The following is a 45,073-nucleotide window of genomic DNA, read 5'->3' as shown; positions in this document are numbered from 1 at the left end:
GCGGGCGCCCCCCGGGGCCCCCGCCGGGGGGGCCGGGGGGGGCCGGCCGGCTTTCCCGCCCCCCCCCGCCCCGTCCGTACCCCTCCCCGGGGTCAGATGCGTACCCTCTCGTCCTCCCTGGCCGGCAGCGGCGCGGGCTCCGGCGACTCGTCGTGGGTGAGGTCCGGCAGCCGGTTCAGCCACGTCGGCAGGTACCAGTTGCGCTCGCCGAGCAGGGCCATCACCGCCGGGAGGAGCACACCCCGGATGATCGTCGCGTCGATGAGGACGGCGGCCGCCAGGCCCACGCCCATCTGCTTCATCGACTGCATGGACAGCGTCCCGAAGATCGCGAACACGGCGACCATGATGACGGCGGCACTGGTCACGACCCCCGCCGTGGTGACGACGCCGTGCCGGATCGCCTCCTTCGTCGTACGGCCCCGCAGCCGGGCCTCACGGATCCGCGAGACCACGAACACGTGGTAGTCCATCGACAGCCCGAACAGGATCACGAAGAGGAACAGCGGCAGCCAGGTGATGATGGCGCCGACGCCCTCCGCGCCCACCAGCGAGGCACCCCAGCCGTGCTGGAAGACCGCGACGAGGATGCCGTACGCGGCGCCCACCGACAGCAGGTTCAGCACGATCGACGTCACCGCGATCGTCAGCGAGCGGAACGACAGCAGCATCAGCAGGAAGGCGAAGACCACGACGAAGGCGAAGACCGGGACGACGGCTCCGGTCAGCTGGTCGTTGAAGTCCTTGTTGCCCGCGACCTGCCCGGTGATCGGCGCCTGGACGCCGTCGACCTCGCCGAGCGTCGCGGGCCGTACCTCGTCGCGCAGCCTGTCCAGGCTCGCACCCGCCCTGTCCTGGTCGGAGCCGCCCACCAGCGGCACGTACACGAAGGCCACGTTCTGCGCGTCGTGCACCTTGATCTCCACCGGCCCCCGCGAGGCACCCGAGGCGACGGCCTCCTTCTTGAAGTCGGCCAGCGCCGCCGTTACGTCGGGGGCGTTGATGTCCTTCGCCTTCACGACCACCTCGGCCGGTTCGGAACCGCCCGGGAAGGCCTCGTTGACCCGGTTGTAGGTCTGCACGATCGGCAGCGAGTCGCCGAACTCCTGGTCCAGCGTGAGGTTCTGCGTCTTCATCCCGACCGCGGGAGCGGCCACGGCGAGCAGCGCACCGGCCGCGACGACCAGCGACAGCGCGGGCTTGGCGAGGACGACCCGCAGGACGGCGTTCCAGAAGCGGCTCTCCGCACCGGCCCCCGAGCGGCCGTTCTTCCGCCGCTTGTCCGGGTGCAGGAACGGGATGCGGCCCTTCTCGACCCGCCCGCCCAGCAGCGACAGCAGCGCCGGCAGCACCGTCACCGAACCGACCATCGCGACGGCGACGACCATCAGCGAGGCCAGGCCCATCGCCTCGAACTCGGCGAGCCCGGTGAACAGCATGCCCGCCATCGCCACGCACACCGTGACACCGGAGACGATGATGGCGCGGCCACTGGTCGCGGCGGCCACCCGCAGCGCGGTCTGCGCGTCCCGGCCCGCCGCACGCTCCTCGCGCTCACGGCGCAGATAGAACAGGCAGTAGTCGACGCCGACGGCCAGACCCACCAGCAGCATCACGGAGTTGGCGGTGTCGCTCATCGGGATCACATGGCTGACGATGGCCATCAGGCCCATCGTCGCGATGATCGCGGTGACGGCCAGCGCCACCGGCAGCAGCGCCGCGACGACCGCGCCGAACGCGATCAGCAGGATGCCGAGCGCCACCGGCACGGCCGAGTACTCGGCCTTCTGGAAGTCGTCCCCGAAGGCGTCGTCGAACGTCTTCATCATCGAGGCGCCACCGATCTCCTCGATCCGCAGCGTCCCGTGCTCCTCCTGGACACCCTCGACGGCCTTCAGCACCGGCTCGATCCGCTCACCCGCGGTGTCCGACGCGCCGCGCACGTCGAACTGCACCAGCGCGCTGCGGCCGTCCTTCGAGATCGTCCCCGCGGCGTACGGCGAGGTCACGTCCATGACCTTCCCGGTGTCGCCGACGGCCTTCATCACGTCGTCCACGGCGGCCCGGAACGCGGGGTCCGTGGCCCTGGTGCCGTCGTCCTTCGCCTGGATCAGGACGCTCTCACCGGCGGGCTCCTCGATCCCCGCCTCCTCGACGATGTGGGCCGCCGTGCTGGTCTCCCCCTTGAGCTGGTCGCTGTCCTTGACCTCGACCGAGCCCATCGCCGAGCCGATCCCCATCGTCAGCACGACGAACAGCACCCAGACACCGACGGCCGCCCACCGGTGCCGGGCGCTCCAGCCGCCGGCGCGGGCGGCGATCCCCCGCACCCGTACCTCTCCGTTCCCCATGACGGGCCAGCCCCCTCGATGTCGATGGCGACCCCCTGCCGCCACCTTTCGTTTCGAAGGTATGGGCTGGATAAACGCATCTCATCGTGCTGTCCGGTGACCCCTCGCGCCTACGAGTCCTCCCCTCGGACCGCACCCCCTCCCCACCAGGGAGGACAGCGACCCCCTACACCTATCCCGCCCTCTCGGGGCCGCCGCTCAGGGTGCACCGGCCCCGACCTGCCTATCGTGACCCCATGACGACGTACGCGGCGCTCCTGCGCGGGATCAATGTGGGCGGCAACAAGAAGGTCCCCATGGCCGACCTCCGCACCCTCCTGACCGGCCTCGGCCACACCGGCGTGGCCACCTACCTCCAGAGCGGCAACGCGGTCTTCACCAGTGACCACGGCGACGAGGACTCCCTCGCGGCCGACCTGACGGCCGCCCTCGCAGGACACTTCGGCTTCACCGTCGACGTCCTCGTACGCGACCACGCGTATCTGCAGGCCGTGCGCGCCGACTGCCCGTTCCCGGCGGCGGAACTGGAGGGCAGGCAGCTCCACGTCACGTACTTCTCGCAAGCCGTGGAGCCGGCCCGCTTCGATTCGATCGACCAAAAGGCCTTCCGTCCCGAGGAGTTCAGGATCGGCGACCGCGCGCTCTACCTCTACGCCCCCGAGGGCCTCGGGCGCTCCAAACTGGCGGAGACCCTGTCCAAGCCCCGCCTTACGAAGGGCCTGATCGCCACGACCCGCAACTGGAACACGGTGGCGAAACTGGCGGAGCTGACCGGGACGGGCTGACCGGGGCCGGCGGCCGGCTGTCGCGTTTGTTCAAGAGGACCGGGCGTGGCGTCCCTAGCGTGGGACGCATGGAGAGCCACGACAGCACCACGCACCCGCACCACCCGTACATGCGCGCATGCGCCGCCGAGGCGGCCCGGGTCGCCCGGGGCGTCACGGCGGACCACCTCGACCGGCCCACCCACTGCGGCGAATGGGACGTCCGTGCCCTGGTCAACCACTGGGTCCTGTACACCTCGCACGGCCTCGAACACCGCGCCCTGCGCACCCCCCTGCCCGAGGAACTGACGAAGCGCGACTTCACCGCCGCCCCCGACTGGGCCGACGCCTACGCCGCCCAGCTGGACCGCGCGGTCGCGGCCTGGGCCGACCCGGCGCTGTGGGAGGGCGACATCGACCTCGGCATGGGCCCGCTGCCCGCCGCCGACCTCGCCGGCATGGTCATCAAGGAGATGGCCGTCCACGGCTGGGACGTCGCGACCGCGACCGGTCAGTCGTTCCGTGTCCCGGACGCCGCGGCCCACTTCGTCCTCGGCGTCGTGGAGACCCACGGCGCCCTCTACCGCCAGTACGACGGCTTCGCCGACCCTGTCCCGGTACCGGCCGACGCGCCGGTGTTCGACCGGGCGCTGGCGTCGAGCGGCAGGGACCCGTGGCAGCGGGCGCTCCCCAACGTACGTTCCTGAGACGGGAACTGATTGCTGGTCAGCGCACGGTGATGGCCTTGGCCACAGCGGGGTGCTGGAGATAGTCGAGCACGCTGTGCGGCCACAAGGGCGCGATGCTGATCTCGGGAAGTTCCTCGACCTCGGCGAAGGCACGGCCCAGCTCCCCCTTGGGGACGGCCACGAAATCACCGATGTCGGCGATGTTGGTCCAGCGCCGAACGCCGGCCGGTTTCGTGCCCCGGCCCCGCACAGGGCCGGGGTCCAGCCGGTGGAAGATCGCGTGGGGGAGTGCCAGCGGAGAGCCGAGCGTCAGGAACAGTTGCACGTCGAGCTGTCCGGCCAGGTCATGGAGGACCTCGTAGGCGACGACGCTGCCGAGCGAGTGCGCGACGACGACATCCGGACGATGCCGGAGCAGGTCGGCCCTGACCCGCTCGCGCACCCGTGCACGGCCGGTGGCGAAGTACCGGTTCACCTCGGGGAAGAACAGCCGGACGCTCTTCTCGACCACGGCCGGCCGCTGCCGCGTTCGCTCGGCGACCTGCCCGCAGATCCACCGGAGCCAGCCGGTCGCCCGGCCCTGGACCCCATCCGGGTCGATCCCCCACGCCAGGGCCCATTGCTCGACGAGGGCGAGTTCGTCCTCGTCGAGGTCGGTGCTCTGCTTCTGGCTGCGCAGCAGGTCGGCGTAGTACGTGGTCTGCACGTCGAGGCCGGTGGCCGTTTCACCCAGAGCCTCGCGCCATTCGGCGCGCAGACGGGCGTTGCCGAGGCGGGGAGTGGTGTCGGCCGCCTTGTAGTTGCGGACGCCGTGGACGCCGAGAATCCGGGTCATGAAGGGAGATCCTCCGACTTGGTTCCGTCACAGTTGTACACGGCGATGGCACTGTTCACATGGACGAATATCTTGTCCGGCCCGGCGAAGCCGAAGGGGCCCGGCCATCCCGGCAAGGGAATACGGGCCGTGAGTCGCAGACTGCGGGAGTCCCAGATCTTGATCGTATTGGTCCTGGAGTTGGGATCCTGCATTGCCAGGGCGATCAGCCTGCTGTCAGGGGAGAAGACCACGTTGGAATGATGACTCACGGTTGTTCCGTTGGCGTAAGCGCCGATGCGAATGGTCTCGATCGGTGGAGTCGGGAGCGAGTCGATGCGCAAGATGTACAGGCGATCGTCGTAGTTGTGGCCTACCAGGATCCGGCTGTCCGGCGTGAAGTGGAAAGTGGGGATGCCGGTGCGCAGTTTCATCGGAACCGATCCGACTTCGCGTCCCGTGGCGGGATCACGGAGAGCCAGGCAACCCTTGTTCTTGTCGTAGGCGGCGACGAACCGACCGTCGGGCGAACCGGTTACCGCAGAGGCGTCGAACCGCGTCAGCCGAAGAGGTTCCGCCTTCTGCGTGAACGATGTCCACAGCCGCAGGCCCGATGAACCGCCGCTCACCAGCAGCGACTGATTCGACGGATGGAACACCAGAGGTCTGGAGTAACTTGCCGCGAGGCGACTGACCGTGCGTCGGGTCGCGACATCGATCAGTTCCAGTGTGTTCGACGTACCCAGGGCAAGCAGTGAGCCGTCCGCCGAACAGGCAATCGCCGCCACGCTGTTGCTAGCGTCGGCCGGTCGTATTGGTTGCGTCGGTTCGAAGTTCTCGCCGGACCAGAGCGCGACCTTCCTGTCCTGAACAGCGACGAGGTAACCACCGCGCTCGGAGAAGGCGATACCTCGTGTCGCCTCGTGGCTCAGCGGGACATCGACCTTCCAGTCTGCCGTTCGCCACAGGGTGAGTCCGCGATTGCCAGAGACGGCCAGATGCCTTCCATCGGGGCTGAACTCCACGTCGGCGGCGTCCTCGCTGCCTTCCAACCGTGCTACTTCCGTGGGGGGACAGTTGGTGATATCCCACACGGAAGCGTCGAGGTCGGCACTGCCCACGGCGAGCCATCGGCTGTCGCGTGAGAAGGCCAGGGCTTGGACGGAGCCGGTGTGGCAGCGCCACGGCTTCCCGACGAGAACGCGGTCACGTACGTTCCAGAGTTGGATGTTCCGCTGCCAGGATGCTGTTCCGAAGGCCAATAGACGACCGTCGGGGGAGAACGCGACATCGCTGACGAAGTCCTCGAGTGACTGGCCTATGGGCGGCGAGACCGGACGCCAGGTCTCCGTCTCCATGACCTGTACATCGTTGAAACCACCAGTGGCGAAGAGAGCTCCGTCCGGTGAGAAGGCCGCGCGGGACAGCGGTCCGTTTGCGCTCGCGACTACGCGCGCGTTCGATTCCGCTTCACCGCCCTCCGCCCAGAGGAAAGATACAGCCGCCTGCTCCGGCTGAAAGGTCAGCTCCTCGGCGATGCGGGCGAATTCCCGCCGGTAGTCCGGAAGGCTCAGGCGATCGGCGTCGAAGGCGAACACCCAGGCCCGGTCGATGCTGCTGGTGAGCCATGCGTGGGTCGACCACGAGGCGTTCAACAGGCGGATGTACGTGGCGGCCTGCTCGGAGCGGACGAGATCGAGCGCGCGGTGATCCTCGCGGGGGTCGAAGCGGACGAGGAAGTAGGGATCGGTGAGCAGGGCCTCGGCGTATTCCTCGGAACCGGCCGCCGTGACATGGCCGAGGGCGTGCCGGAAGACGTATGGCTCCGCGGGGCCATGGACGGATTCCCAGCGATCCGAGTGCCGGACCGGATCCGCGAGATAGGGGTTGACGAGTTCCGCGAGCAGAGCCCGCTCCAGCCCCCTGTGCCGTGCTTCGTCCCACGGGTCCGCATCCTCCGGGTGGTCGTGGAGGTAGTCCGCGAGCCCTTGCTGGAAGATCCGGTAGAGGGCCTCCTTGCTCACGGGGTCGACGCCGGTGCGCAGGAAGGGCGAGGCGTCCCGCAGAGTGCCCAGGAACTCCTCGTCGGTGATCCCGCCGCGGTCCAGTGCCTTGAGACAGCGACGCAGGGCCGTCCGGGGCATGCCGTCGCCGCGTGAGCGGGCCAGGATCGCGAGGACCGCGCGCAGTGCCGGAAACTCCTCGGCACGGGCGCGCAGCACCGCTTCCAGGAGGTCCGGCAGGTTGGGCGTGGCCAGCTTCGCGTGCGCGGTGGCGCCCACCTCGTCCTGCGGCGGGTGCTTCAGCGTCATCAGGTAGTGCACATACAGGCCGGCGAGCAGGAACGGCCCCCAGGGACTGTCCTGCCGCAGCCCGCGGACGATGCCCTGCGCCCCGAGCTTCGCCAGGAGGCCGACGAACTCGGCGGCGGCGCCGGTGGTGTAGGACTCGCAGGTCGCCAGCAGTTGAGCTATGTAGCGGCGAATGTCCTCCTCGACCGCGAGCCGGTCGGCGGTGTCCAGGTCGACGCGGTCGACCTGGATCTCCGGCATCTCCTCGATGGCGGACAGCGCGTCGATCACTTCGTGCCGACCGCCCAGCAGGATCCGGCAGGGCGGTCGGCCGGACGTGCCGTCCTGTTCCCTCTGGGCGACGAGGTCGGCGACGATACGCAGCACCGATTGCGGGTCCGTGCTCTCGTCGATCGCGTCGAGCACGATCAAGCGGTTCCTCCCCTCCAGTTCCAGGGCCTTACGCAGCAGGGCCGAGGTCCAGGGCGCGGAATCGGCGGTGTGCGCTCCGGAGTCAGTTGCTTCTGTCCGCCGGTCGGGGTCGGACTCGTCCTCGTGCTCCTCCCTCGGCCGCTGGAGCTGGGCATGTCCCGCGATCGTGTCGATCACCTGCTGCGCCGAGCGCTGCCGGGCGTGCAGGGCGACCACGTGGGGGACCTCCGGAAGCGGTTGCTCCGTGGAGGTCCACAGCTCGCGGAAGCGGCCCCGCAGATCCGGGTGTGCCGCGCAGACGATGACGCCCAGCAGCCCCGACTTGCCCGCACCGGCGGCACCGGTGACGGTCAGCAGTGGGCTGTCCGCGGCCTGCCACGCCATGTACTGCTTCAGTTCCGAGGCCCGGCCCGAGAAGAAGCCGACGCCGATGTCGACGGGCACCAGGCCACGCCCGGAGGCCCGGTCGATGAAGTAGAGAGCGTCGCCGATCTCCTCGCCCGCCGCGATACGGCTGCCCAGATCCCTGCGCAGGTCCTCTTCCCCCGGTACGTAGCCGAGCGAACGACGCTGCCGCTGGAACTCCTCGGGGCTGAGGTTGGCCCGTTGCGGAGTGGGGAGGAAAGGCCAGTCGCCGTCACCCTGGGTCAGACTGAAGCCCAGAGACAGACGCTGTCCGGCGGCGTCCGCCCTGACCACCTGGGCCAGGCTCTCGACGAACAGGGCGAAGCTGATCGCCTCCGCGTTCAGGGAGAAGTCCCGGTCCCGCAGCCGATGGAGCGCGGTCGCGATCCAGCCGCTGAACCGCCCACCTTCCGTCGGTGAACCGCTCACGGACGCTCCGAGCAGCCACACCCCGCGTTCGCCGTCCAGTTCGGACAACGGCTGCCGACCCGTCGCGACGCCCGCCGAACACGTGTCCACGAGGAACACCACGCGCCGCCGGTTCCCGCCCCGCTCTACCTCTCGCTGCGCCCGCTCGATCCAGTGATCCAGCTCGACATCCCGGTCGTCACGGGCGACCAGACCCAGACGTCCACCGCGGTCCGTACGGCCGTGCCCGATCACGTGGACGACTGTGACGTCGGCCGGCTCCCGCTCGTTGACGAGCCGCCGGCGCAACAGCCTCTCGATGGTCTCCTCGTCCTCGTCCAGCGAGCGTTCGACCTCGGCTCCCAACCGTTCGAAGGCATGCCGGACTTCGTCCATCCGCGAGGAGACGAAACCCAACTCCTCCATGTCGGTGCCGTCATCGAAGCTCCCCACCCCGATCGACAGCACGGAGACACCCAGAGCACCACAACGGCCGTCCGAACCCCGCAACGCGACTCCCGCACACATCAGTTGGCGCAGCACCGGACTGCCGAACCGGCGCGATCCTCCTGACGCTACCCGAACATGAAGTCCGTACGACAGATCCGCTCCCCACGCCATGCACCGCGAAGCCTCCGTCCAGGAGCGGGACGGACCGGGCCTGTCAGCCGTACAAAAGCCGCCGTGATGGCGACACGTGAGGACGGTTCAGGCCGCGATGAGCTGCCCCTGCCGCAGCGCGGCGGTGTAGCGGCGCAGCAGCAGCGAGGCCAGTTCGGGGGAGGGGCCGAGAACCTCGGCCAGCACGTCCGCGCCCGCCTCCGCCGCGCCTCGCGCGATCCGGTCCGGCAGCCGGCCGGGTGCGATGACGTACGGCGCCACGGCCACCCGCTCGCAGCCGAGGGCCCGCAGTTCACGTACGGCGTCAGCGGTGCGGGGCAGGGACGCGGAGGCGAACGCGGGTCGCACGGCGCACCAACCGGTGTGCCACCACTCCCGCGCGATGTCGGCGATCACCGCGATCGCCTCCGGGTCGGAGGACCCCGCCGAGGCCAGGACGACCCCGGTCGAGGACTTGTCGGCGGGGCTCAGCCCCGCCTCGTACAGCCGGCGTTCGAGGGCCGACAGCAGCAGGGGCGAGGGGCCGAGGACCTCCGCCCGGCGGATGCGCAGGGACGGCGGCGCCTCCCGCAGGACCGCCGGGATGTCCGCCTTGGCGTGGAAGGCGCGGGTCAGGAGCAGGGGCAGGGCCACCACGTCCCGTACGCCCTGTGCCGCCAGCGACTCCAGCACCCCCTGGACGGAGGGGACGTCGAAGTCGAGGAAGCCGGTCTCCACGCGCAGCCCGGGGCGCATCGCCCGCACCCGGCGGACGAGGGCGTGCACGGTCGCGGCGTGCCGCGGGTCGCGGCTGCCGTGGGCGACGACGAGGAGAACCGGCTTCTCGTACATGTGGATCAGCTCTTCACCAGCAGGCCGCGGCTGCGCAGCACCCACCGCTCCAGCGGGCTGAAGATCAGCAGGTCGATGGCGATCCCGACGATCAGGATGAGGAAGATCGCGAGGAACACCTGCGGCATGCTGCTGTTGGTGCGGCCCGCCTCCAGCATCTGCCCGAGACCCGAGCCGATGTCGGGGGCCTTGGCGATGATCTCGGCGGCCATCAGCGAGCGCCACGAGAACGCCCAGCCCTGCTTCAGACCGGCCACGTACCCGGGCAGGGCCGCCGGCATGACGATGTGCCAGGTGCCCTTCAGCCCGGTCGCGCCCAGCGTGCGCCCGGCCCGCAGGAACAGCGGCGGCACCTGGTCGATGCCGGACACCAGGCCGTTGGCGATCGAGGGGACCGCGCCGAGCAGGATCACCGTGTACATCACCGACGGCTCCAGGCCCAGCCACACCACCGCGGCCGGCACCCACGCCACCGACGGCAGCGACTGCAGACCGGAGAGGATCGGGCCGATCGCCGCCCGGACGACCCGGACCCGGGCCACCAGCAGACCCAGCGGGGTACCGATCGCCAGAGCGGCCAGGAAGCCGAGCAGGCCGCGCGAGACGCTGGTCCAGATGGACTCCAGGAGCGTGCCCTGCAGCCAGGCCTGCCGGACCTCCCCCCACACCGCCGAGGGCGCGGGCAGCTTGTAGGCGGGGGCCACCTCCGCCAGGACGAGGAGCTGCCAGACCGCCAGCACCAGCGCGATCGCCGTGATCGGGGGCAGCACCTTCTGGACGAGTACCTGACGCAGCGGCGGCCGCCCGGTCTGCACCGAGTCCAGCGCGTCGAGGCCCGCCTCCAGCCCGGCGAGATCGTCGGCGTCCTTGACGTCCTTGACGTCCCTGACGTCCTTGCCGGGGACGGTGCCGCTCTCGGTCTCAGTGCTGGCCATGGCGGCGGATCTCCCTACGCAGTTCTTCGGTGATCTCGACGGACAGCTCCGCCACGGCGGTGTCCTCGATGCGGCGCGGCTGCGGGATGCCCACGGTCCACTCGCGGGCCACGCGGCCGGGCCGCGAGGACAGCAGGACGACCCGCTCGGCGAGTCGTACCGCCTCACGCACGTTGTGCGTCACGAACAGCACCGAGACCTGTGTCTCGCGCCAGATCCGGGTCAGCTCGTCGTGGAGCACGTCGCGGGTGATGGCGTCGAGCGCGGCGAACGGCTCGTCCATCAGCAGCAGCTTGCTCTCCTGTGCCAGGGCGCGGGCCAGGGCGACGCGCTGGCGCATACCGCCCGACAGCTCGTGCACCCGCTTGCCGTACGCGCCCTTCAGCCGGACCAGACCGAGCAGGTTCTCGGTCCGCTCACGGCGCTCGTGCTTGGCGACTCCCCGCAGTTTCAGGGCGAGTTCGATGTTCTTGCCCGCGGTGAGCCACGGGAACAGGGCGTGCTCCTGGAACATCAGGGCCGGACGCCCGTCGGTCGTGATGCTGCCCGCGGTCGGGGCGTCGAGACCCGCGACCAGGTTGAGCAGCGTCGACTTGCCGCAGCCCGAGGCCCCCAGGAGGGTGACGAACTCGCCGGGAGCGACATCGAGCGTGATGTCGTCCAGCACGAGCTGCTGCCCGGCCGGTCCGGAGAAGGACTTCGATACGTGCTCGATACGGGCGGCATGCTGCGCCGCCTGGACGCCGTCGGCGGCCTTGGCGAGTGCGGTGGCCATGGTCGTCACCTCCTGGGAACTCATCGGACTTCGCGGTTACTTGACGCCGAGACCGGCGTCGCTGACCTCGTCGTCGCCCTCGGCCTTGAGGACCTTGTTGAGCAGCGTCAGGTCGTAGATCCCGTCGAGCTTCGGGTTCTCCAGCAGCCCGGCCTTGACCGCGTGATCGGCCTCGGTCTGCAGGGTGGACGCCAGCGGGTCGTTGATGAACTGGATGGACTTCCAGGCCGGGTCGAGCACGTCCGCCGGCAGTTCCTTGCCGGAGTCGGCCTTGAGCTGGGCGTTCGCCGCGGCCTTCGCCGCGTCGGCGTCGGAGACGATGAACGCGTTGGTCTTGACCGAGCCGCGCAGGACGGCCTCCACCACGTCCGGGTGCTGCTTCAGGAACTCCTGGCGCACGATGATGTTCGTGATCACGAACTTCTTGTCCGGCCACAGGTCGGCCTCGTCCAGCAGCACCTTCCCACCCTCGGCGACCAGCTTGGACGCGGTCGGCTCCGGCACCCAGGCGCCGTCGATGGCACCGGACTTGTAGGCGTCCGGGGTGACGGAGTTCTCCGTGCGGACCACGGACACATCGCCCTTGCCGGTGTTCGCGTCGACCTTCCAGCCCTGCTCCGCGATCCAGTTGAGGAACGCCACGTCCTGCGTGTTGCCGAGCTGCGGGGTGGCGATCTTCTTGCCCTTGACGTCCTTCAGGGACTTGATCTTGTCCGGGTTGACGACCAGCTTCACACCGCCGGACGCCGAACCGCCGATGATGCGCAGGTTGGCGCCGTCGGCCTTGGTGTAGCCGTTGATCGCCGGGGACGGGCCGATCCAGCCGATGTCGATGGAGCCGCCGTTGAGGGCCTCGATCTCCGAGGGGCCGGCGTTGAAGGTCGTGTACTTCGCCTTCGTACCGCCGAGCTCCTTCTGGAAGAAGCCCTTCTGGATACCGACGAGAGCGGTCGCGTGGGTGAGGTTGCCGAAGTAGCCGATGTTGACGGTGTCGAGACCGTCGATCTTCTCGGCGCCGGCGGCGACCTTGTCGGTCTTGGACTCCGTGGACTCGGAGCCGTAGCCGCAGGCGGCCAGCGCCAGCAGCGGGAGGGCGGTGATGGCCGCGAAGGTACGCCGGAAAGCAGCGGAGCGGTGTGCAGGCACGGGAGGTGTTCCTCTCGGAGGCCCGGCGGTCACGGTCTCTCAGGTCGTGGCCGGGAAATCGGGTTTTCGTCTACGGCGGTGGGGGGTGAGGGCGCGCAGGCAGTGCGCGTACGTCAGCGCACACATCGCGCCACTCCGCCCTGCCCGCTTCCGAGGGCGCCGCTGCCCACCCGGCCGCCCTCCTTCGCGAACGTCGCGTAGAAGTCCTGGGAGTTCATGTCAGAAGTCCCACCCGTCGTCCTCGGCCTCGTCCTTGACGGGCTCCGGGGAGGCGAACGACTCGCCGACCATGCCGGCGGTGAGTGTGGTGCCGTCGTTCGGGTCGATCAGGATGAACGAACCGGTGCGCCGCGAGTCCGAGTAGGAGTCGACGGGCAGCGGCTCGGCGGTACGGATCTTCACTCGGCCGATGTCGTTGGCGACGAGCTGTCCCGGGTGCGGGTGCAGGGACAGGTCATCGAGGGTGAGCCGGGACGGGATGTCCTTGACGATCGCCTTGACGGTACGGGTGCCGTGCTTGAGCAGCACGCGGTGGCCGACGGTCAGCGGGGCGTCGGCGACGTGGCAGACGGTCGCCTCGATGTCCTGGGTGGTCGGCGGGGCGTCCTTGCTGGGTACCAGCAGGTCGCCGCGCGAGATGTCGATGTCGTCCTCCAGGAGGATCGTCACCGACTGGGTCGTCCAGGCGACGTCGACCGCCTCGCCGAGCAGGTCGATGCCGGCGATCTTCGTGGAACGCCCCGAGGGCAGCACCGTGATCTGCTCGCCGACCCGGAAGGAACCGGCGGCGATCTGACCGGCGTAGCCCCGGTAGTCGGGGTGCTCGGCGGTCTGCGGCCGGATCACGTACTGCACGGGCAGGCGCGCGTGGCAGTGGCTCAGGTCGTGGGCGACCGGGACCGTCTCCAGGTGCTCCAGCACGGTCGGGCCGCCGTACCAGTCCATGTTCGCGGACGGCTCCACCACGTTGTCACCGGCGAGCGCCGAGATCGGGATCGCGGTGACCTCCGGGACGCCCAGCTCGGTGGCGTACGCCGTGAACTCCTCGGCGATCGCGGCGAAGACGGGCTCGGCGTAGTCGACCAGGTCCATCTTGTTGACCGCGAGTACCACGTGCGGCACCCGCAGCAGCGCCGCGAGGGCCGCGTGCCGACGGGTCTGTTCGACGACACCGTTGCGGGCGTCGATGAGGATCACCGTCAGCTCGGCCGTGGAGGCGCCCGTCACCATGTTGCGGGTGTACTGCACATGGCCGGGGGTGTCGGCGAGGATGAAGCGGCGGCGCGGGGTGGCGAAGTAGCGGTAGGCCACGTCGATGGTGATGCCCTGTTCCCGCTCGGCCCGCAGGCCGTCGGTGAGCAGCGCGAGGTCCGGGGCATCCTGGCCGCGGCTGGCGGAGACACGCTCCACGGCCTCCAGCTGGTCGGTGAGGACCGACTTGGAGTCGTGCAGCAGCCGTCCGACGAGGGTGGACTTGCCGTCGTCGACGGAACCGGCGGTGGCGAACCGCAGCAGCGTGGTGGCCGAGAGCTCCTCGGCGGTGATCGTGCTCATGCTTAGAAGTACCCCTCGCGCTTACGGTCTTCCATCGCGGCCTCGGACATCTTGTCGTCGGCGCGGGTCGCGCCGCGCTCGGTGAGCCGGGAGGCGGCGATCTCGGTGATCACGGCGTCCAGCGTCGTCGCGTCGGAGTCGACGGCGCCGGTGCAGGACATGTCACCCACGGTCCGGTAGCGCACCAGGCGCTTCTCGACGGTCTCGCCGTCCTTGGGGCCGCCCCACTCTCCGGCGGTCAGCCACATGCCGGCCCGCTGGAACACCTCGCGCTCGTGGGCGAAGTAGATCTCCGGCAGTTCGATGCCCTCGCGGGCGATGTACTGCCAGACGTCCAGCTCGGTCCAGTTGGACAGCGGGAAGACGCGGACGTGTTCGCCGGGGGCGTGGCGGCCGTTGTAGAGGTTCCACAGCTCGGGGCGCTGGCGGCGCGGGTCCCACTGGGAGAACTCGTCCCGCAGGGAGAACACGCGCTCCTTGGCGCGGGCCTTCTCCTCGTCGCGGCGCCCGCCGCCGAAGACCGCGTCGAACTTCTCGGCCTGGATCTTCTCGGTCAGCGGCACCGTCTGGAGCGGGTTGCGCGTCCCGTCCGGGCGCTCCTTGAGCACTCCGCGGTCGATGTAGTCCTGGACGGAGGCGACGTGCAGGCGCAGCCCGTGGTCGGCGACGGTGCGGTCGCGGTACTCCAGGACCTCGGGGAAGTTGTGCCCGGTGTCCACGTGCAGCAGGGAGAAGGGGATCGCCGCGGGGGCGAACGCCTTCAGCGCCAGGTGCAGCATGACGATGGAGTCCTTGCCGCCGGAGAACAGGATCACCGGCCGCTCGAACTCACCCGCCACCTCGCGGAAGATGTGGACCGCCTCGGACTCCAGGGCGTCCAGGTGGGACAGGGTGTACGGGGTGCCGGTCTCCCCGGAGACGGCGGCGACGGTCGTCGTCATGCCAGACCCTTCTCGGTGAGCAGCTGGTGGACCAGCGCCGCGGACTCCTGGACCGTCTGGTTCTGCGACTCGATGCGCAGGTCCGGGGTCTCGGGAGCCTCGTACGGGTCGTCGACACCGGTCAGCCCGGAGATCTCGCCGGCCGCCTGCTTGGCGTACAGACCCTTCACATCGCGCTCCGAGCACACCTCGACCGGCGTGGCCACGTGCACCTCGACGTACGCGGCACCGCTGGCGGCGTGGCGCCCCCGGACCGCCTCGCGGCTGTCGGCGTAGGGCGCGATGACCGGAACGAGGGCCTTGACGCCGTTACGGGCGAGGAGTTCGGCGAGGAAGCCGATGCGCTGCACGTTGGTGTGGCGGTCGGCGCGGCTGAAGCCCAGGTCCGCGGTGAGGAACTCGCGGATCTCGTCGCCGTCGAGGACCTCCACGAGGTGGCCGTCCTCGCGCAGGCGGCCCGCCAGCTCGTGGGCGATGGTGGTCTTGCCGGCACTCGGCAGACCCGTGAGCCAGACGGTGGCTCCCGTGGCTCCGGTGACTCCGGTCGTCACTTGGTTCTCCTGGTTCGTCGCGGGGGCACGGCCCGTCCCGGGGACGGTGCTCCCGACGGTGTCGGCTGTCTCGGCGGTGCCGGTGGCCACTGCGGCGCTCACAGGTGCAGCCCGCACTCGGTCTTGTTGTTGCCCGCCCAGCGGCCGGCCCGCGCGTCCTCGCCGGGGGCGACCCGGCGGGTGCAGGGGGCGCAGCCCACGGAGGTGTAGCCGTCCATGAGCAGGGGGTTGGTGAGCACGCCGTGCTCGGCGACGTAGGCGTCCACGTCGTCCTGCGTCCAGCGCGCTATCGGGGAGACCTTGACCTTGCCGCGCTTGTCGTCCCAGCCGACGACCGGGGTGTTCGCCCGGCTCTCGGACTCGTCGCGGCGCAGGCCCGTCGCCCACGCGTCGAACCGGGTCAGCCCCTCTTCCAGCGGCTTGACCTTGCGCAGGAAGCAGCAGAGGTCGGGGTCGCGGTCGTGCAGCTTCGGCCCGTACTCGGCGTCCTGCTCGGCGACCGTCTGCCGCGGGGTGATCGTGATGACGTTGACGTCCATCACGGCCTCGACGGCGTCCCGGGTGCCGATGGTCTCCGGGAAGTGGTAGCCGGTGTCCAGGAACACGACGTCCACGCCGGGCCTGGCCCGGGAGGCGAGGTGCGCGACCACCGCGTCCTCCATGGAGGAGGTCACGCAGAAGCTCTTGCCGAAGGTGTCCACGGCCCACTGGAGGATCTCCAGCGCCGAGGCGTTCTCCAGATCACGGCCGGCCTGCTCGGCGAGCGCCTTGAGCTCGGCGCGCTTCGCCGCTTCCGGGCCGGCCGTGTCCGGCGAGGAAGCCGCTGTGTCGGAATCCGCCTGAACGGTAGTCATATGTGATCCCCTCCGCTGTCGGCTCGCTGAAATCCCCGGGACAGCAGCCCGAGGAACTTCAACTGGAAGGCTCGATTGCAGGCCCCGCATTCCCACGCGCCGTGTCCGGCCTCGTGGGGGCGCAGGTCCTCGTCACCGCAGTAGGGGCAGTGGAAGGGGGCGGCTCGCTCGCTCACGACAGGGCCTCCTCGTCGGCGCGGGTGACCCACGCGGCGAACCGCTCGCCGTCCGCGCGCTCGTCCTGGAAGCGCTTGAGCACACGCTCGACGTAGTCGGGCAGTTCGTCGGCCGTGACCTTCAGGCCGCGCACCTTGCGGCCGAAGCCGGCCTCCAGACCGAGTGCGCCGCCGAGGTGCACCTGGTAGCCCTCGACCTGCTCGCCCGCGTCGTTCAGGACGAGCTGGCCCTTGAGACCGATGTCCGCCACCTGGATACGCGCGCAGGCGTTCGGGCAGCCGTTGATGTTGATGGTGATCGGCTCGTCGAACTCCGGGATGCGGCGCTCCAGTTCGTCGATCAGCAGCGAGCCGCGCGCCTTGGTCTCGACGATGGCGAGCTTGCAGTACTCGATGCCGGTGCAGGCCATGGTGCCGCGTCGGAAGGGCGAGGGGTTGACCGTGAGGTCCAGCGCCTCCAGGCCCGAGACGAGCGAGTCGATCTGTTCCTCGGTGACGTCGAGCACGATCATCTTCTGCTCGACGGTGGTCGCGACCCGGCCGGAGCCGTGCGCCTCGGCGAGGTCGGCGATCTTCGTCAGCGTGGTGCCGTCCACGCGGCCGACACGCGGGGCGAACCCGACGTAGAAGCGGCCGTCGTTCTGCGGGTGCACGCCCACGTGGTCGCGCCAGCGCGCCACCGGCTGGTCCGGCGCCGGGCCGTCGACCAGCTTGCGCTTCAGGTACTCGTCCTCCAGGACCTGACGGAACTTCTCCGTGCCCCAGTCGGCGAGCAGGAACTTCAGGCGGGCGCGGGTGCGCAGCCGCCGGTAGCCGTAGTCGCGGAAGATCGAGATGACGCCCTCGTAGACGTCCGCGACCTCGTCCAGCGGCACCCACGCGCCGAGCCGCTGCCCGATCTTGGGGTTGGTGGAGAGGCCGCCGCCGACCCACAGGTCGAAGCCGGGGCCGTGCTCGGGGTGGCGGACACCGACGAACGCGATGTCGTTGATCTCGTGCGCCACGTCGAGCAGCGGCGAGCCGGAGATCGCGGACTTGAACTTGCGGGGCAGGTTCGAGAAGTCCTTGTTGCCGATGATCCGCCGCTGGATCTCCTCCATCGCGGGCGTGCCGTCGATGATCTCGTCCGCGGCGATCCCGGCGACGGGTGAGCCGATGATCACACGGGGGGTGTCACCGCAGGCCTCGGTGGTGGACAGGCCGACGGCCTCCAGCCGCTCCCAGATCTCGGGCACGTCCTCGACGCGGATCCAGTGGTACTGCACGTTCTGCCGGTCGGTGATGTCGGCGGTGCCCCGCGCGAACTCCTGCGAGATCTCGCCGATCACCCGGAGCTGGCGGGTGGTCAGCCGCCCGCCGTCGATCCGCACGCGCAGCATGAAGTACTTGTCGTCCAGCTCCTCCGGCTCCAGGATCGCGGTCTTGCCGCCGTCGATCCCGGGCTTGCGCTGGGTGTACAGCCCCCACCAGCGCATCCGGCCGCGCAGGTCGTTGGGGTCGATCGAGTCGAAGCCGCGCTTCGAGTAGATCGTCTCAATGCGTGTCCGCACATTGAGACCGTCGTCGTCCTTCTTGAACTGCTCGTTGCCGTTGAGCGGGGTGAAGTGTCCCGCGGCCCACTGGCCCTCACCACGGTGACGGCTCGCCTTACGGCGGGGCGTGGCGGGGTTCTGCGGGGTGGCGGCCATGGGTGTATGTCCTTCGGGAAAGGCGGGGAGGCGGCTCTGACCTGCGCTTGCGCGCGCATGCGGGCACACACCGGCAGCGTGTGCGGCGCCTGCGCGTCCTTGCGCGGGCTGAAACAGAGGAGGTGCGGCGCTGGGGCCCGGGGTCGTCCGACCCCTCGCGGTCGGGCGTCAGCTCACCGGACAGATGGCGCTGGACATGCGGCCGAGGTCGACGTGCCGCCGACTCACCAAGGCAATTCCAGTTCCAGACATGACGGAAGCGTGTCACGGCTCTTTAGACCGAGTCCACCGTCATCCATATGTCGGACAAGGATGTCTCGCATGGCGAGACGATGTGATGTGGGTCATGGTGTGGGAACGGCCGCTCCGGGCCAGGGCCCCGGCGCCGGGACGTCCGCCTCCTCGGTCACCTTCGTGTCGAACAGCCGGAAACCCCGCCGCAGGTAGTTCCCCATGGCGTGCTCCCCGTCCAGGGAGCAGGTGTGCAGCCAGACCCGCTTGGTCGGCGGCAGCTCCGGCCACCGCTCGGCGAGGTCCCAGGCGCGGGCCGTCCCGTACGACAGCAGATGCCCGCCGATGCGCCGTCCCCGGAACGCCGGGACCAGCCCGAAGTACGCGATCTCCACGACCCCGTCGTCCTGCGGCTCCATCTCCACGTACCCGGCGGGCGTCCCCCGGTCGTGGGCGACCCAGGTCTCCACACCCGGCCGGCCCAGGTGCTCCTGCCACCGCTCGTACGACCACGACAGCCGGTCGGTCCAGCGGATGTCACCGCCGACGGAGGCGTACAGGAAGCGGCTGAACTCGGGGGAGGGGACCCCGGCGCGCACGATACGGACGTCGTCGCCCTCGGGTGCGGTGGCGGGAAGCAGGTCGCTGGGCGAGGTCTGCTCCAGGGACCAGGTGGTGACGGGACTGCTGCTCATGGGCCCAGGGAACCACGAGGCCCGGCCCGCCTCCAAGGCCGGGCCGGGTCACCTGGCCGGGCTTGGGGGCGGGCCGGCCGACCGGTCGCCCTAGCCCAGCGCGCTGTCGACGTCCCGCAGCCGCACCGCGTAGAGCACGCGCTCCGGGACGGGATCGGTGAGCGTCCACACCTCGCCGGTCTCCGGCGAGTAGGAGAGGGAGGCGGTGTGCCGCCCCCAGCAGGCGTACGACTCCAGGTCCGCGCCCGAGGTCCCGCTCGAATCGCCGGCCGGACACTTGGCGGCGTCGGCCCCCTCCTCGTCCTGCCGCCAGAGGGTGCCCTGCGTGCCGCGCTTCTCCGCGGCCTGCTCGACGTACCAGTCCCCCTGGTGGGCGAGGACCCCCTGGACGCCGGTGGCCTCGGTCTCGTACGCCTCGGTCGCCACGGCGTCGCTCCGGCGCCCGCTGGTGCTGAGCAGGCCGGTGCGGTCGCCGGTGACGTCGAGGGCGTAGCGCCAGACGCGGGCGGGTTCCTCGCGGCCGGGGCGGAACCACTCGTTCGCCACGACCGTGGGCGGTGTCGACGTCCGGTCGAGGGAGAGCGAGCCGAAGCAGGGCACCCCGTCGTTGTCGCGCGCGTCGCAACCGTCGCCCGACGGGGGGCTGTAGGAGGCGACCGCGGGCAGCGCGTACCGGTAGTGGTGGGCCGACCAGCCCTTGCCGGCTTTACCGCCCTTGCCCGGCTTGTCGACCGTGCCGATCGCGTCGCTGTCGGTCACGTCGGCGCGCAGGAAGCGGGCCAGGTCGAACACGTACAGCGAGTCGTCCTGCCCTTCGCGGCCGCCCGGACCTCGCGCGGTGACGATCAGCTTGTCGTCGTACCAGGCCATGCCGCCGAGCCGGGAACGCAGGCCCTCGAAGCCCTGGCCGCCGGTCGTCGGCACGACCAGCAGGACCCATCGGTAGGCGAGGTTCGCCGGGTCGCTCGCGTCGACGAAGGCGACCCGGGCGAGCCCCTTCTCGTCGACGGGGACGAGGCCGGTGCCGTCCCGGCCCGCGCCGTCCGTGCCGCCGCGGTCCGCGTTCGCCGCGCCGCCGCCGGGCGGGACGCTCCGCACACCGGTGTGCGACCAGCCGGCCACGATGACCCGGTTGTCCCGGGACGTGGTGACCGAGCGGGGGGCCCACTTGTCGCTGACCGCGTCGCCCGCCTCCCAGCAGTACGCCCGCACGGCCACCGGCTCGACGGGCAGATTGTCCTTCTCGCTGTCGAAGCAGTCGCCCTCGCCGCGCATCGCGTGGTTCGCGCTGCGCAGCACCTCGTCGACACCGACCGGGCCGCCCGTCGCCCGGGCCAGGCCGTGCAGGTCGGTGGGGTCGGTCAGGGTCTCCCGGAGCTGCAGCCTGTGCAGCTCACCGGCCGAGGTGAGGGAGGAGAGGGAGCCCGGCGTGCTGCCGCCCGCGGCCTGCGAGGTGCTGATCAGCGTGGCCGCCGCCGTGAGCGCCAGCGCGGTGCCCGCCAGGGACGCACGCAGCGCACGTCCCCTTCTGCGTCGTCGGTGCCTGCCGCGGTGCTGCATAAAACCTCCCGGGGACGGCCAACTGCCCGCCGTGAAGAAGATCTTGACGGGGAGGCAGGTGGGGCGGCCTGGCAGCGATGCTACGGCAGTGGGACACGTGTCACGCCGAGGTCCCGGGAAATACAGGGAGATCCCTCATTCCGAGGCCATGATCCGTTCACCGGGAGTTGTTGCGGATGTTCGACCCGAGTTCAGCTGACCGGCTCGGCTCTCTCGTGTCCCGGGGGTCTTTCCTCGCGGAACGGACCACGCGCGCAGGCGCCCCGCGCCCGCACCACCCCCGGTGCCACCGAGTGCGGCAACAGGTCCGACGGGGCCTCGGGCAGCCGGACTTCGACGTCGGCCCGCTCGGTGAAGCGGTACGGGCGGTGGTCGAGGAAGGCGCCGAGGTAGCGGCGTACGCGGGACATCTCGGCGCGGACGGTGACGGTGCGGGCGGGGTCGCCGAACATGTCGTCGGCGAGGGCGGAGGCGCTGCGGCCGCCGCGGTGCAGGGCCAGGAGGTACAGGAGTTCGGCGTGGCGGGGGGTCAGTTCATGGGTCCAGGAGCCCGCCGAGCCGGCGACGGTGACACTCCAGCGGCGCGGGTGGCAGACGTCGAGGGTGATGTGTGTGGCGGTCGGCGCGGGCGCCGGGTCCGCGGTGGGGCGTATCAGCCAGCCGTCGGGCAGCGGATCGACGGTGCACAGACCGAGCGCCGGGAGCCAGCAGCGGCCGGGGGAGAGCGACTTGGGGAGGGCGACGCGGCTGGTGTACGGCATGCCGGTCACCGCGGCCGTCCAGCCGTCCCGGTCGACGGCGACCGCGCGGCCGCCGATACGGGCCAGTACCGGGGCCGCCACCGCGCGCAGTTGTTCGAGCGAGGTCAGGTGCAGGTCCCGCAGCCGGGCCTCGGCGAGTCTGGCGACCGCGTCGACCAGGGCGAGGGTGGAGGGGTGCAGGGTCTCCAGGGGACCGCTGATGTCCACCACCCCGAGCAGCCTGCCGTCGCGCGGGTCCGTGACCGGGGCGCCGGTGCAGGTCCAGGGGTGCAGGGCGCGCACGAAGTGCTCGGCGGAGAAGACCTGGACGGCGCGGCGGGAGACGAGGGGGGTGCCGATGCCGTTCGTGCCGACGGTCTCCTCGCGCCAGTCCGCGCCGATACCGAGCCCCTGCCCGTCGGCCTTGCGCAGTACGGCCGGACTGCCCTCCCGCCATAGCACCCGGGCGTCGGCGTCGGCGACCATCATGATGTGCTGCGCGGTGTCCGCCAGGGAGAGCAGCCCCTCGCGGAGCACCGGCAGGACGTGGCGCAGCCGTGTGGTCCGGCGGCGGCGCTCGATCTCGTCGCGGCCGAGGAGGTCGGAGCGGAAGTCGTGGTCGGGGTCGACACCGCTGCTCACCGTACGGCCCCAGGACTCGCGGATGGCGGGGCGCGGGGCAGGTTTCGAGGGCCGGCCGTCGAGGGTGTGGGCGCGTACCTCGCCGAGGACGCGGGCCGCTCGGGCGGCGTCCGTGGCGGTGAGCCGCGCGACTTCCAGCGGCGAGTGCGGCACTCGTTCCTCCCCGGCAGGCCCCTGGCTCCTCGGCCCCGGTGGTCGTGGAAATCCGGCTCTGCGCGACGGTGTTGACTGCGGCTTCACAGTCTGCCGCTCTTCGGCCACGGAGGGGCACACTCCGGCCACAGAGCGCGGACGAGTTGCAACCCCCTGCAACCCTGGCGGACCGCCCCGCCCTCCCTTGAAACTTGTTCGACGTCGCCCCGGTGCGACGTACACGCTCCTCAAGGGGGCTCTGGAAGCGGGGGTGGTGCCGTGTCGGCGCAGCACCACTCCCGCGTCGTACCGCCCGGCATCGGGCCACCCGGGACTCGGGCCACCCGGCTTCGGACCACCCGAAAGAGGGGCGCCCGCCGCGGGCGGGGTTCCTCGCGGCGGCTCAGCCGAGCGGACGTGCCCGTTCCACGATCGACGCCAGATCCAGCGTGTGCGGCAGGGTGCCGAAGGCCGTGCCCCGGTCGCCGCCGAGCCGGGAGGCGCAGAACGCGTCGGCGACCGCCGGGGGCGCATATCGCACGAGGAGCGCCCCTTGCAGGACGAGGGCGAGCCGTTCCACGAGCCTGCGTGCGCGGGCCTCGATGCCGTCCAGGTCGGCGAGTTCGGTCAGCAGGCCCTTGATCGCGCCGTCGAGCCGGTGGTCGGCGCCGCGCGCGCGGCCCACCTCCCGCAAGTAGGCGTCCAGGGCTCCCGGTTCGCGCTGGAGCGCGCGCAGCACATCCAGGGCCTGCACGTTTCCGGCGCCCTCCCAGACGGAGTTGAGCGGGGACTCGCGCAGCAGCCGGGGCATGCCGGACTCCTCGACATAGCCGTTGCCGCCGAGGCACTCGGACGCCTCGACCACGAGCGGGGCACAGCGCTTGGTCACCCAGTACTTGGCCACGGGCACCGCGAGCCGCAGGAACGCACGTTCGTATCCGTCGCCCGACTCCGCAGCGTCGTACGCCGCCGCCACCCGCATCGCCAGCACCGTCGCCGCCTCCGACTCCAACGCCAGATCCGCGAGGACGTTGCGCATCAGCGGCTTGTCGATCAGAGGCCCGCCGAACGCCTCCCGGTGCGCGCAGTGGTGCACCGCCTGCGCCACCGCCTGCCGCATCAGCGAGGCCGCGCCCAGCGCGCAGTCCAGCCGGGTGGCGGCCACCATCCCGATGATCGTGCGCACCCCCCGCCCCTCGTCCCCGACCCGGCGCGCCCACGTCCCGTCGAACTCGACCTCGGCGGAGGCGTTGGAGCGGTTGCCCAGCTTCTCCTTCAGCCGCTGGATGCGGAACACGTTCCGTGACCCGTCGGCCAGCACCCGGGGCACCAGGAAGCACGTGAGCCCTCCCGGAGCCTGCGCCAGCACGAGGAACCCGTCCGACATCGGCGCCGAGCAGAACCACTTGTGCCCGGTCAGCTCGTACGTCCCGTCCTCGGCCAGCGGCCGTGCGACGGTGGCGTTGGCGCGTACGTCGCTGCCGCCCTGCTTCTCGGTCATGGCCATCCCGAAGAGGGCGCCGGCCTTCTGCCCGGCGGGCCGCATGTCCCAGTCGTAGAGCATGGACGTCAGCCGCGGCTCCCACTCGGCGGCGAGCGCCGGGTCCGTGCGCAGGGCGGGCACCGCCGCGTGCGTCATCGACAGCGGGCAGCCGTTGCCGGTCTCGACCTGGGTCCAGACGACGAACGCGGCCGCCCGCCGCACATGCCCCCCGGGCCGCGTCCAGGCCGCGGTCAGTCCCGCCGACACCCCCTTGCCGAGCAGCCGGTGCCACGACGGATGGAACTCCACCTCGTCCACCCGGTTCCCGTACCGGTCGTACGCCCGCAGCTTCGGCGGGTTCTCGTTCGCCAGCCGCCCCCACTCCTGCACCTGGGCGGAGCCCGCCGTACGGCCGAACCCCGACAGCTCCTCGCGCGCCTCGTCCAGCAGCTCCGGAGCCAGATGCCGCTCGACCGCCTCGCCGAGCACCTGGTCGGCGGCGAAGACGTCGTAGTCCACCAGGGGCGGAGCCTGATTGGTCACTTCGTGGGTGCTGGATGCCATATCCGGAACCTACCCGTCGGCGTCACGTCGTCACGGCGACGCAACCGGTGTCCGGCGGCGGGTGCCCGGCGCCGGACCAGGACGGTCCGGCGCCGGACCGCGCGGGCCGGTCAGACGGGCGCCGCCAGCTCGCCCGTCCCCACGTCACCCGTGCCGAACTCCTCCTCCGGGGCCGCCACACCCTCCCCGTACTGCTCCTGCGGCCAGCCCGGCCGGTAGATCGTGTCGAGGTAGCGCTCCCCGAGGTCCGGGGAGACCGCCACCGCCGTGGTGTCGGGCGAGCCGTTGCGGGCCAGCCACGCGCCGGCGCCGCTGACGACCGTGCCGGTGGAGCCCCCGAAGAGGAAGCCGCGCCGGGCCATGCGGTGACACGCCCGTACGGTGTCGGCCTCCTCCACCCGGACGACGTCGTCCACATAGGACGCGTCGAGCAGCGCCGGGCTCACGCTCGTGCCGAGCCCCGGGATCATCCGGCGGCCCGGCGCCCCGCCGAACGCGACCGAGCCGACACTGTCCACCGCGACGATCCGCACCCGGCGCCGCCGCTCCCAGAACCACCGGGCGCAGCCCATCAGCGTCCCCGAGGTGCCGACCCCCACGAACAGCACGTCCAGGCGTGGGAACTGCCGGGCGACGGCGGGCGCGGTGGTGCGGTAGTGCGCCTGCCAGTTCGCCTCGTTGGTGTACTGGTCCAGCCACACGTACCGCGGGTCGGTCGCGCACAGCGCGCGCACGTACGCGATCCGGGCACCGAGGAAACCGCCGTGCGGGTCCGGCTCGGAGATGACGTGGACCCGGCTGCCCAGCGCCTCGATCACGCGCCGGGTCTGCGGATTGCACCGGGAATCGGTCACGCACAGGAACCGGTGGCCCCGGCTCGCCGCGATCATGCTCAGCGCGACGCCCAGATTGCCGGACGACGACTCGACCAGCGTCGAGCCCGGCCTCAGCCGCCCCTCCCGTTCGGCGGCCCGCACCATCTCGGACGCGGCCTTGAGCTTGATCGAGCCGGCGAAGTTGAACCCCTCGCACTTCAGGAAGAGCTGATGTCCGACGACCTGGCGCAGATCGACGTACAGCTCCTCCTCGTTGAAGTCCGTGGGAACGGATATGACTGGCACCGCTGCCCCCCTGGTTGTGCACTGTCGTACGCGCTGCGCCCGGCCGTTCAGCCGTGGCGGCGCAGCTCGTGGAAGAAGTCGTCCACGACCCGCAGTCCGCCGGAGCGGGCCACGTGCTCGTGGACATGACCGCCGACCGCGAGGTCGAGGACCCCGAGGCCGAAGGGCGAGAAGACCACCGGACGGTCCGCCGGCACGGACGCCCGGCCGGTGAGGACGTCGTGGAGCGTTCCGTCGAGGAAGTCCCGGGCGCCGGTGAGCTGTTCGGTCAGGTGCGGTGACGTGTTCGCCTTCAGACAGTGCTCGACGTCGTCGACGAAGTTCGCCGACGCGAGCAGCACCTCGGGCGCGAGATCGCGCAGCGACACGTGCAGCACCAGCGGGTTGTGGGCGAACCACTTCGGTTCATGGACGTGCGGCTCGCCCGCGATCGTCGCGAAGACCACCAGGTCGCTCGCCCGGATCACGTCCTCGGCGCCGTCGTACACGGTCACCCGCCCGTCGGCGCCGGACCGCTCCAGGTACCCCCGGAACCCGGCCACGCTGTCCGCGGACAGGTCGTACACCCCCACCTCCTCGAACGCGAAGTCCGTCGCCGCGAGGAACGTGTGGATGTACCGGGCGATCAGGCCGGTGCCGAGGAAGCCGACCCGGGCCGGGCGCGGCGCCCCCCGGCGCCCGCTCAGCCGGTCGGCCGCCAGCGCCGCCGACGCCGCCGTCCGGGTGGCACTGATGACCGAGGCCTCCAGGCACGCGAACGGATAGCCGGTGGCATGGTCGTTGAGGATCAGCACGGCGGACGCGCGCGGCAGCCCGGACGCCGTGTTCTCCGGGAAACTGGAGATCCACTTCAGCCCGTCCACCTGGAACCTCCCGCCGAGCGAGGCGGGCAGCGCGATGATCCGCGAGGACGGCCGGTCGGGGAAGCGCAGGAAGTACGACGGCGGGTTGACCGTGTCGCCGGTGTCCCCGTTCCCGTGCAGGAGGTAGGCGGACTCGACCAGTTCGACGATCTCCCGCTCCCGTCCCCGCAGGGCCTGCTGCACCTGGGCGCCGGAGATCACGGCGAAACCCGGAACCTCGGTCATACGGGACTCTCCTTCGTGGGGAAGCCGGCCGGCCGGAAGTCCGCCGGCCGTACCGGGTCCGCGAGGCCCACCAGCACCTCGCGGGGTCCCTGATACGGCTCACGGCTGTGGGCGCAGCGGAGGTTGTCGACGAGGAGCAGGTCGCCCGGCCGCCACGGCCGGCGGACGGTGTGCGCCTCGTAGACCTCGTTGAGCGTCTCGACCACGTCGGCGCCGATCGGTTCGCCGTCGCCGTAGCGGGTGTTGAAGGGCAGCCCGTCGGCCCCGTACAGGTCCACCAGGTACTCGCGCACCTCGGCGTCCATGGTCCATTCGCTGAGGAACGCGATCTGGTTGAACCAGCAGCGGTGGCCGCTCACCGGGTGCCGGAGAACGGCGGGGCGCCGCTGCCGGGTGCGCAGGGTCCCGTCGGGCCCCCAGTCGAAGGCGATGGAGTGCGCCCGGCAGTAGGCCTCGACGACGGTCCGGTCGTCGGTGCCGAACGCCTCGGCGACCGACGCGCCGATCTCGTCGTTGTACGAGCGGGTGAGCAGCCAGCCGTCCCGCTCGAACCGTTCGGTCAACTCCGCCGGGAGCGCGGCCAGGACGGCCGCCGAGTCGGCGATCCCGGTCGCCCCGCCCCGCTCGGCGGCCTCCAGACAGGCGAGGAGCAGCAGACCGGGGACCCGCACGCCGTAGCTCGACTCGTGGTGCATGCACATCGGTTGGTTCGGCGGCCAGGCCGTCGACGAGTACACGCCCCGCGCGTACGTCCGCCGGGGCGCGAACGCCTCCCTCTCGGTCATCAGCGTGTCGGTCAGCCCCCGGAAGACGGCGCCCACTTCGGCGGCGTCCCGCAGTCCGAGTCCGCGCACCAGCACCGAGCCGTGCTCGGCGACGGCGGCCCGCAGGGCGTCCCGCCGCCCGGCCGCCCACCGGGCTGCGGGTTCGGCGGGGGAGACCGTGAGCAGCGGCGGGCTGTCGGTCGACAGCTCGATGTCCGGCAGCGGCAGGGCGGTCGCGGACGACGGGGCCGCCGCCGCGTCCTTCCGGCGGCGCCCGGCGGCGCGGCGGCCCAGGAAACTCATGACGTCCTCCCGAGGGTGGCGGGGCCGGCGGTGGCCCTGGTGTCTATCAGTCCGGCCAGCCCGGACAGCACCGGATGGGTGGTCACGTCCTTGGGGGAGACCGCCCGCCGCAGGGCGATCGCGAGCTTCACCGCCGACAGCGAGGTGCCGCCCCGGTCGAAGAAGTGGTCGTGCCGGCCGATCCCGGCGCGTGGCACACCGAGCACCTCGGCCCACGCGTCGGCCAGCCGCTCCTCGGTCGCCGTCGCCGGCGGCTCGCCCGGCCGGCCGTCCACCGCGTCGAGTTCCTCGGCCAGCGCCGTCAGCGTCCGCCGGTCGGTCTTGCCGTTGGCGGTCAGCGGCAGGCTCTCGCGCCGATGGAACACCGACGGCACCATGTACGCCGGCAGCGAGGCCGCCAGCCGGTCCCGCAACTCCTCGGCCGCGAGGGGCCGGCCGGAGTGGAAGGCGACCAGCCGCTCGCCCCCGGCGACCACCACCGCGCCGTCCCGCACCCCCGCCACCTTGAGCAGCGCGTTCTCCACCTCGCCGATCTCGATGCGGAAGCCGCGCACCTTGACCTGGGTGTCCCGGCGGCCGAGGAACTCCAGCTTTCCGTCGGGCCGCCAGCGCCCGTGGTCCCCGCTGCGGTAGAGGCGCTCGCCGGGCCGGTAGGGGTCGGTGGTGAAGGCCTGCGCGGTGCGCTCGGGATCGTTGACGTACCCTCGCCCGACACACACCCCGGAGAAGACGATCTCCCCCGGCGCGCCCAGCGGCACGAGCGAGAGACGCTCGTCGACGACGTACACGCGCACGTTCCGCACGGGACGGCCCAGGGGCACCCGGCCCCCCTCCGGAGCCCGGTCCATCACCTCGTGGTTGGTGTCGTCCGAGGTCTCGGTCAGCCCGTAGGCGTTGACCAGGGGTATCCCCGGCTCGCCCGCGAACCAGCGCTCCGCCAGCTCCCTCTTCAGCGCCTCCCCGGTGACCGACACCCGGCGCAGGTCGGGCAGTTCGCGCGGGTACCGCTCCAGATGGGCGAGGACCGCTTCCAGGTACGACGGCACGACCTGCAGCACGTTCACCCGGCCGCCGACGACGCGGTCCACGAACCGCTCGACGTCCAGGATCACCTCCTGCTCCACCAGGAGGGTCCGGCCACCGGCCAGGGGTCCGGCCAGCAGCTGCCACAGGGAGATGTCGAAACACTGGGGCGCGGTCTGCGCGACAGTGTCCCCCTCGCCGATGCCGAGGTCGTCGAGCTTGGCGTGGAGATGGTTGAGCATCCCGGCGTGCTCGCACATCGCGCCCTTGGGCTCGCCCGTGGAACCGGACGTGAAGTAGATGTACGCGAGCCGGTCCGGGGCGATCTCCAGACCGAGGTCGAAGTCCTGGTGGGCCTCGTCGTACGCGTCCTCGACGAGCAGCCGCCGCACCCCGGGCAGGGTGGTCAGCGCCCGGTCCAGCGTGGTCGTGCTGCCCCGTTCGGTGAGCACCAGCTCGCATCCGGCGCGAGCCAGTGTGGTGGCGATGCGCTCGGCGGGGAAGTGCGGCTCGACGGGCAGATAGACGCCGCCCGCCTTGAACACCGCGAGGACGGCCGCCATCCAGTCGAGGTCGCGTTCGGTCACCACCGCGACGACATCCTCGTGGCCGAGGCCCCGGGCCAGCAGGGCCCGGCCGAGCCGGTTGGCACGGGAGTTGAGTTCGCGGTACGTCCACTGCCGCTCGCCGTGGACGGCCGCGACGGCGTCCGGGTGCGCCACGACCCGCTGCTCGAACAGCTCGTGCACCCGGCGGTCCGGCAGATCGCGCAGGGGCCCGGCCAATCCGTCGAGCTGGAACCGGAGTTCGTCGTCCGACACCAGACTCCGCCCGCTGTGCCCGGCGTCCGGTCCGGTGGCCAGCAGGGTGAGGGCGGTGACGTGGTATCCGGCGATCCGGGCCCCGCCGTCCTCGTCGAGCACGTCGGTGCGGTAGCGCAGCCGCAGCGCCGGGCCGTCGTCGCGGTGCACCAGCCCCACCCGCAGGGCCACGTCGGTGTCGAGGTCGCCGTCGCCCCCGCCGGTGTCGAGCACCGTCTCGAACGGCGGCTCCGAGAGCCCCAGTTCGTGCCGCAGGGCGTCCACCGGATATCCGGCGTGTGTCAGCAGCTCCGCCGTGATCCGGTGGGCGTGCTCCAGCAACGCGCGCCAGGTGCCGTCGGGCGTGACGCGGAGCCGGCACGGCAGCAGACGGCCGTCCTCCAGCAGGCCGATGGTGACCTCGCTCTCGCCCGACAACGCGGCGAGCACCTTCGCGTGGGCGGCGAGCAGCGCGGCCGCGCCGTCGACGGCCGTCAACAGTCCTTCGGGCAGGGCGACTTCGTGGACGCCCACCCCCTTCTCCGGGTCGGCGCTCCACCGCGGTATCGCGGTCCGCCCCCCGGCGGTGAGCACCTCGTGCCAGTACGTGCGGGCAGCCTTGCCCGACTCCGAACGGTCCATCGTTTCCCCCCGATTCACCGTGTTCCGGTGTTCTCCGTCGCCGGGTTCCCGCCCCAGCGCGCGTGCGGCGGCACCTCCTCGCCCTTCATCAGGAAGGAGTCGGGCGCGAGCACGGCTCCTTCGCCGAGGACGACGCCGTAGTGGACGAACGCCCCGACCTCCAGCGTGCTGCCGGCGCCGATCGTGACGTGGTCGGACTTGAAGGTGCCGTCCTCCTGAGAATGCGCCTGGATCTTGCTCCCGGCGGCGAGTGTGCAGTCGTCCCCGACGGCCGTCAGGGTGCGCTCGGTGATGTACACCCCGTCGTCGAAGACCCGGCGCCCGATCCGCACCCCCAGCAGCCGCCAGACGAGGCTCTTGTAGGGGGTGCCGTTGAGCACCTCCAGGTGGGCGTCCGGCAGCTTCCACAGCCGTTCCTGCCGCCAGAAGACCGGGTCGTAGATGGAGCACAACCTCGGCCGCAGCGGCCGGAAGCGGGTCAGGGACCGTTCCACCAGCGCGTGGTACAGGACGGTGAACACCAGCGCCGCCAGGGGCAGCGCGGCGAGCGCGAGCAGTCCCGCCGGGCCGTCCCCGTGGCCGTACAGGTCGAAGGCCGCGAAGCCGAGCACGGTGAGCGCGAAGGTGTGCAGCCAGCGCAGGAACAGGAACAGTCCCATCGAGCGCAGGTTGAAGCGGTTCTTCGCGGCGAGGCGCCGGCGCAGCTCCTCGCCCTCGCGCAGATGGTCGAAGCGACTGTCGCGCTCCACCGAACGCGGGATCTCGAAGGGCGGCGAGCCGAGCAGCCCGACCCCTTCGCGGATCTCGCCGTCGAGCGGCACCAGCACCTTCGTGGCCAGCAGACAGTTCTCGCCGGTCCGCCCGCCCACCGGGTAGGCGATGGCGTTGCCCAGGAAGTTGTGTCCGCCGATCGCCGTCCGGGACACCCGGAACGAGGTGCCGGAGTAGTCCGCGTTCATGACCGACAGGCCGTCCGCGACCATCGTGCCCGCGCCGACCTTCACCAGGTACGGCGTCTCGTGCTGCACAGCGGTCCCGAAGTTGGAGCCGGTCTGCTCGACGCGTGAGAGGTCGTATCCGAGGGCCCTGAGACAGGGGACGATGTAGGAGCTGTCGCCGCACAGCCAGGTGAAGAGTTTGAGGTTGGTCAGCCGGGCGACCGTGCGGTGCACCGAGTAGTGGAAGCCGTACAGCGGATAGGTGCGGTCCGGCTTCACCAGCGGGCGCAGCAGCCGCGGTACGACGAAGACGGCGACGGCGGCCGCGACGACGGAGCCGGCGAACAGCGCGAGCGACAGGGCCGCCGCCTCGGCGTAGAAGCGGGCGGTGGTGAGGTGCAGTGACGCCGGGTCGAGCAGGGTCTCCAGCTCGGGCGCGGCGGTGAGCAGCAGATAGGCCCCGCCGATGGTCAGGGGCACGTACAGCAGCAGCGCCTGGAGCAGGGCGGCGGACCCGTATCCGGCCCGCCGGAGCGTGCCGCAGGGGAGCGGGGCGACCCGGATGTGGTCCACGTCCGTGCGCCGGGCCGGTGAGCCGTGCCAGCTCTCACCGGCCGGGACCGACTCGCCGTCCCGCAGCGCGGAGGAGTGGCCGAGCTGGGAGCCGTCACCCAGGGCGGTGCCGATGTCGAGGACGGTGTGCTCGCCGACGAAGACGTCCCGGCCGAGGGTGACGGGGCCGGTGCGGATGCGCCCGGCCCGCGCCCGGTAGCAGAGGAAGGCGGAGTCCTTGCGGATCACCGTGCCCGCGCCGATCGTCAGCAGGTCGGTGCAGACCGGGAGGGTGCGGCTGAGGACGGTGACGCCCGGTCCGATGCGGGCGCCGAGGGCGCGCAGGTACAGCACGTACAGCGGGTTGCCGACGAACAGGAGCATCGGGCTGGTGCGCAGCAGCGCCTTGACGATCCAGAACCGCAGGTACGCGGGGCCCCAGACGGGGAACTCCACGGGCTTCCACCGCCCGATCAGCAGCCATTTGGCGGCGACCGGCAGGACGCACAGGGCGGACAGGGCGAGCGCGCCGAAGACCGCCGAGCGCAGGTAGACCGCGACGAACCCCGAGGCGTCCGCCACCCACTCGTACCCCTGTACGTATCCGGTGGTGGCCAGGAGGCAGTACCCCGCGAAGAGGAGCAACTGCAGTACCCCGCACAGGGTGTAGCGGACGGTGCTGCCCGGGGGCACGGGTTCGGCGGGCGGCGGTGGGGCGGCCGGCGTCGCCGGGGCCTTCGCCAGCGCGGCGGCGAGGCTGCGGAGGGTGGGGTGGCCGTAGACGTCCCGGATGGACACCGACGGCAGTTCGGGGTGCTTCCTGACCCGGGCGCAGAAGTGCGCCATCGTGAGCGAGTTGGCACCGAGATCGTCGAAGAAATGACTTTCTGCGGATATATGTTCGACGCAAGCGACGTCGGCCAGGAGTTCGGCCATGAGTCGTTCGGTGGCGGTGTACGATTCCGCCGCGTCCGGCTCGGCCTCCTGGACCTCGCCCGGTGTTTCCACCACGGGTCGTGGCGCTGGCAATGTCATTGAATTTCTCCGCGACAGGTATGGCGATGGAAGGCGCCCGGGGGTGAACGGGACGGCGCGCGGAATGACAGAAGGAGGGGAATTTGCGAGGGGGGTTGCGGAAACGGAAAGAGGTGACGTGTGGGACGGAATCGATCAGGCCTGCTCGGGACCTGTGCGAGTTCCCCGGTGTGCGCTGTGCCGGCGGCTGGTCCGGATGGGTGCAGCGGAATGCAATCCGGATTCTTTCGGTACATTCGGGAACGGGTCAAGCGGGGCCGGGTGATTGACGCTTTCCCGCCCCTTTCCCGATCTCTTCGGACGTGCCGGACCCGAACCCGCCCCGCGCTCCATCGGGAAACTTACCGTGGAATGATACGGATATGCCCGAACGTTCACCTTCCGGCCCCGCAGTGATTCGGCCAGCACGTGCATGACAGAAAAGGCGATTCGGAATCACCTTTGGTTTCTCCTGGGTTTCCCTTTGTTTGCTGCCCCGTCACGCGTCCGGAGGGAACCGTGCGCCGCACGCGGACCCCGCCGCGGCCGACGGCACGGGGGAGGTGAGGGTGACACGCGCAGGCGGATACCTTTAGGGCGTGCAGCCAGCAAGTCAGTCACCCCCACCGCCCGAGAGCCCGCATGGGCGTCTCCACCGCGCGCGTGCCCTCTACCGGGACGTCTCCAAGCGCAGGACCGCATGGCTGCTCCTGAAGGACACCGTCAACTCCTGCATCGAGTACCGCATCCTGGGCCTCGCGGCCGAGGCGGCGTTCTTCTCGCTGCTCTCCGTGCCGCCGCTGCTGCTCAGCATGATCGGCCTGCTCGGCTACGTCGACGACTGGACCGGCGCCGACACCATCGCCAGCCTGGAGCTCAACCTCCTGGAGGCCTCGCGCACCGTCCTGTCCGAGAAGGGGGTCGCGCAGATCGCGCAGCCCATCCTGGACGACGTGATGAAGGGCGGTCGCCCCGACGTCATCTCCATAGGCTTCCTGTTCGCCCTGTGGTCCGGCTCCCGTGCGGTGAACGTCTTCATCGACACCATCACCGTCATGTACGGCCTCGACGGCGTCCGCGGCATCGTCAAGACCCGCCTGATGGCGTTCCTGCTGTTCATCGTGGCCCTGCTGATCGGCTCGATCGCCCTGCCGCTGATGGTCGCCGGGCCCGACGCCGTCGTCCGGATCGTCCCGTGGTCGGCGACCGTGGTCCAGGTCCTCTACTGGCCCGTCGTGATCGTCCTGTCGATCGTCTTCCTGACGACGCTCTACCACGTGTCGGTGCCGGTCCGCTCGCCCTGGGTCGAGGACGTCCCCGGCGCCCTCGTCGCGCTCGGCATGTGGGTGCTCGGCAGCTTCCTGCTCCGCATCTACCTCTCCAACACCGTCGAGGGCGCGACGATCTACGGCTCCCTGGCCGCCGCCGTCGCGGTCCTGCTCTGGATCGGGGTGGGCGCCTTCGCCGTCCTCGTCGGCGCCGCCGTCAACGCCGCGATCGACCGCGTCTGGCCCGCCGCCGCCACGGCCGCCGCCCGCGCCGCCAACGAACGCCTCCGCGAGGAGCAGGCCGCCGAGTACGTGGCCCGTGCCGCCGCCGCCCGCACCCACGACCCCGAGGACCCCGACATGCCTTCCGAGTTCCCGGAGCGCTGGTCCCGCTTCCTCCCCCCGGAGGACGTGACGTCGCGACTGCGTCCGCCGGTGAAGAAGGGGGAGGAGTAGGGCACGGGGAACCGCGCGATCAGCCACGGACGACCCGCGGCCGCCACATCCCCCCGCACCCCCACGTTCCCACGCCGCTCGCCGCTCGCCGCTCCCGGCCCCGGACGGCCGGTGGCCACAGGCGTAGCCTTCCTCGTGTGTACGCGGAGAGGGCTTCTCGGCTGGGTGACGGGGCCGTCGTGTGGACGAACGCACCCGACGGCCCGCGCGGGGCCGGCCCCGCGCGGGTGCTGCCGGACGGGTGCATGGATCTGCTGTGGAACGACGGGCGGCTGCTGGTCGCCGGACCGGACACCAGGGCGTACGTCCCCGCGGGGCACCCCAGCGGTTGGGCGGGCCTGCGGTTCTCTCCGGGTACCGCGCCCGCCTTCCTCGGTGTACCCGCGCACGAACTGCGGGACCGGCGGGTGGAGCTGGCGGACCTGTGGTCCCCGGCGGTCGTGCGACGGCTCACCGTCCGGGTGAACGCGGCGCGTGATCCGGCGAGCGGGCTGGAGGAGGTGGTCCTGGGGCGGGCGGCCGAGGTGGGCCGGCCCGATCCGGTCCTGCGGCAGATCGTCGCCGACCTCGACGCGGGGCGGACCGTCGCGGCGACCGCCGACCGACTCGGCCTGGGAGCCCGGCAGTTGCACCGCCGGTCGCTCGTCGCCTTCGGGTACGGCCCCAAGACGCTGGCGCGGGTGCTCCGGCTGCGACGGGCGCTCGCGCTCGCCCGGGACGGACTGCCCTTCGCCGAGACGGCCGCCCGGACCGGCTACGCCGACCAGGCGCATCTGGCCCGGGACGTCAGGGAGTTGGCGGGACTGCCGCTGGGCGAACTGCTCGCCGGCCGGTAGCGCGACGGGCGTCCCGCTCGGCGGCCGGCCGTCGCGGTCGCCGGTGACCGCGGGGAGCGGGCCGAACGGTCACCCGGCGGCGGGTTCCGGCAGGGGTGCGAAGAGGTCGACGCCATTGCCGTCGGGGTCGAGGATCACGGCGTACCGCTGGCCCCACACCGCGTCCCACGGCTTGAGTTCGCCCCGGTACCCCGCGTCCACCAACTCCTCGTACACCGCGTCGACTTCGGCCGGACTGTCGCACAGCAGGGCGAGCCCGGCGCCGCCACCCGTTCCCGGGCGGTACCCCGGGTGGAAGGAGCGGACGGTCTCCTCGGTGTCGAGCAGCAGCCGCAGCCCGCCGGGCAGGTGGGCCTCGGCGTGCGGCAGGTTCTCGGCGCCCTTCGGGAAGGCGAAACCGAGGCGGCGGTAGAAGGCGACGGAGGCGGCCATGTCCGAGGCCACCATCCCGATCGCGTCGAGTCGTGGAGTCATAGGGCCACCGTAGGCGGCCCGGTGACGGCCGGTCTTGAAGGAATCGGACACGGACCCCGACAGGAACCGTGTGAGTAAGCGCTCTCACGAGTACGGACTCTTCGGCCCACCTGTGGAACAGCTGTGCGGCAAGATGTGGGCATGCACATGCCCCGTACCGCGCGTGTCCTGCTGCCCCTGGCCCTGCTGCCGTCGCTGCTGCTCACCGCCTGCGGGACGGAGAAGGTCGTGGACACGGGCCGTGCGCCCTTGGCGCCGGTCCCCGACCGGGCGGAGCTGACCGCTCGGGCCGAGGCGTTGGGCCTCGCGCCGGGGCTCGTCTACGTCACCGAGGCCCCGGGATTCACGCTGGCCCGTCAGTCGGTCGGCGTGTACGGCGCCGACGGTTTCTCCGCCGCCTACTGGTCCCGGAGGAACAGCGCCCAGCTCCTGCTTCTCGTCGACCGCGGCACGATGACCGCCGAGAACTGTCCCGAGCGTCCGCTCGGCCGGGGCACCGAGGGGACGGTCGGCTGTGAGCGCGACGGTGACGCCTGGTACCGCACCTCGGTGGGTCAGCACGAGTACGCGGTGCCGCAGGACGGGCACCTCGTCCTGATCAGCGCCGCCACGGACGCCGTCGACCGCGCCACCCTGCGGGCCGCCGCCCGGGCCGCCCACCGCCCCACCGACGCCGAACTGGCCTGCATCCTTCCGCGCCGCCACCAGGACGAGCCCCAGCCCGCGCCCTCGCCCTCGCACGACGGGCAGCCGGCCGAACGCGGCGACCTCCCCCCAGTGGGCGACGGGGCACCCGACAACGAGGTGGGCACGTCGGGGTGAGCCCGGACACCGCCGCACCGGGGCGGGCGAGCCGGCCGGACTCCTACGGCGCGGCCTGGCCCTGCGGGCCGAACGCCGTCATGAAGCGGTCGCGGAACTTGTCCATCCGCCACACCGGGGTGTCGTCGGCCGGCTGGAGACCGTCGGTCCAGCCCCAGTCGGCGACCTTCTTCAGCACCTCGGGGTCCTTGGCGACGATCGAGACCGGCACGTCATGGCTGGGGTTGTCGCCGGTGACCGTCTTGTTGGGCTGGTGGTCACCGAGGAAGACCAGCACGGTGTCCCGGGAGCCGTGCTTCGCGACGAAGTCGACGAGGCTGCTCACCGAGTACTGGATCGACTTGCGGTACTCGTCCCGTACGGCCAGCGGGTCCTTCCAGACCTCCGTGGGGTTCTTGCCCTCGGCCTTCTGCAGCGAGTGGTAGACGGACCCGTCGCCGACCTGGTCGTCGGGGATCGTGCGCGGGATCGGTGCCCACGGGTTGTGGCTGGAGGTCAGGATGATCTCCGCCATCATCGGCTCGCGGTCCTTCTTGCCGTGCTCCAACTCCTCGAAGGCCTTCAGCGTGTACTGGTCGGGCATGGTCGACCAGCTGAACTTCGGACCCTTGTAGCCGAGTTGGTCGGAGTCGTAGATGTGGTCGAGGCCGAAGTACTTGCCCTCGGGCCAGGCCATCTGGGTGCCGGGCACGACACCGACCGTGCGCCAGGCGCCGGTTCGACGGAACGCCTCGGTCAGGGTGAGCCGGTCGCTCGCGACGAGGTTGGCGTAACGCGACTGGTTCTTGATCCACAGACCGGACAGGAACGTGGAGTGGCCCAGCCAGCTGCCGGCGCCGGTGATGGGGGAGCGCAGCCAGCCGCTCTGCGACGCGTAACCGGCGTCCTTCAGCTCCCGCGTCTTCTGCGCGAGCGTCTGGCTGAGCGGCTCACCCATCCGCGGGTCGTCGATCGCGGAGCGGCCATAGCTCTCGATGAACGTGATCAGTACGTCCTTGCCGCGAAGCCCCGTCAGGAGCTGATCGGGCGGCACGTCCGCGAAGGCGTCCACCGCGGACTGCTTACGGAACGCCTCCCCGTCCTTCAGCCCGTCGTTCACCGCCTCGATCCGGTTCTCCACGAGCGTCGCCGCGCTGTGCGAGGCCACCGGGACGTCGGACACCTCCAGCGTCAGCGTCGAACACGTGATCCATGCGGTGCCCAGGACGAGCAGCGTACGGCCGGCCGTGTGCCGGTGGCGCACCATCAGCCTGCTGATCCGCACGACCGCCAGCGTCATCAGCACCGGCAGCGCCAGCGCGAGGAGGATCACGCCGACCGTCGCGGCCTGCGCGGCGGCGCCGCCGAGCGAGTCCTTCATGAACGACTGCGCGTCGTCCAGCAGGATCCAGTCGAGCACCAGGTCGAACGGGCGGTCCAGGGTCCAGTACGACCCCATGTCCAGCACCTTGACGATCGTCAGCAGCCCGAGCAGGACCCCGACCACCACCACCGCCACGCGCCGCGCCTTCGTCGGCAGGACGAGCAGCAGCCCGGCGACCAGGATGCCCTCCGCCGGGATGCGCAGGAAGCGTCCGAACTCGATGCGGGTGATGTCGTTCGGCACGAGCAGCGCGAACATGACGAGCGCGACGGCCAGTCCGGTCACGGCCCAGGTGACGGCCCGCGCGGCCCGGGGGTGCGCGGCCCGCCAGCCGGAGGGGGCTGCGGCGGGGGGCGGCGAGGGTGACGCGGATGGGGATGGGGATGGGGATGGGGAGAGGGGCGGGGCAGGAGTCGATGTCGGGGCGGGCTCTGGTTGCGGGTCGGGGGTCGACTCCTGCTTCGACTCCTGCTCCGGTTCCGATTCCGGATCCGGGGTCGAACCTAGGCCCGACGTCTGCTCCGATGCCGAATCCGGTTCCGTCATCGGCTCCGGTTCCGGCTCGGGTTCCGTCATCGGTTCCGACTCCGTCGCCGGCTCCGACTCGGTCTGCGTCTCTGCTTCGGGCGCGGATTCCGCACTGGCCTCGGACTTGGCCTCGGACTTGGCCTCGGACTTGGCCTCGGACTTGGCTTTGGGTTCCGGCTCGGCCGCGGGCTCGGACGTGGCCTCGGGCTCCGGCTCGGCCTCGACGGTGGAGGCCGTCTCTGTCTGCGTACCCGCTTCCGCCGCCGCCTGTTCGCCCGCCGTCGCCACCGCGTCCGTGGAACCCGCTTCCGACGTCGGCTCCGGACGGGCGGCTTCGTCGGGGGTTCTGTCGTCGTCCGGTGCCGGTGTCGGTCCCGGAAGCTGCGGAGAGCGTATGTGCGACAACCCGAAGGTCCTTCCCTGTGGAGCATGTCGAGCTCGGTGCTGGTGGCGCGGAGTGGGCCGGGGCCGGATCGGCCGCCGGAACACCCGAGGGGCGAATCCCTATCCGTACGGTCCCACGACGCCAACCGTTCACCGGAACTCAGGGTCGCCGCAACCACTTGACCGAACCAAAACGCACCAGGCTCCCACCCCGCGCCGACCTGCTCAGGCCGAGCGCGGCACCCCCGTGCTGGACCGCTCCACCAGTCGCGTCGACAACTCCGTGCGTGTGCCCTCCGGTTGGTCGCCCTCCATCATCCGCACCAGCAGCCGGAGAGCGCTCTGGGCCATCTCCGAGAGCGGCTGGCGGACGGTGGTCAGCCCGGGAGTCGCCCAGCGGGCCTCGGGAAGGTCGTCGAATCCGACCACGCTGATGTCGTCCGGCACCCGCAGCCCCCGCTCGGCCAGCGCCTCGTACACCCCGAGGGCCATCTTGTCCGAGCAGACGAACACGGCGGTGGGCGGCTCGGGAAGATCGAGCAGCTCGAGCATACGGTGGTGGGCGGTGGTCTCCATGAAGTTGCCGTAGCGGACGTACTCCGGCCGGTACGGGATCCGCGCGGCCGTCAGCGCCGAGCGGTAGCCCGCCACCCGGGCGCTGCTGCACATCTTGCGCCGGTATCCGGCGATCACGGCGATCCGCTCGTGCCCCAGGGACAGCAGATGGTCGGTGGCGGTCATCCCGCCCTGCCAGTTGGCCGCGCCGACAGACACCACGCCCGGCGGCGGTTCCAGGACCGGGTCGATGAGCACGAACGGGATGCGGTGCTGGGTGAGCCAGGAGTACTGGGCGGGGGACAGCTCGGCGAGGTTGAACAGCACGCCCGCGGAGCCCCGTGCGGTCAGCTTGTCGAACCAGCCGCGTTCGGGGCGGGCGCCCCGGGTGCGGGTCAGGCCGGCCGAGACCACGACCTCCAGGCCGGCCTCGTGGGCGGCCTGTTCGACACCGTGCAGGACCGCGCCCGACCAGGAACTCTCCAGGGAGTGGACCACCAGGTCGACCATGCGCGGTGGTTGCGACGCCTCGAACCGGGGTCTGCGGACGTAACCGAGCCGGTCCAACGCCTCGGTGACCCGGCGCCTGGTCTCCGGGGCCACGTCCTCGCGGCCGTTGACCACCTTCGAGGCGGTCGGCACGGACACCCCGGCCTCGCGCGCCACCACCGCCAGCGTCGGCCCGGCCGTCGCGCTCCCGCCACGCACCATCGCGACTCCACCTCTCAGGGCCCCGTCCCGAGGGCCGGTGAAATTTTCGAACAGCGTCTCTCGCACGGCGCAGGTGTGCACCGCGTAGCAAGCGCTTCCTACGGTAAGCCCAACTCAACACGGCGGGAAGAAGCGGGGATTCACAGGACCGCCCAGGCCAAAACTTTCGAAACTTCGAACAAGGGAGCTGGGGGGCGAACGCCGTCGAGCACCCAGGAAAGCGGGCCCTCGCATTCCCCGGCTCGGGGACGCGAGGGCCCGCCGCCGCCTCAGGCGAGGGCGGCGACCAGCAGGGTGAAGGCGGCGACGATGACGGCGACGCGGGCGTAGTGGTAGCGCTCCCAGCGCTTCATCTGCTGCTTCCAGTCGTCGGGCCGGTTGTCGGACGTCCAGGTCTTGCCCTGGTTGTTGATCGGCACGAGCAGCAGGATCGACATGATCACGCTGGCGATCAGCAGCGCGCCCGCGGTGATGACGAGACCGGTGCCGTGGTGGTGCCACCCGGCGACGGCCCAGATGCCGACGAGGACGAGTGAGCCGATGTACCAGACCGGCATCACGGCGCCGAGCATCCGGCCCCCGTGGGAGCGGGCCTGCTGATTGCTGTCGTCCGGGAGGGCGTCGAAGATCCGGTTCATGACGAAGGCGACGGAGAACTCCACCCCCACCATCACGCCGACGAGCACGGTGGTGACGACCTCAAGTGCGTTGAGCATGGCGACCCTCGCAATATCTAGTGCTGCTAGCTGATGAGTCAACGCTAGTACTGCTAACGCTCCTTTGTCTAGCAATGCTAGAATCGAGGTATGTCGGTACAGGAACGCAAGCAGCGCGAGCGGGCTGAACGCGAGCGCCTCATCGTGGCGACGGCCCGTGAACTCGCCGAGCAGCAGGGCTGGGACGCGGTCACCACGCGTCGGCTCGCCGAGCGCATCGAATACAGCCAGCCCGTCCTCTACAGCCATTTCCGTGGCAAGCGCGAGATCATCGGCGCCGTCGCCCTGGAAGGCGCGGCCGAGCTGGCCGCGGTGCTGCGGGCCGCGGTCTCCGCGGCGGACGGCGGTCCTCGCGCCCGGGTCACCGCCCTCGCCCGCGCCTACCTGGACTTCGCCGAACGCAACCCGGCGGTCTATGACGCGATGTTCCAGCTCGACGGCGGCCTGGCGTTCGCGCAGGAGGACACACCGGAACCTCTCAAGGACGCCTTCGCCGCGCTGCTGGAGTGCCTCGGCGAGGTCGCCGGGGACGGCGTGGAGCCGGGGCTGTTCACCGAGTTGTTCTGGGCGTCCCTGCACGGGGTGGCGACCCTGACCCGGTCGGGACGGGTGCCGCGGGAGTACACCGGGCCGAGGGTGGAGCTGCTGGTCTCCCGGCTCGCCGCGGTCTGACCCTCCGTCCGGCGGGCAGGCGGCCGGAGCCGGTTCCGCCCGGTGTGGGACCTCGTCCACCACCACTACGCACGGCGACGGGGCCTGTCCGTCGTACATCACCGAACGCGTCCGCCCGAGGGCGGCGGCGGTGACTACGGCTCGACCGGCGGCGGCTACGACCACCTGGGGTTCGGCGCCCTCACGTAGGCCGGACGGCGCCGGACGGGCCCGCCGTCCCCCGAACGGCCGTCCGAAGACCCGGCACGACCGGAATACCGCGTAGGGATGTGGTGCTCTGAGGTGGACGACGGTCCACGAGCGGGCGGGCGTGAGGAGCTGGTGCGATGACGGCAGACCGGCAGGGCCCCGTGGTCAGGACGCCGTACGGGCTCGTACGCGGCACGTACGAGCACGGGGACGGCCACGAGAACGGGATCGCGGTCTTCCGGGGCATCCCCTACGCGGCCCCGCCCTTCGGCCCCCACCGGTTCCGCCCGCCCGTCCCGCCCGAGCCCTGGGAGGGGGTACGGGACGCCGTCGATTTCGGGCCCACGCCTCCGAAGCCGCCGTACTCGGAGGCGTTCGCCCGCTATCTGTCGGACCCCGTCGTCCCGGGCGACGACTGCCTCAACCTGAACGTGTGGACGCCGGCCCCGGACCCCGCCGCCCGGCTGCCGGTCATGCTCTGGATCCACGGCGGTGCGCTCACCCGGGGCTCGTCGGCGGTCCCGGTCTACGACGGTGCCGCCTTCGCCCGTGACGGTGTGGTGCTGGTGTCCCTCAACTACCGCCTGGGAGTGGAGGGTTACGGCCTCTTCCCGGACGCACCGCCCAACCGCGGACTGCGTGACCAACTGGCCGCGCTGGAGTGGGTGCGCGAGGCGATCGCCGGGTTCGGCGGCGACCCGGACCGGGTGACCCTGTCCGGCCAGTCGGCGGGCGCCATCAGCGTCGGCGCGCTGCTGGCCGCCCCCCGCGCGCGGGGCCTGTTCCGGCGGGCCGTCCTGCAGAGCGGGCCGCCCGAGGCCCTGGACCGGGACAAGGTGCGCCGCATGGTCCGCCGGATGGCGACCCGGCTGAAGGTCCCGGCGACCGCCGAGGCCTTCGCCGCCGTGGACCGGACCGCTCTCGTCGAGGCGCAGGCGGAGGCGGGCCGCCTCAGCAGTCCGGTGCTGGGCGGCCCCGCCTTCGGCCTCGTCGTCGACGGCGACCTGCTGCCCACCGATCCGCTGGTAGCGCTGACCGAGCACGGCGCGGCCCCCGGGACCGACCTCCTCATGGGCTGGACCCGCGACGAACACCGCCTCTGGCTCGTCCCCGGCGGCCTCCAGGAGCGTGTCGACCGGCTCGGCACGGTCGCCCTGGCCGGCGCGCGCGCCCGCTGCCGCTGCGGCCCCGAGCTGCCCCGCTGCTACCGCGAACTCCACCCCGACAAGGGCACCGCCGACCTGGTCGGCCGGCTCGTCACCGACCACCTGCTGCGCGTCCCCCTGCACCGCGTGGCGGACGCCCGCCTCGACCACGCCCGGTCCTACGTCTACGAGTTCGCCTGGCCCTCCGGCACCCCCGCCCTCGGCTCCTGCCACGCCCTCGAACTCGGTTTCGTCTTCGACACCGGCGACACCTCGGCGTCCGCCAAGCTCGCCGGAGAGGACCCGCCGCACGACCTCGCCGCCGCCATGCACACCGCCTGGGTCCGCTTCGTCACGGAGGGCACCCCGGGCTGGCCCGCCTGGGACGCCACCCACCCGGTGCGGGTCTTCGACAGCCCGGTGGACGCGGACACCCCGGACGGCATCCGGATGGTCCTCGGTCCCTACGACCCCGAACTCGCGCTCTGGGACGCGGACGCCAGACGCCCCCGCAGAGTCCAGGGCGCGGGCACCTTCGTCACCTCCGGCGGAGGCCCGCTCCCGGCCCTGCGCCGCTTCCGCCGCAGTCCGTGACGGCGTCTAACCGTGCGCCGAGCCGCGCTCGGCGGTCTCGTCGTCCGCGGGCGTCCGGGGCTTGGTGTGGAGGATCTCGCGGGCCTGTTCCGCGGCGCGGACGGTGCTCTCGCCGACGAAGTCGAGGAAGCGGGCGACGTTCTCCAGGCGGGCGGCGGCGGGAGTGCCGGTGCCGAGGACACCGACGCCCTGACGGGCGGTCTCGACGACCTGGGCGATGCCACGGGCGCTGGCGAGCATCGACTGGTACCAGACGTCGTCGTCGACGACGTAGCGCTCGCGGCGGCGCTCGCCCTGTTCCCGGCGGACCATGCCCTGGCCGTTGAGGAACGTGATCGCCTTGGAGATGGACGCGGGGCTGACCTGGAGGCGCTGGGCCAGCTCGGACGCGGTGAGGCTGCCGCTGTCGGTGAGCGTGAGGCAGGCCATCACCCGGGCCATCATCGTGGGCATCCCCGAGGCCGTCATGACGGTCGTGAACGTCTCCTCGTACTCGCGCACGGCCTCGGCGTCGCGCCCGTACGGCTGCTCGGGCGCCCGCGCGGCGAGGGGCGTGGTCGGGCGACGGCGGTGGGCGCGGCGCTCGGTGGCGCGGTGCGCCGGCTCGGCGCGGTAGCCGGTGGGGCCGCCGTTGCGCATCACCTCACGGGTGACCGTCGACGTGGGACGGTCGAGGCGTCTGGCGATCTCCGCGTAGGCGAGGCCGTCGGCCAGCCCCAGCGCGATCTGCCGGCGTTCCTGCTGAGTGAGCCTGCCTCCCGGCATCGCTGTCTCCTTCGTGCTCCGTGGTGTGGCCACCATAGCGTTCACTTCGATTCATTGCAACGCAAGTGGCGCATCTCGTTGCGTTAGATTCGAACTCAGTGCAACGAAATGAAGCCGTTGACCTGCATAAACAGTGGATCTGTGCAACGAATGCGTTGCTGGATCTGTGAATGCAACGTAGCTTTTCCCTTGTCGGAAACAAGGACGTGAAGGAGAGCACGATGCAGAAGTTCGACACCCCCGCCCCGATCTCCGCGGTGCTGAACATCTCGGCCGGACACGTGCGGTTCATCGCCGCCGACCGGGTCGACACCACCGTCGAGGTCCGGCCCGCCAACGCCTCCAAGGACCGTGACGTCAAGGCCGCCGAGCGGACCACGGTCGACTATCGGGACGGGGTGCTGCGGATCGAGGCCCCCAAGGCGAAGAACGAACTCCTCGGCCCCTCCGGAAGCCTGGAGGTCACGGTCCAGCTGCCCGCCGGCTCCCGTGTCGAGGCCACGGCGGCCGCCGCCGAGTTCCGCGGCGTCGGACGGCTGGGCGAGGTCTCCATCGACGGCGCGCACGGTTCGGTCAAGCTCGACGAGGTCGCCGGCGCCCGTCTGGCCCTCCTGGCCGGCGACGCCCTGGTCGGCCGTCTGGACGGCCCCGCCGAGATCACCAGCGGCGCGGGCGACCTGCGCGTCAGCGAGGCCACGGGTGGCACCGTCACCCTGCGCACCGGACACGGCGAGATCTCCGTCGGGGCCGCCGCCGGCGTCTCGGCCTCGCTGGACGCCTCCACGTCCTACGGCCGGATCCGCAACTCGCTCAGGAACGGCGAGGGTGCCGCCGCCCGGCTCGACATCAGCGCCACCACCGGCTACGGCGACATCACCGCCCGCAGCCTCTGACCCCCTGACTGCCACCCGTGACCTTCGAAGGAGCGACTCTCATGACCGACCCGGCCATCGCGGCGAACGGGCTGCGCAAGTCCTACGGCGACAAGACCGTCCTCGACGGCATCGATCTGCGTATCCCGGCCGGGTCCGTGTTCGCCCTGCTGGGGCAGAACGGTGCCGGCAAGACCACCGCCGT

General features: G+C 71.3%; 37 protein-coding genes. 9 read left to right on the top strand and 28 right to left on the bottom strand.

What is annotated here, in order from left to right:
• Positions 1-92: 92 nt before the first annotated feature.
• A complete protein-coding gene (locus ACWCRJ_RS41265; RefSeq protein ID WP_450944117.1) occupies positions 93-2,351 on the bottom strand; it encodes an MMPL family transporter in 2,259 nt (752 codons plus the stop codon).
• A 236-nt stretch (positions 2,352-2,587) separates the two neighbouring features.
• Here ACWCRJ_RS41265 and ACWCRJ_RS41260 point away from each other — a divergent pair, with 236 nt between their 5' ends.
• Complete coding sequence (locus ACWCRJ_RS41260) at positions 2,588-3,136, top strand: DUF1697 domain-containing protein (protein ID WP_450944116.1); 549 nt, start codon at positions 2,588-2,590, stop codon at positions 3,134-3,136.
• Between the two features lie 68 nt (positions 3,137-3,204).
• Positions 3,205-3,822 (top strand): TIGR03086 family metal-binding protein, encoded by a 618-nt coding sequence (locus ACWCRJ_RS41255; protein WP_450944115.1) that lies wholly within the window; start codon positions 3,205-3,207, stop codon positions 3,820-3,822.
• A 19-nt stretch (positions 3,823-3,841) separates the two neighbouring features.
• On the opposite strand, the gene ACWCRJ_RS41250 is transcribed toward ACWCRJ_RS41255, so the two are convergent.
• From ACWCRJ_RS41250 to ACWCRJ_RS41145, 22 genes are all read right to left on the bottom strand, one after another.
• Positions 3,842-4,639: a hypothetical protein gene (locus tag ACWCRJ_RS41250; RefSeq protein WP_450944114.1), complete on the bottom strand. Its 798-nt coding sequence runs from the start codon at positions 4,637-4,639 to the stop codon at positions 3,842-3,844.
• Positions 4,636-8,607, bottom strand: a complete 3,972-nt coding sequence (locus ACWCRJ_RS41245; protein WP_450944113.1) for a hypothetical protein — start codon at positions 8,605-8,607, stop codon at positions 4,636-4,638. The genes ACWCRJ_RS41250 and ACWCRJ_RS41245 overlap by 4 nt, the downstream gene beginning before the upstream one ends.
• 255 nt (positions 8,608-8,862) lie before the next feature.
• Entirely contained in the window at positions 8,863-9,606 is a 744-nt protein-coding gene (locus ACWCRJ_RS41240; RefSeq protein ID WP_450944112.1) for a sirohydrochlorin chelatase, read from the bottom strand.
• Between the two features lie 5 nt (positions 9,607-9,611).
• Positions 9,612-10,541: an ABC transporter permease gene (locus ACWCRJ_RS41235; protein WP_450944111.1), complete on the bottom strand. Its 930-nt coding sequence runs from the start codon at positions 10,539-10,541 to the stop codon at positions 9,612-9,614.
• A complete protein-coding gene (locus tag ACWCRJ_RS41230) occupies positions 10,528-11,316 on the bottom strand; it encodes an ABC transporter ATP-binding protein (protein WP_450944110.1) in 789 nt (262 codons plus the stop codon). Before ACWCRJ_RS41230 ends, ACWCRJ_RS41235 begins: the two co-directional genes overlap by 14 nt.
• A gap of 36 nt (positions 11,317-11,352) precedes the next feature.
• Positions 11,353-12,462: an ABC transporter substrate-binding protein gene (locus ACWCRJ_RS41225; RefSeq protein WP_450944109.1), complete on the bottom strand. Its 1,110-nt coding sequence runs from the start codon at positions 12,460-12,462 to the stop codon at positions 11,353-11,355.
• A 219-nt stretch (positions 12,463-12,681) separates the two neighbouring features.
• Positions 12,682-14,016: a sulfate adenylyltransferase subunit 1 gene (locus ACWCRJ_RS41220; RefSeq protein WP_450944108.1), complete on the bottom strand. Its 1,335-nt coding sequence runs from the start codon at positions 14,014-14,016 to the stop codon at positions 12,682-12,684.
• A gap of 2 nt (positions 14,017-14,018) precedes the next feature.
• Positions 14,019-14,957 carry a sulfate adenylyltransferase subunit CysD gene (gene cysD, locus ACWCRJ_RS41215; protein WP_450944107.1) on the bottom strand — a complete coding sequence of 313 codons (939 nt, stop codon included), beginning with the start codon at positions 14,955-14,957 and terminating at the stop codon, positions 14,019-14,021.
• The gene (cysC, locus tag ACWCRJ_RS41210; RefSeq protein ID WP_450944119.1) at positions 14,954-15,508 is read right to left on the bottom strand and encodes an adenylyl-sulfate kinase; all 555 of its coding nucleotides are present in this window, start codon (positions 15,506-15,508) and stop codon (positions 14,954-14,956) included. The genes cysD and cysC overlap by 4 nt, the downstream gene beginning before the upstream one ends.
• A 98-nt stretch (positions 15,509-15,606) precedes the next feature.
• Complete coding sequence (locus tag ACWCRJ_RS41205) at positions 15,607-16,362, bottom strand: phosphoadenylyl-sulfate reductase (protein ID WP_450944106.1); 756 nt, start codon at positions 16,360-16,362, stop codon at positions 15,607-15,609.
• Positions 16,359-16,538, bottom strand: coding sequence for a hypothetical protein (locus tag ACWCRJ_RS41200; RefSeq protein ID WP_078531503.1), 180 nt, complete (start codon positions 16,536-16,538; stop codon positions 16,359-16,361). Before ACWCRJ_RS41200 ends, ACWCRJ_RS41205 begins: the two co-directional genes overlap by 4 nt.
• Positions 16,535-18,226 (bottom strand): nitrite/sulfite reductase, encoded by a 1,692-nt coding sequence (locus tag ACWCRJ_RS41195; RefSeq protein WP_450944105.1) that lies wholly within the window; start codon positions 18,224-18,226, stop codon positions 16,535-16,537. Before ACWCRJ_RS41195 ends, ACWCRJ_RS41200 begins: the two co-directional genes overlap by 4 nt.
• 168 nt (positions 18,227-18,394) lie before the next feature.
• Positions 18,395-18,478 carry a putative leader peptide gene (locus tag ACWCRJ_RS41190; protein WP_309474722.1) on the bottom strand — a complete coding sequence of 28 codons (84 nt, stop codon included), beginning with the start codon at positions 18,476-18,478 and terminating at the stop codon, positions 18,395-18,397.
• A gap of 92 nt (positions 18,479-18,570) precedes the next feature.
• The gene (locus tag ACWCRJ_RS41185; RefSeq protein ID WP_450944104.1) at positions 18,571-19,152 is read right to left on the bottom strand and encodes a GNAT family N-acetyltransferase; all 582 of its coding nucleotides are present in this window, start codon (positions 19,150-19,152) and stop codon (positions 18,571-18,573) included.
• A gap of 90 nt (positions 19,153-19,242) precedes the next feature.
• A complete protein-coding gene (locus ACWCRJ_RS41180) occupies positions 19,243-20,712 on the bottom strand; it encodes a hypothetical protein (protein ID WP_450944103.1) in 1,470 nt (489 codons plus the stop codon).
• Positions 20,713-20,903: 191 nt separating this feature from the next.
• On the bottom strand, positions 20,904-22,247 hold the full coding sequence (locus ACWCRJ_RS41175) for a GAF domain-containing protein (protein WP_450944102.1): 1,344 nt from the start codon (positions 22,245-22,247) through the stop codon (positions 20,904-20,906).
• A 382-nt stretch (positions 22,248-22,629) separates the two neighbouring features.
• Positions 22,630-24,273: an acyl-CoA dehydrogenase family protein gene (locus tag ACWCRJ_RS41170; protein WP_450944101.1), complete on the bottom strand. Its 1,644-nt coding sequence runs from the start codon at positions 24,271-24,273 to the stop codon at positions 22,630-22,632.
• 110 nt (positions 24,274-24,383) lie between these two features.
• Positions 24,384-25,394 carry a 2,3-diaminopropionate biosynthesis protein SbnA gene (gene sbnA / locus ACWCRJ_RS41165; RefSeq protein ID WP_450944100.1) on the bottom strand — a complete coding sequence of 337 codons (1,011 nt, stop codon included), beginning with the start codon at positions 25,392-25,394 and terminating at the stop codon, positions 24,384-24,386.
• A 47-nt stretch (positions 25,395-25,441) separates the two neighbouring features.
• On the bottom strand, positions 25,442-26,482 hold the full coding sequence (gene sbnB, locus ACWCRJ_RS41160) for a 2,3-diaminopropionate biosynthesis protein SbnB (protein WP_450944099.1): 1,041 nt from the start codon (positions 26,480-26,482) through the stop codon (positions 25,442-25,444).
• Positions 26,479-27,549 carry a TauD/TfdA family dioxygenase gene (locus ACWCRJ_RS41155; RefSeq protein ID WP_450944098.1) on the bottom strand — a complete coding sequence of 357 codons (1,071 nt, stop codon included), beginning with the start codon at positions 27,547-27,549 and terminating at the stop codon, positions 26,479-26,481. The genes sbnB and ACWCRJ_RS41155 overlap by 4 nt, the downstream gene beginning before the upstream one ends.
• A complete protein-coding gene (locus tag ACWCRJ_RS41150) occupies positions 27,546-30,014 on the bottom strand; it encodes a non-ribosomal peptide synthetase (RefSeq protein ID WP_450944097.1) in 2,469 nt (822 codons plus the stop codon). Before ACWCRJ_RS41150 ends, ACWCRJ_RS41155 begins: the two co-directional genes overlap by 4 nt.
• 14 nt (positions 30,015-30,028) lie before the next feature.
• Positions 30,029-32,539, bottom strand: a complete 2,511-nt coding sequence (locus ACWCRJ_RS41145; RefSeq protein ID WP_450944096.1) for a Pls/PosA family non-ribosomal peptide synthetase — start codon at positions 32,537-32,539, stop codon at positions 30,029-30,031.
• A 578-nt stretch (positions 32,540-33,117) separates the two neighbouring features.
• Here ACWCRJ_RS41145 and ACWCRJ_RS41140 point away from each other — a divergent pair.
• Together ACWCRJ_RS41140 and ACWCRJ_RS41135 are read left to right on the top strand one after the other, a co-directional pair.
• Positions 33,118-34,242, top strand: coding sequence for a YihY/virulence factor BrkB family protein (locus tag ACWCRJ_RS41140; RefSeq protein WP_179859985.1), 1,125 nt, complete (start codon positions 33,118-33,120; stop codon positions 34,240-34,242).
• Positions 34,243-34,379: 137 nt separating this feature from the next.
• Positions 34,380-35,078, top strand: a complete 699-nt coding sequence (locus tag ACWCRJ_RS41135) for a helix-turn-helix domain-containing protein (protein ID WP_450944095.1) — start codon at positions 34,380-34,382, stop codon at positions 35,076-35,078.
• A gap of 69 nt (positions 35,079-35,147) precedes the next feature.
• Here the strand turns inward: ACWCRJ_RS41135 and ACWCRJ_RS41130 are convergent, their stop codons facing one another.
• Positions 35,148-35,552, bottom strand: coding sequence for a VOC family protein (locus ACWCRJ_RS41130; RefSeq protein WP_450944094.1), 405 nt, complete (start codon positions 35,550-35,552; stop codon positions 35,148-35,150).
• Between the two features lie 141 nt (positions 35,553-35,693).
• On the opposite strand from ACWCRJ_RS41130, the gene ACWCRJ_RS41125 reads away from it, so the two are divergent.
• The gene (locus tag ACWCRJ_RS41125; RefSeq protein ID WP_450944093.1) at positions 35,694-36,374 is read left to right on the top strand and encodes a hypothetical protein; all 681 of its coding nucleotides are present in this window, start codon (positions 35,694-35,696) and stop codon (positions 36,372-36,374) included.
• 43 nt (positions 36,375-36,417) lie between these two features.
• Here the strand turns inward: ACWCRJ_RS41125 and ACWCRJ_RS41120 are convergent, their stop codons facing one another.
• From ACWCRJ_RS41120 to ACWCRJ_RS41110, 3 genes are all read right to left on the bottom strand, one after another.
• Entirely contained in the window at positions 36,418-38,670 is a 2,253-nt protein-coding gene (locus ACWCRJ_RS41120; protein ID WP_450944092.1) for a sulfatase, read from the bottom strand.
• Between the two features lie 204 nt (positions 38,671-38,874).
• Positions 38,875-39,915: a LacI family DNA-binding transcriptional regulator gene (locus tag ACWCRJ_RS41115; RefSeq protein WP_450944091.1), complete on the bottom strand. Its 1,041-nt coding sequence runs from the start codon at positions 39,913-39,915 to the stop codon at positions 38,875-38,877.
• A gap of 269 nt (positions 39,916-40,184) precedes the next feature.
• Positions 40,185-40,631, bottom strand: a complete 447-nt coding sequence (locus ACWCRJ_RS41110) for a DUF1772 domain-containing protein (protein WP_450944090.1) — start codon at positions 40,629-40,631, stop codon at positions 40,185-40,187.
• A 90-nt stretch (positions 40,632-40,721) separates the two neighbouring features.
• Here ACWCRJ_RS41110 and ACWCRJ_RS41105 point away from each other — a divergent pair, with 90 nt between their 5' ends.
• The gene (locus tag ACWCRJ_RS41105) at positions 40,722-41,303 is read left to right on the top strand and encodes a TetR/AcrR family transcriptional regulator (protein ID WP_450944089.1); all 582 of its coding nucleotides are present in this window, start codon (positions 40,722-40,724) and stop codon (positions 41,301-41,303) included.
• Positions 41,304-41,629: 326 nt separating this feature from the next.
• Positions 41,630-43,231 (top strand): carboxylesterase/lipase family protein, encoded by a 1,602-nt coding sequence (locus ACWCRJ_RS41100; RefSeq protein ID WP_450944088.1) that lies wholly within the window; start codon positions 41,630-41,632, stop codon positions 43,229-43,231.
• A 6-nt stretch (positions 43,232-43,237) separates the two neighbouring features.
• Here ACWCRJ_RS41100 and ACWCRJ_RS41095 read toward each other — a convergent pair whose 3' ends face one another.
• The gene (locus ACWCRJ_RS41095; RefSeq protein WP_450944087.1) at positions 43,238-43,996 is read right to left on the bottom strand and encodes a helix-turn-helix domain-containing protein; all 759 of its coding nucleotides are present in this window, start codon (positions 43,994-43,996) and stop codon (positions 43,238-43,240) included.
• 221 nt (positions 43,997-44,217) lie between these two features.
• On the opposite strand from ACWCRJ_RS41095, the gene ACWCRJ_RS41090 reads away from it, so the two are divergent.
• Together ACWCRJ_RS41090 and ACWCRJ_RS41085 are read left to right on the top strand one after the other, a co-directional pair.
• Positions 44,218-44,889 carry a DUF4097 family beta strand repeat-containing protein gene (locus ACWCRJ_RS41090; RefSeq protein WP_450944086.1) on the top strand — a complete coding sequence of 224 codons (672 nt, stop codon included), beginning with the start codon at positions 44,218-44,220 and terminating at the stop codon, positions 44,887-44,889.
• 41 nt (positions 44,890-44,930) lie between these two features.
• The coding region (locus ACWCRJ_RS41085; RefSeq protein ID WP_450944118.1) for an ATP-binding cassette domain-containing protein at positions 44,931-45,073 on the top strand (143 nt) is incomplete at its 3' end.

Source organism: Streptomyces sp. NPDC002324, from assembly GCF_053593335.1.
Note: the sequence above shows the minus strand (reverse complement) of the source record. Positions and strands in the feature narration are given on the sequence as shown.

Bases quoted from the DNA above. Each gene is read 5' to 3' on its own strand.
- ACWCRJ_RS41265 (WP_450944117.1), bottom strand. From the start codon at position 2,351: ATGGGGAACGGAGAGGTACGGGTGCGGGGGATCGCCGCCCGCGCCGGC.
- ACWCRJ_RS41260 (WP_450944116.1), top strand. From the start codon at position 2,588: ATGACGACGTACGCGGCGCTCCTGCGCGGGATCAATGTGGGCGGCAAC.
- ACWCRJ_RS41255 (WP_450944115.1), top strand. From the start codon at position 3,205: ATGGAGAGCCACGACAGCACCACGCACCCGCACCACCCGTACATGCGC.
- ACWCRJ_RS41250 (WP_450944114.1), bottom strand. From the start codon at position 4,639: ATGACCCGGATTCTCGGCGTCCACGGCGTCCGCAACTACAAGGCGGCC.
- ACWCRJ_RS41240 (WP_450944112.1), bottom strand. From the start codon at position 9,606: ATGTACGAGAAGCCGGTTCTCCTCGTCGTCGCCCACGGCAGCCGCGAC.
- ACWCRJ_RS41235 (WP_450944111.1), bottom strand. From the start codon at position 10,541: ATGGCCAGCACTGAGACCGAGAGCGGCACCGTCCCCGGCAAGGACGTC.
- ACWCRJ_RS41230 (WP_450944110.1), bottom strand. From the start codon at position 11,316: ATGGCCACCGCACTCGCCAAGGCCGCCGACGGCGTCCAGGCGGCGCAG.
- ACWCRJ_RS41220 (WP_450944108.1), bottom strand. From the start codon at position 14,016: ATGAGCACGATCACCGCCGAGGAGCTCTCGGCCACCACGCTGCTGCGG.
- cysD (WP_450944107.1), bottom strand. From the start codon at position 14,957: ATGACGACGACCGTCGCCGCCGTCTCCGGGGAGACCGGCACCCCGTAC.
- ACWCRJ_RS41205 (WP_450944106.1), bottom strand. From the start codon at position 16,362: ATGACTACCGTTCAGGCGGATTCCGACACAGCGGCTTCCTCGCCGGAC.
- ACWCRJ_RS41195 (WP_450944105.1), bottom strand. From the start codon at position 18,226: ATGGCCGCCACCCCGCAGAACCCCGCCACGCCCCGCCGTAAGGCGAGC.
- ACWCRJ_RS41190 (WP_309474722.1), bottom strand. From the start codon at position 18,478: ATGTCTGGAACTGGAATTGCCTTGGTGAGTCGGCGGCACGTCGACCTC.
- ACWCRJ_RS41185 (WP_450944104.1), bottom strand. From the start codon at position 19,152: ATGAGCAGCAGTCCCGTCACCACCTGGTCCCTGGAGCAGACCTCGCCC.
- ACWCRJ_RS41180 (WP_450944103.1), bottom strand. From the start codon at position 20,712: ATGCAGCACCGCGGCAGGCACCGACGACGCAGAAGGGGACGTGCGCTG.
- ACWCRJ_RS41170 (WP_450944101.1), bottom strand. From the start codon at position 24,273: ATGGCATCCAGCACCCACGAAGTGACCAATCAGGCTCCGCCCCTGGTG.
- sbnB (WP_450944099.1), bottom strand. From the start codon at position 26,482: ATGACCGAGGTTCCGGGTTTCGCCGTGATCTCCGGCGCCCAGGTGCAG.
- ACWCRJ_RS41155 (WP_450944098.1), bottom strand. From the start codon at position 27,549: ATGAGTTTCCTGGGCCGCCGCGCCGCCGGGCGCCGCCGGAAGGACGCG.
- ACWCRJ_RS41150 (WP_450944097.1), bottom strand. From the start codon at position 30,014: ATGGACCGTTCGGAGTCGGGCAAGGCTGCCCGCACGTACTGGCACGAG.
- ACWCRJ_RS41145 (WP_450944096.1), bottom strand. From the start codon at position 32,539: ATGACATTGCCAGCGCCACGACCCGTGGTGGAAACACCGGGCGAGGTC.
- ACWCRJ_RS41130 (WP_450944094.1), bottom strand. From the start codon at position 35,552: ATGACTCCACGACTCGACGCGATCGGGATGGTGGCCTCGGACATGGCC.
- ACWCRJ_RS41125 (WP_450944093.1), top strand. From the start codon at position 35,694: ATGCACATGCCCCGTACCGCGCGTGTCCTGCTGCCCCTGGCCCTGCTG.
- ACWCRJ_RS41115 (WP_450944091.1), bottom strand. From the start codon at position 39,915: ATGGTGCGTGGCGGGAGCGCGACGGCCGGGCCGACGCTGGCGGTGGTG.
- ACWCRJ_RS41110 (WP_450944090.1), bottom strand. From the start codon at position 40,631: ATGCTCAACGCACTTGAGGTCGTCACCACCGTGCTCGTCGGCGTGATG.
- ACWCRJ_RS41105 (WP_450944089.1), top strand. From the start codon at position 40,722: ATGTCGGTACAGGAACGCAAGCAGCGCGAGCGGGCTGAACGCGAGCGC.
- ACWCRJ_RS41100 (WP_450944088.1), top strand. From the start codon at position 41,630: ATGACGGCAGACCGGCAGGGCCCCGTGGTCAGGACGCCGTACGGGCTC.
- ACWCRJ_RS41095 (WP_450944087.1), bottom strand. From the start codon at position 43,996: ATGCCGGGAGGCAGGCTCACTCAGCAGGAACGCCGGCAGATCGCGCTG.
- ACWCRJ_RS41090 (WP_450944086.1), top strand. From the start codon at position 44,218: ATGCAGAAGTTCGACACCCCCGCCCCGATCTCCGCGGTGCTGAACATC.